This is a genomic window from Pseudomonas rossensis (assembly GCF_039888995.1).
In the GTDB taxonomy this organism is placed as follows: domain Bacteria; phylum Pseudomonadota; class Gammaproteobacteria; order Pseudomonadales; family Pseudomonadaceae; genus Aquipseudomonas; species Aquipseudomonas rossensis.
In genome coordinates this window covers 1-56035 of record NZ_JBBWCB010000008.1, presented here as the reverse complement: position 1 = coordinate 56035, position 56035 = coordinate 1, and the positions used below count along the sequence as shown (strand labels likewise).

Below are 56035 nucleotides of genomic sequence, written 5' to 3'. Positions count from 1 at the left end.
TCGACGATCACGTCTTCGATTGGAATGCCTGCAGCCTTCAGGCGGTTGTATTCGGTCTCGGTCAGTTTTTCACGTTGCCAGTCACATTGGCCTTTGATGATGTTGATGGCGTGCTTTACGTTCTCCTCCCAGCCCTTGCCGAACAGCGTGCCGCTCAGGCCGTAGTCCTTGGATTTGGTGAACAGCTCATCAGCTTGCAGGTTGCTGGTGCCTGGGCCGTCAATGACGATCCATTCGGCAAACTCTCGGCCAGCATGATGGGAGGCCAGTGCCGAAACCAGTTCGCCATTCCAGTAAGTTGGGTTTTGGTTGTCGAATTAGTCGAGCCGGTACCGCAAAAGAAAATAGTTAATGTAGTCATTGTTGTGCTCTTGTTTGGTTTAAGAGCGTGCAGACTAGTTTGATTTATTTAGATAATGAAGTGGTTAGTTGTTGCTGGAATTGTGGCGAAGTTCTAATGTCCTATTCTTTGTTTGGCAACTTCTAGTAGTTCGCAACCATCCTGCGTTAGTAAATAAAGCGCATTCACTATATGAGGGATGTCTTTAACGTCGGCCTGTTTGAAGCACAGACAATAAAGCGTTTCGAGCAAATCGCTGGCTGCGCGCAGGCGTTGGTGCGCTGCATCGAGGACGGCACCCGTGCTGGCCGCGGTGTCGATGACGAGGACGGGCGTTTCGCTGTAGCTGGTTTTGAGTGGGCGATAGCGGTCTTGCATTTAGGTCAGTCCTATAGGAATTAGGGCAGTCTCGCCGGCAGGTCGACACCCTGTTTTCAGCCGCGCCGCAAACTATGAAGGTGGCGACGCAGCGCGGCAATACGGCCGCAATGGACAGGTTTTGTAGGGGTTTTGCCTGCCTTTTCGGACCGAACCTACGCGTTTTCCGAGGTTTTTTACGCCTAATCCCTTAGACGGCAAATTTCCTACGGGTTTGTCAGGCGCAACGCATCAAACCTCTGTATGGTGCGCGCCAGAATCAGTAGGACGTTTCGAAACGTCCGCCCAACGCTTAAAGGGAATTAAGTATGCAATGGCTACGTATGGCCTCGATTTTGTTGCTGTGGGCCGGGATTTGTCGCGCAGCAAATGCTGCTGACGCCGGTCACTCGATGGTCCTGGCCAATATGGACCGCACCGGTTGGCCGGATTCGCTGACCAGTCAGGCGAGCATGGACACTGCTTTCCGTGCTGAAGTGCTGATGTTCGGCAAGGCATTGCTGGCCAGCGAAGCGCTGGACGAACAGAGCCTGAAACAACGACTGGGCGTGCGGGATGTGAAGCTCAAGTCGGTCAGGCAGGTGCGTGATGACTTGTGGGACCGCTTGCTGATCACCTATCGCAGCGCCAGTCAGAACTGCGACAGCGAACCCTTCTGCCCCCGCGTGCGAAGCGTCGCTGATTTGCGTCAGTTGGCGGCAGCGTTCACCGGCGAAATCAGCCCCGCCCATGCCATTTGGGCAAGCAAGAGCCAAGTGTTTCACGAGCAGGCGCTTAATGAGCAGCTGCGAGTGGCGGTGTTGATGCCGTAGCCTCATCGTCTGCTGACGATCGTTCGAAGCTGTATCATCCCGTATCGTTTTGGTCCCCGACCTTTTCTCGACTCGCTGCGTTTGCCGGCTAGGCTTTGGGCTTCGCAGCGGTCAACGGAGTGACAGCTTATGCACAACACCCTGGAACAGGTTTTCGGTTATCCACAGTTTCGACCCGGCCAGGAAGCGGCGGTCAGTGCGGTGTTGGCCGGGCGTTCGGCGGCGGCGATTTTCCCCACCGGCTCGGGCAAGTCCCTTTGTTATCAATTGCCAGCCTTGCTGCTGCCGCACCTGACATTGGTGGTCTCGCCGCTGCTGGCGTTGATGCAGGATCAACTGGCGTTCCTGCAGCGCCATGGCATTGCGGCGGGCAGTATCGATTCGGCCCAGAGCCGCGATGACGCCAGCGACGTGATGGCTCGGGCCAAGTCTGGCGAGCTGAAGATTTTGATGATCTCCGTGGAGCGCCTGAAGAACGAGCGTTTCCGCAATTTCTTGCAGCAGGTGCCAATCTCGTTGCTGGTGGTGGACGAGGCGCACTGCATTTCGGAATGGGGCCACAATTTTCGCCCTGACTACCTCAAGCTCCCCGACTATCAGCGCCAGTTCAACATCCCTCAGGCGCTGCTGCTGACCGCCACCGCGACACCCAAGGTGATCGCCGACATGGAGGCCAAGTTCGCCATTGCCCCCGAAGACGTAGTAACCACCGGTTTCTATCGGCCGAACCTCAATCTGCTAGTGGAACCGGTGCGCGGTCAGGACAAACGCCGACGCCTTGTCGAATGGATGAGCCTGCGTCCCGACCAGCCGAGCATTGTCTACGTCACCCTGCAGAAAACCGCCGAGCACATTGCCGAACATCTGTCCCGCAACGGCATTCAGGCGGAGGCCTATCACGCCGGTCTGCCCCACGAACAACGCGAAGCAATTCAGCGCCGGTTCATGGGTGGGCAGTCCAATTGCATCGTTGCCACCATCGCGTTCGGCATGGGCATCGACAAGAGCGACATCCGCAACGTGGTGCATTTCGACCTGCCCAAATCCATCGAAAACTACAGCCAGGAAATCGGCCGCGCCGGGCGTGACGGGCAGCCGTCCGACTGCCTGGTATTGGCCAACCGCGACAGCCTCAACGTGCTGGAAAACTTCGTCTACGGCGATACGCCTGAGCTGGATGGCATCCGCTATGTGCTCGACGAGTTGCAAGCCGCCGCACCCGAGGGGCAGTGGGAGTTTCTGTTGGGGCCGCTAGCGGACCAAAGCAACATCCGCCAATTGCCCCTCAAGACCTTGCTGGTGCAGTTGGAACTGCGCGGGATCATCGCCCCGCGTTACGCCTATTACGCCGAATACCGCTTCAAATACTTGCAGGAACCCGAGGCCTTGCTGGCCCGCTTCGAGGGTGAGCGCAAAGACTTCGTCGCAGCGATCATCCAGACCTCGAGCCGCGCACGGACCTGGGCCACAGTGAATTTCGATGCGCTGTATGAACAGCATCAGGCCGAGCGTAATCGGGTGGTGAAGGCACTGGATTATTTCCAGGAAAAGGGCTGGGTCGAGCTCGAAAGCAAGCAGATGACAGAGGTCTACAGCCTGCTGCAAACGGACTTCGACAGTCAGGCCTTGAGCACCGAGTTACACGCTTACTTCACTCGGCATGAGCGTACCGAGATCGCGCGGATTCACGCCATGCTGGATCTGTTCGCCACGGACCATTGCCTGGGTTATCGCCTGGCCGAGTACTTCGGCGATGAAAATGCGCCGCAGCAGTGCGGGCATTGTTCGGTGTGTCACGGGGACGTGGCGCGGTTGCCGACGCCACCGGAATTACCGGCGCTTGTGGATAAAAACTTCGAGGCGTTGTGCGGTGATTTTATCCACAGGCATGAGCAGCACACCGGCAACACTCCGTCGGCGGAACGCGTTACGCGGTTTTTATGCGGCATCGGCGTGCCGCTGTTCACCAAGCTCAAGGCACGGTCGATTCCCGGGTTTGCGGCGCTGGAGGATTATCCGTATTCCGAAGTCCGGACGTGGGCCGAGGCGCATTTGCCGGCGTAGATCCATCCGCTGAATGTTGCTCATCACAGGAATAAATTTCAAAAATGCGCGGTGGCTGACTATGGTGAAGGCTGTCTTTGGATCGCCAACAAGAGAACAACTATGAGCCAGACACCGTTCACTATTCAGCGCGCCGCCGTCATTGGCGCAGGCACCATGGGCCGTGGCATTGTCATGTGCCTGGCCAACGCCGGCGTCCCGGTGCAGTGGGTCGATAACAATCCACAGATGCTTGAGCAGGCGCTGGCTACCGTGGCGGACACCTACGCCCACAACGTGCGTCAGGGACGGATCGATCAGGCCGAAGCGGACGCTCGCATAGCACGGGTCACGGCGGCTGCTGATTATGCGGCGATCCGTGATGTCGATCTGGTGATCGAGGCGGTTTACGAAAACCTGGAGCTCAAGCAAAAGATCTTCCGCGAACTGGATGGCCTGCTCAAACCCGAAGCCATTCTGGCCAGCAACACGTCGGCGTTGGACATTGACGCCATTGCCGCGGCGACTCGCCGTCCGACACAAGTCCTGGGCCTGCATTTCTTCAGCCCGGCGCACATCATGAAGTTGCTGGAAATCGTCCGCGGTGCGCAGACTTCGCCGGCGCTGCTCGAAGCGGCGCTGGAGCTTGGCAAGCGCATGGGCAAGGTCAGCGTGGTGGCGGGCAACTGCGAAGGTTTCATCGGTAATCGCATGCTCAATACCTATGTGCTTGAAGCGCGCAAGATGCTGCTGGAGGGCGCCTATCCCTATCAGGTGGATGCGGCGCTGCAAGGTTTCGGTTTTGCCATGGGGCCATTCCGCATGTACGACGTGGTCGGTGTCGACTTGGGATGGCGTGCTCGGGAGCTGGCGGGCAAAGGCCAGGACGCACCAGAGGTTCAGGTGGATAACCGTCTGTGCGAACTGGGGCGTTTTGGCCAGAAGAGTGGCAACGGCTATTACCACTACGAACCGGGCAGTCGACAGGCTGAGCACGATCCGGAAGTCGATGCGCTGGTGTTGCAGGTCAGCGAAGGGTTGGGCTTCCAGCGTCGCGAGATCAGCGCCGAGGAGATTCTGGAGCGCTGCCTGCTGGCGCTGGTCAACGAAGGGGCGAAGATCCTTCAGGAAGGCATTGCCGGGTCGGCGCACGACATCGATCTGGTCTACCTCAATGGTTATGGTTTCCCGGCGGACAAGGAGGGGCCGATGGCATGGGCGGATCAGCAAGGGTTGGCGGATATTCACCAGCGGTTGATGGCGCTTGAGACACGCCAAGGTGATCACTGGAAGCCGGCGCGCTTGATTGGCGAGTTGGAGGCGATGGGTAAAGGGTTTGCGGATCGGTAAACTTCATCCACTTCAATACGAGAACTGCGCATGAATCAACGCACCGACTACCCGCACTTCCAACCCATCACCACCCGCTGGCACGACAACGACGCCTATGGTCACGTCAACAACGTCACCTACTACAGCTTCTTCGACACGGCAGTGAACACCTACCTGATCGAAGTCGGCGATCTGGATATCCATGATGGCGAAGTGGTGGGCTTTGTGGTGAGTTCGGCCTGCGATTACTTCGCTTCCATTGCCTTCCCTGACCGGATCGAAATCGGTTTGCGGGTGGGCAAGCTGGGCAACAGTTCGGTGCAATACGAGCTGGCGGTGTTCAAGGCCGGGGAAGACGAAGCCTGCGCAGCAGGGCGCTTTGTGCATGTGTTTGTGGATCGGGCCTCTAATCAGCCGGTGGCGATTCCTGCCGGGTTGCGCGGGGCGCTGCAGCGGTTGGTGGTTTGACGGGCAAAAAAAATCGCAGCCCTTGGGCTGCGATTTTTTTGATCTACCGGTAAACGAGGTGATTCAACCTCAGTCGCGATAGCGATGTTTGTGCTTGCGATGCCCATAGGCATGGCCCCGACCCGGATGGCCGTCACGGTAGTAGCGACGATCATCATCATAACCACGACGATAGGAGCGACGATCATCGTCGTCATCGCTCTTGTTGCCCATGTAGTTACCCAGCGCGCCACCGGCGCCGCCGCCTGCTGCGGAGCCGATCAGGCTGCCGGTGGTGCCGCCCATGCTGCGACCGACCACGTTACCGCCTGCTGCGCCCAACGCACCGCCAATGGCTGCTTCGCCACGGCTGCGTTTGTCTGCGCCAACAGCACTACCACCCGCGCCGCCGAGGGCCGCGCCAATGGTGGAACCTGTACTGCCGCCTAGTGACTGACCGACGACCGAGCCCAGAACCCCGCCCAATGCGCCGCCCACACCTGCTTCGGTGGTGCCGCCGGCAGAAGCGAAGCCACTGACCAGGCCAAGGGACAACAAGAGAATCGAGGAGAACTTCATTAGAGGAACCTCAAGGGGATGACGGCGCGATCCTGAGGCTGTGTCATGGTCGTGACAATCGAAATCCGACGAGTAACACGACTTGAGCACATTTCTATAAGTTACTGTTTTTTAGCCGGAACTTAAGTGTTTTTCGCCGGTCTTTAGCTACTTCGGATAGGCCGTTTTCATGCAAAACGGCCTTTTTTGTGGGCGAAAGGAAAAGCAGTCAATTCGGAAATTCGTTGAATGCTCCACCGCTATCGCGAGCAAGCTCGCTCCCACATTAGATCTTCAGTGGGCATAGTATTTGTGTTCAATCAGGATCCACTGTGGGAGCGAGCTTGCTCGCGACGGGGCCAGTCTTGTCACTACGTTAAGCCGACTTGGCCATAATCAACCCAGTCGCACTCGCCGCTTCCAACCGGATCGCCACAAACTTCGATGTCGGCGTATGGCTGCCATCCCCGATGCTTTCCAGCGGCACCAGCGGATTCACTTCCGGATAGTAAGCCGCCGCTTGTCCGGCAGGGATATCAAACGCCAGCAGCGTAAAGCCCTTCACCCGACGCTCACGGCCATCATCCCAGATCGAAACGATGTCAGCCTTCTGCCCTGGCTTGAACCCCAGGCGAATGATGTCGGCTTCGTTGACGAACAACACATCACGCTGACCTTTCACGCCGCGATAGCGGTCATCAAGCCCATAAATCGTGGTGTTGTACTGATCGTGAGAGCGCATCGACTGCATGATCAGGTCCGGCAATACGCCGGTGGCGCGAGTGCGTTCGTGCACCAGATCTTTAGGCAGGATGTTCGGACGGAAATTGGCGCGCCCCGACGCGGTATTCCAGCGGCGAGCACCGGCGCTGTTGCCGAGGTAGAACCCGCCCGGGTTCTGGATCTTCTCGTTGAAGTCCTTGAAACCCGCAATGGTGTCGGCGATCAGGTCGCGGATGCGCCGGTAATCGGCCACCAGCCAGTTCCAGTCCACCGGTTTGCTGCCCAGGGTCGCGGCGGCGATGCCGGCAATGATCGACGGCTCAGAGCGCATCTGGTTCGACAGCGGCTGCAACTGGCCGTTGGAGGCGTGAACCATGCTGAACGAGTCTTCGACGGTCACCGCTTGCGGACCTTCGGTCTGGATGTCGATGTCGGTGCGGCCCAGGCACGGCAGGATCAGCGCCTCTTTACCGTGTGCCAAATGGCTGCGGTTGAGCTTGGTACTGATTTGTACGGTCAGGTCGCAGTTGCTCAGGGCCTGGAAGGTCCGTGAGCTGTCCGGGGTGGCTTGGGCGAAGTTGCCGCCCAGCCCGATAAAGACTTTCGCGCGGCCGTCGGCCATGGCATGGATCGCCTCGACCACGTTGTGACCGTTTTCACGCGGCACCTTGAACTTGAAGCGACGCTCCAGGGAATCGAGGAACGCCACCGGCGGACGCTCGTTGATGCCCATGGTCCGGTCGCCCTGCACGTTACTGTGGCCGCGCACCGGGCACAGACCGGCGCCGGGCCGGCCGATGTTGCCGCGCAGCAACATCAGGTTGGCGATTTCCTGGATGGTCGCCACCGAATGGCGATGCTGTGTGATGCCCATCGCCCAGCACATGATCACGTTCTTGCCTTTGGCGTACATCCGCGCCGCTTGCTCGATTTCAACCAGCGTCAGTCCGGATTGTTCGACGATCTGCTCCCACGAGGTGTCGTCGACGATGCCCAGGTATTCCAGCACGTTGACACTGTGTTCATTGAGGAAGTCGTGGTCGAATACGGCCGGCTCACCCGCCTTCTGTGCGTCACGCTCCCACTGCAGCAGGAACTTGGCCATGCCGCGCATGATCGCCATGTCGCCGCCCAATGCCGGACGGAAGTACGCGGTGTTGGTCGGCTTGTCGCCGTTGGTGAGCATTTCGATCGGGTGTTGCGGGTGCTGGAAGCGTTCCAGGCCGCGCTCCTTCAAAGGGTTGATGCATACCACCTGAGCGCCGCGTTTCACCGCTTCGCGCAATGGTTCGAGCATCCGTGGGTGGTTGGTGCCAGGGTTCTGACCCCAGACAAAAATCGCGTCGGCGTGTTCGAAGTCGTCGAAGGTGACGGTGCCTTTGCCGACGCCGACACTTTGCGACATGGCCACACCGCTGGCCTCGTGGCACATGTTCGAGCAATCGGGGAAGTTATTGGTGCCGTAGGCACGCACGAACAATTGATACAGGTACGCCGCTTCGTTGCTGGCGCGGCCCGAGGTGTAGAACTCGGCCTGATCCGGGCTCGACAGCCCTTGCAGGTGTTTGCCGATCAGCGCGAAGGCCGCTTCCCAGCTGATGGGTTTGTAGCGATCGGTCTCGGCGTCGTAGCGCAGTGGCTCGGTCAGACGCCCCTGATATTCCAGCCAATAGTCACTTTGTTCCAGCAACGAGCTGACGCTGTGTTTGGCAAAGAACGCACCGTCGACACGGCGTTTGGTCGCTTCCCAGTTCACCGCTTTGGCGCCGTTCTCGCAGAACGCCACCATGCCGGCTTCGTTGGAGTCGCCCCAGGCGCAACCGGGGCAGTCGAACCCGCCGTTCTTGTTGGTCTTGAGCATCATGCGCAGGTTTTTCAGCGCGTTGTCGCTGGTCAACCAGGCCCGGGCAACGCTGGCCAGCGCGCCCCAGCCACCGGCTGGGCCTTTGTAGGGCTTGTAGCGGGGGACGGGTTTCTGGTCGGCTTGACGATGTTGACTCACGCTTGGTTCTCCGTCGCAGGGCTGTAGACCCGCGGCGCACTTTTCTGCGGCAGGTGGATGAGATTGAGGTTGTGGCGTCGGGCCCATTGCACGGCAAGGCCCGTGGGCGAGGACAGGCTGACCAGGGTCTGGATACCTGCGCGCAACACTTTCTGGATCAATTCGAGACTGCAACGGCTGGTGACAATCGCCAGCCCGCGGGTGGTCGGGATCTTCTGACGGATCAGTCCGCCAATCAGTTTGTCCAGGGCGTTGTGTCGGCCGATGTCTTCGCGGCCCAGCAGCAATTGGCCCTGACTGTTCATAAACACGGCGGCGTGCACCGCGCCGGAGTACTGGCCAAGAGGCTGGAACGCACCGATGCGCTGACGCAAACCATCGAGCCATTCGGCGGGCGGCAAGGGTGCGCCGGGCAGGATCTTGAGGTCTGGCAAGGCCTGCTCCACCGCTTCCACACCGCAGAGTCCGCAACCGCTGGTGCCAGCCATTTGCCGACGCTGTTGCTTGAGGTTCCAGAAGGCGCGGTTGGCGATGGTCACTTGCGCGTATTGCGCTGAACCCGAGCCGCTGAGTTGCAGGTCATAGATATCGCAGGCGTCTTCGATGATGCCGCTGCCGAGGCTGAAGCCGACGATGAAGTCTTCAAGATCGGTCGGCGTCACCAACATGACCGCCTGACTGATGCCGTTATAAGCGATCGCCAACGCGACTTCTTCGGCCAGCGCGGTGCTGGCTGATTCGGTGTCTTGAAGGTCGCAGTAACTGTACGTCTGGCTTGCGGTGGGCGCTGGCGTTTCGAGGGCTGGCGCCGCGCAGACAGGGTGCTTGGCGTTCATGAGGCATCACCGACGGTTTAGGCTGCTTTAAGCCTAGGCGCGTCAACTTGTCGCGTCTAATCGCTAATACTGATCTACCGATAGATGGCGTCGATCAAGAGCTTGGCAGCGATTGCTGAAGAATCGCGAAACAGGCTTCCGCGAGTGCCGAACGCGGGGCGCTGCGACGCATGATCAGCCCCAGCCGGGCGAGGGTTTGAGCATTTTCGATGGGTTGCAGGCGCAAATGATCGGTGAGTTTTTCCAGGCCTCCGTCCAGCGGCATCACGGCGCAGCAGAATCCGCCGTGCACCGCTTGTAACAATTGGTGGACGGCATCGGTTTGCAGCAACGGCTGCGGGGCGAGGCCGCGACTGTGGAAGTTGTGGTCGATGGACTGCCGAAAATGCATGCCGCTGGTGAGCATGCCCAGCGGCAGTTCGATCAGGGACTCCCAACTCAGCGGCGCCTCACCGAAACTGAAGAAGCGCTGATCGTAGAGCAGGCCCATGCGGGTTTCGCTGAACGCGAGGGAATCGAAGCGTTCGCCGTCCAGTCGCTCCAGGTACGACACGCCAAGATCCAGGCGATTGTTCGCCAGTTGTTCGAGGATCTGTTCAGAACTCAGGGCCGAGAGTTCGAAGCGCAGGTTCGGGTGCTCGGCGTGCAAACGTTGCATCAGCGGCAGCGGATCGAAGCTCGACAGCGGCACCACGCCCAGACGCAACGTACCGACCAGATTGCCGCGACAGGCAGCCGCTTCGGCCTGCAAACCGTCGTAGGCCGCCAGCACGGTGCGCGCCCACGCCAGCACCCGTTCACCCGGTGCGGTGAATCCTTCGAAGCGCTGCCCGCGATTGACCAGCGGCAACTCGAGTTCTTCTTCGAGGCTGCGCAGGCGCATGGACAGGGTCGGCTGGGTGATGTGACAACGCGCAGCGGCCTGGCCGAAATGCCGGGTTTCGTCGAGGGCGATGAGGAATTTCAGTTGCTTGATGTCCATCTTCGCTCCAGGGCGCGGTCAGGCTCGAGATTCTAACGCGCTTGCAGAGCACTTGAGTCATTGGTCGGATCGCAACCTCGTTCTTTGCCGTTGGTCTAGTCTTTCGCGTCTGGACCTCATAAACCCAAGGAGAGTGCATCATGAGTATTTTTAGCTTTGTGAAAGAAGCGGGCGAAAAGCTTATTGACCTGTTAACGCCGGGTAATGCCAATGCGAGCGAGCAGTTGAAGGAGCACATCGCCAAGGTCGGCCTGGGCAACCCGAATGTTCAGGCAACAGTGAATGGCGATACGGTCACGGTGACCGGTGAAGTCGCCAGCCAGGAAGAAAAAGAGAAAATTCTGCTGGCCGTGGGCAACATTGCCGGTATCGGCAGCGTTGACGACCAGATCACCGTGACCGGCCCGGTCGCTCAGGCGGCGCGTTTCGTCACCGTGAAAAAAGGCGACACCCTCAGCGCGATTGCCAAGGCTGAGTACAAAGACGCCAACAAGTATCAGAAAATCTTCGAAGCCAACAAACCGCTGCTGTCGCACCCGGACAAGATCTATACCGGCCAGGTATTGCGTATTCCTGAGTGATGCTTTTCAGCCAGGCTTTCGAGCCTGGCTGAATCCCGATTCCCGCTTGCCTGCTTAGCGATGTTTGAACTGCGGTGGGCGTTTTTCACTGAACGCGTTCATGCCTTCTTTCTGATCTTCGATAGCAAAGGTCGAATGGAACAGCCGGCGTTCAAAGCGTACGCCCTCTGCCAGGCTGGTTTCGAAGGCGCGGTTTACCGCTTCCTTGGCCAGTAGTGTTACCGGGGATGAGAAGCCAGCGATGCGTGAGGCTATCTTCAGTGCCTCGTCGAGCAGCGAGGCAGTCGGCACTAAACGGCTAACCAGACCGCAGCGTTCGGCTTCGACGGCATCCATGGTGCGCCCGGTCAGAACCATGTCCATGGCCTTGGATTTGCCGACAAACCTTGCCAGTCGTTGGCTGCCACCGGCGCCGGGGATGGTACCGAGGGTGATCTCTGGCTGGCCGAAGCGGGCATTTTCCGCTGCGATAATGAAATCGCACATCATCGCCAGCTCGCAGCCTCCGCCCAGCGCATAGCCAGCAACCGCAGCGATGCTCGGCTTGCGAAAGGTGCTCAGGCGTTCCCAGTCAAGGCTGACGAAGTCAGCCTTGTACACATCCATGTAGCTCCAATCCTTCATTAGCTTGATATCGGCACCGGCGGCGAAGGCCTTTTCATTGCCGGTAATCACCACTACGTGAGTTTCGTCATCTGTTTCCAGATGATCGAGCAGACGCGCCAATTCGGCATTCAGTCCGGCTGAAAGCGCATTCAGCACCTCGGGGCGGTTAAGGGTGATCATCGCCACATGGCCATGCTTTTCCAATAAAAGGTATTCCAGTTTCATATATCACCTGCGAAATTCAGGACATCGACCAGCACCGGGCAGCGGGCGACTTCGATGACTCGGGCACTGACTGAAGGGTCGAAGATACGGTTGATCCGCGAAAGATGGCGGTGGCCGACGATGATTAAGTCGACCTTCAGCCGGTCGGCTTGCGACACGATCGAAGAGGCCGGCTCTCCGTCAATGACCACGCCTTCTGCGTCAAGCCCGAGTGATCGTAAATAGTCCAGGGCCTCTTGCATGGCGTTATTGGCTATATGTTGCTCACTGCTGGCCGCGGGATATTCCTGCTCATCTGCAGGCTTGATGTGCCCATTTTCCGAAGGCAGGGTGTACGCACTGTCGACGGAAAGCAGGACATAGAGTCGAGAGGCATCCAGCTTGGAATACTGTGCGGCCAGGTCCAGGACCGATCGGCTCTGGGGCGAACCATCAATAGCAACGAGTAAGGAGCGAAGCATGGCTGTTCCAACCGGGAGTTAACTGAAAGCAGGTATTCTTGGAAAATCGTACGTTTAGGTAAATGGTTCGTCGTGCATTTTGTAGTTGCATACGGCGCAGGCTTCGCGCGCATTGGTGTTTGGTCAGAAACTGCTAGGATTGCGCCAGGATTAATTGATTTTCACAAGGAGTGTTTGTTGTGCATCTTCCAGATATGAATCTGCTGGTGGCCCTGGATGCGCTGCTGGACGAGGGCAGTGTGGTCGGTGCCGCCCGGCGCATGAGCTTGAGCCCCGCGGCGATGAGCCGGACCTTGACCCGGATACGTAGCGCAGTGGGTGACCCGATTCTGGTGCGCGCCGGGCGTGGTCTGGTGCCGACACCCAAGGCGCTGGCATTACGGGCTCAGGTGCGCAGCCTGGTCGAACAAGCGGCGCAGGTGTTCCTTTCGGGTGACGAGGTCGATCTGACGACGCTGGAACGCTGCTACAACTTGCGGGCGAATGACGTATTTGTCGCGGCCTTTGGTGCGCAGCTGCTGGAAATCATGCGCAAAAAGGCCCCACGTACCGTGCTGCGCTTCGTGCCGGAAGGCGAGGGCGAGGATGACGCGTTGCGCGAAGGGCGGATCGATCTTTATATCAGTGCGACGCGAAATCTTGGGCCGGAAATCAAAGTTCAGAGCCTGTTCACCACGACCTTTGTCGGCCTGGCCCGGGTGGATCACCCAATCTTTCAGGAAGAAATCACGCCAAAACGTTTCGCCTCCTATGCGCAGGTCAGCGTGTCGCGACGCGGTCGTGCAACCGGGCCGATCGATACCGCTTTGGCCGGGATGGGCTTGCAGCGGCGTGTCGCGTTGATCACTCCTAGCTTTCACTCGGCGATGTTCGCCTTGCCCGATTCCGACCTGTTGCTGCCGCTGCCGGAGCATGTGTTGTGGAGCGTCTCGCGGCTGGGCTTGCCGTTGCGTTCGTTCCGTATCCCTATGGCGCTGGAGACGGTGGTGGTCATGCAGGCCTGGCATCCACGCTTTGATAACGACTCGGCCCATCGCTGGCTGCGTCAGACGTTGAAAGAGAGCTGTGCCAAGTACTCCTCGCCACGGGTTTGAAGCAGCTTGCGCTTCCAGGATCGCCGCAAGCCCCTTCGGGCCGAGCACGACCCCGGCTTATCGCGGCCTGTGGATTGATACGTGCGTTGGGTGCAGCTTAAAGCTTCCCATATGTCAGTTTTCGGAACTATTGCGTCTTCATAAACTATCCAGGTAACCCTTTACCTGGAGTCATGACGCAATGTGCCTTGTGTTGTTTTCTATCTTTCGGGGCGCTGGCCGACGGGTGAACCCGTGAGTTCGCTCGCAGCCCCTGCTGTTATGGCCCCGATGCTGGAGGTGACGAAACCCGCACCGGCCGCTGCGCCAGTGTTTGGCCTGCGTATTGTGATCGGGCTGATCGGGGTGCTGATTGCCGTATTAGTGGCCGGTCTCAACGAGATGGTCACTAAAGTGGCCATGCCTGACATTCGTGGCGCGCTGTATATCGGTGCGGATGAAGGTACCTGGTTGATCGCCACTTACGCTGCCACCTCAGTATCGGCCATGGCGTTTGCGCCCTGGTGTTCGGTCACCTTCTCCCTGCGTCGCTTCACTCTCAGCGCCATCGGTGCGTTTACCGTGCTTGGGATTCTCTGCCCGTTCGCTCCGAACCTCGAAAGCCTGATGGTGTTACGAACTTTGCAGGGGCTGGCCGGGGGCAGTCTGCCGCCGATGCTGATGACCGTCGCGCTGCGTTTCCTCCCGCCCGGCGTCAAGCTTTACGGGCTGGCAAGTTATGCGTTGACTGCCACCTTCGGCCCGAGCCTGGGGACTCCGCTGGCCGCGTTGTGGACCGAATACGTCGGTTGGCAATGGGCGTTCTGGCAGATCGTCCCGCCCTGCTTGTTGGCGATGGTCGCGGTTGCATATGGCTTGCCGCAGGACCCGATGCGCTTTGAGCGTTTCAAACAGTTTGACTGGCGTGGCCTGTTGCTCGGTTTGCCGGCGATTTGTGCGCTGGTGATCGGTCTGTCCCAGGGCAATCGTCTGGACTGGTTCGAGTCCACGCTGATCTGCTGGCTGCTTGGCGGCGGTCTGGTGCTGTTGGTGTTGTTCTTTATTAATGAATGGTCGCACCCGCTGCCGTTCTTCAAATTGCAGATGCTGACCAACCTGAACCTGTCCCACTCGTTGCTAACCCTCGGCGGGGTGCTGATCGTATTGCTGGGGGTGATCATCATCCCTTCCAGCTACCTGGCTCAGGTGCAGGGTTATCGCCCGGTACAAACTGCGCCGGTATTGCTGATGGTGGCCTTGCCGCAGTTGCTGGCGTTACCGCTGGTGGCGGCCTTGTGCAACATCCGTCGGGTCGACTGCCGATGGGTTCTGGCAATCGGTCTTGGATTGCTGGCGCTGGCCTGTGCTGGCGGCACGCAAATCACTTCCGAGTGGATTCGTGACAACTTCTACATCTTGCAGCTGTTCCAGGTGTTTGGTCAGCCGATGGCGGTGATCCCGTTGCTGATGCTCGCTACCGGCGGCCTGGCGCCGCAAGACGGCCCGTTCGCTTCCGCCTGGTTCAACACCGTCAAAGGTTTTTCGGCGGTCCTTGCTACCGGCGTGCTGGAGGCGTTGACCACGGCGCGGCTGCATTTCCACTCAACCATGCTGGTCGATCGCCTGGGCAACTCGCCTTTGGCAGACAGCGACGCTGCAGGGCTTGCCCATCGCATCCACGAACAGGCGGTCGTACTGACGTCTTCGGACTTGTACTACTGCATGGCGTTGCTGGCACTGGCCTTGATTCTGTTGATCCCGTTGATGCCTTCCCGGATCTATCCACCTCGTGCGGTGGCATAGCGTTCCATTCAGAGAGAAAGTCGTTATGACTACGAGTAAAAATCAGAAAATTGCCTTGTACACAGTTGCCTTGGTTGCTCTTGGCGGGGTCATCTACCTGGCAGCGCCGCGCCTGTTTGGTTCCGGCTCGCTGCAAACCACTAACGATGCGTTTATCACGGCGGATTACACGTTGGTGGCGCCGAAGGTTTCGGGTTTTATCAGTCAGGTGCTGGTCGAGGACAACCAGCCGGTGAAGGCCGGTCAATTGCTGGTGGTCATCGATGATCGTGACTACCAGGCTGCGCTCCAGGCGGCCGAGGCACAGTCACTGGTGTCGCAGGCGCAGTTTCAAAACGCGAAAGCTACGCTGGAACGCCAGTCGTCATTGATCGCTCAGGCGCAGGCCATGATGGCTGCCGACAAGGCTGAGCAAGCTTTCGCGGAGCACGAACTGACGCGCTACAACCATCTCGCAGGCCAGGGCGCCGGCACCGTGCAAAATGCTCAGCAGGCCCGCAGCCGGGTGGATCAAGCCAGCGCCCGCTTGGCCAATTCGACCGCTGCCTTGGCCGCTTCGCGCAAACAGGTGGATATCCTCAAGGCCCAGCTCGACAGTGCCGACGGAGGCCACAAACATGCGTTGGCATCCTTGGAGCGGGCCCGTTTTGATCTGTCCTACACTCGTCTTGTGGCACCGCTGGATGGTGTAGTCGGTGAACGTGCTGCGCGTGTCGGGGCCTATGTCAATCCAGGCGCGAAGATCATGGCGATTGTTCCTCTGGAGCGGGCCTATGTGGTTGGCAACTTCCAGGAAACCCAGTTGACACATGTGCAGCCAGGGCAGCCAGTGAAGATCCGCGTCGACACCTTTAGTGGCGAGAGCCTCACCGGTCGGGTCGAAAGTATTGCGCCGGCGACCGGGGTGACCTTTGCTTCGGTCAAACCGGACAATGCGACGGGCAACTTCACCAAAGTCGTGCAGCGGATACCGGTGAAGATTGCGCTGGATGCCGATCAACCGTTGGCGAACCGCCTGCGTGTGGGCATGTCGGTGGAAGCCAGTATCGAGACACAGGACCCGCAGGGCAACGACGCACGTAAAGAGGTCACCCTTCGATGAGTCGGACTTTCCCTGTTCAACCATTATTGTTGTCGAGCGTGTTGATGCTCTCGGCTTGCAGCGTCGGTCCGGACTTTCAGAAGCCTCAGGGGCCAGATAACGCAAAGTGGCCCTTGCTGCAAGGCCAGGCTGCCGTCAGTCGCCCAGAGGCTTCGCCGGTTGAAGAACGCTGGTGGGACATCTTTCACGATACGCAGTTGTCTGCCCTGGCTCGCCGTGCTGTCACCAGCAGCCTCGATGTAAAAATCGCCAGTGCTCGTCTGCAGCAGAGTCGAGCGGCGCGCCAGACCATCGCCGCCGATCAATATCCGAGCCTTGATGCCGGTGTCGGCTATGAGCGGGCACGCAACAGCAGCAAGGGCCTGAGTGACCCTTCGGGCAAGGGCGGCAAGTCTGCCTTCAATCTCTGGGAGGGCGATTTCACCGCTGCCTGGGAGCTAGACTTGTGGGGCCGGGTCAAACGCGAAGTGGAAGCGGCCGATGCATCGGTCGAGGTGGCTGAGAACGACCGGCGCATGGTCCTGCTGTCGATTCTGGCCGAGACCGCTGGCGATTACATTCAGCTGCGCGGCGTGCAGAGCACCCTCGCGGTCACTCGCGAGAACCTTGATGTTTCCCGGCACAGCCTGAAGCTGTCGCAGATGCGTTTGGCTGATGGCATCGCGACCAATCTGGATGTGGCTGAAGCCGCTGCGCAGGTCGCCGCAGTCGAAGCTCGCTTACCGTCGCTCGAACAGCGTCAGGCACAGTTGATCAATGCGTTGAGCCTGCTGTTGGCCGAGCCACCAAGAGCCTTGCAGGCCGAATTGGAACGACCGGCGCCAGTACCGCAAACCCCACAAAACTTCGCAATTGGCTTGCCTTCGGAGCTGGCCGAGCGTCGTCCGGATATTCGTCAAGCCGAAGCCCGTCTGCATGCCGCGACGGCTGGGATCGGAGTGGCCAAGGGTGATTTCTATCCGCGCATTCGTCTGTCCGGCAACGTTGGTTTCCAGTCGATGCAGCTATCGGATTTCGGGTCCTGGGGCTCGCGCCAATTTGCTATCGGCCCACAGTTGAGCCTGCCGATTTTCGAGGGTGGACGTTTGCGTGGGATGGTCAAGTTGCGCGAGGCGCAACAACAGGAAGCGGCGCTCGATTACCAACAGGTGGTGCTTCGGGCCTGGCATGAAATTGATGATGTGCTGACCTTGTACAACGCCAGCCAACTGCGACGTGACCGACTGGCCGAAGCGGTGCGGCAGAATCGGATTGCGCTGGAAACTGCGCAAAGCCAGTACGTCGAAGGGGTGGTGGATTTCCTCAACGTGCTGACGGTTCAGAGCGCCTTGTTGGCGAATCAGGAACAACTGGTGGAAAGCTCGACCACGGTCTCGTTGGCCATGGTTGGGCTCTATAAATCACTAGGTGGCGGCTGGCAGTCGATTTATCCGCTGGCAACGGCTGATGCCGGTACCACTCATTGAGGCGCCAGGCTTTTCGAATCAATTACGGCGGACCTTGAGTCCGCCTTTTGTGTCGTTACATCATCTATCGGAGGAAGTAAGCATGAACATATCGTTGCACGGAAAGCGCGCGATCGTCAGTGGTTCCACGGCCGGTATTGGTCTGGCTATTGCTTTCGGTCTGGCCGAGGCGGGTGCTGAAGTGGTCATCAACGGGCGTAGCGAGGAGAGGGTGCGCAAGGCTATCGAGCACATTCTGAGCCGACTGCCGGGTGCTCGGCTGATCGGTCTTGCAGCCGATCTGGGAACCGTGGAAGGCGCGCAGGAACTGTTCTCCAAAGTATCGAATGTCGACATCCTGGTGAACAACCTGGGGATCTTCGAGCCCAAGGGTTTCTTTGATATTACCGATGCCGACTGGCAGCGTTTTTTCGACGTCAACGTAATGAGCGCAGTGCGTCTGTCACGTCACTATGCGCCGGTCATGGCTGAACGTGGCTGGGGTCGGGTGTTGTTCCTGTCCAGTGAATCGGCGTTGCAGATTCCGGCTGAAATGGTCCATTACGGCACCACCAAAACCGCGCTGCTGGCAATCTCTCGTGGCCTGGCGGAAACGCTGGCCGGCACCGGTGTGACGGTCAACGCGGTACTGCCGGGGCCAACGCGCTCTGAAGGTGTCGGCGGTTTCTTCGCGCAGATGGCCGAAGAACAAGGCGTGCCGTCTGAGCAGTTGGAGAAGAGTTTCATCGCGCAACATCGCGCAAGCTCGCTGATCAAGCGTTTGGCGACGACTGAAGAAGTGGCGAATCTGGTGGTCTATCTGGCGTCGCTTCAAGCCAGTGCAACCACCGGTGCGGCGATGCGTGTCGATGGTGGCGTGGTTCGTTCCATCGCCTGATGCAGAGGGTGACCGTTGAAGGTCACTGGAGGCAAGAAGGCATGGGCGGTGACCACCGCCGATGCCTTTGGCTCAGACTGCCATCGACAACGTTTCGGTCGCTTTGGGAATGGGACCGAAATCGAAGTCGGCAAACATCTTCGCGAAACGCTTGAGCGACTCAGGGGCATCCATCCGCTCCATCATCACTTCGATAAACACCAGCTCGTTGGCTGTCGCTGCCTGTTCGACAGCGGCCTCCAATTGATCTTCGGTGTGAACGATCAGCCGTCGAGAGCGATTGCGCGTGTCCAGTACATACGGCAGCTCGGCGTAACGCCAGCGGTTGACGTCGTTGTAGCTGGAGTTCTCGCCGAGTATCAGGCGTTCGATGGTATAGCCGTCGTTGTTGATCAGGAAAATAATCGGCTTGAGGTCGCGACGCAGAATCGATGACAGCTCCTGCACGGTCATCTGGATCGAACCGTCGCCGATGAACAGCATCTGCCGGCGTTGCGGTTGGGCCACTAGCGAGCCGAGCAGGGCCGGCAGAGTGAAACCGATAGCGCCCCAGATCGGCTGGGAAATGAAGGTGACATCTTCCGGCAGGCTCAAACCGTTGAGGCCAGCTGAAGAAGTGCCACTTTCAGCGATGATCAGATCGCCCGGTTTTATGAAGTGACTGATGCGTTGCCAGAAGCGCAGTTGGCTCAGCTTGGCATCCGGTTGTGGCTCGAACGGCGTGACTGAACGTTGCTCGCGCAACTCGCGCAACTCGCGCATCGGCCAGGCCTGGAGGCGCTTCGTGGCCAGCTGAAGGACGCCCGCCAGCACTTGGCGCACCGATACGGCGGTGTAGTGGACACGGTTGAGGGATACGGCATAGGGGTGCAGCTGAATCAACGAGCCGGCTCTGAATTTTTGCGAAAACAGACCCGTGCTCGTGTCGGTAAATCGAGCGCCGATGCTGATCACGCAGTCTGAGTTTTCAATCGCTTCACGTACGCTCGGAGCCGAACCAGCGCCGACGTAGGTCCCGAGAAACAGACGATGCGATTCTGGCAGCATGGCCTTGGCTGGTGCCATGGTTGCAAATGGCACATTCAGCGTTTCAGCCAGGCTCTGCACCAAGCCGGTCAGACCAAAACGCGAGACATCTGCATCCACCAATAGCGTCGGCGTGCTGGCGTGTGAAAGGCGCTGGACGATCTGCTCAACCACTTCCTTTAGTTGGTTCGGATCACTGCGGGTTTCGGTCAACTGCAATGGATGCTCAGGCACTTCGATTTGCAGCGTGGCGAGGTCCGACGGTAGCTGTAGATAAACCGGTCGTCGCTCTCGATAACAGGTCAGCAACACCCGGTCGATTTCCGCTGCAGCGTTTTCCACCGTGATGCGGGCTTGCGCCACTGTGAACTCGCGCAGGGTGATCATCACGTTGTCGTAGTTGCCGTCGACCAGCGTGTGGTGCAACAACGCGCGGTCGAGAATCGCATGCAGGGGCGGCATGCCGGAGATCAGAATCACCGGTACGCGTTCGGCGTAGGCGCCGGCGATGCCATTTAGCGCACTCAGATCGCCGACGCCATAGGTGGTCAATACGCTGCCAAAGCCCTGGGTCCGGGCATAGCCGTCCGCGGCATAGGCAGCGTTGAGTTCATTGCAATTGCCGATGAACTCTATTTCGTTCGAGTACTCGACCTGTTCGAGGAATGCCAGGTTGTAATCCCCGGGTACGCCGAACAGATGACGAATGCCGAATTCGCGCAAGCGTCGCAATAAAAAATCACCAATAGTCATGTCCATGATTCGTTTTTCCTCAGAGTTCCTTGATGAGTCGAGTCTTCTCTGCGCTAAAGGCAGTTCAAAGGCGGCTTAGTCACGCAGGTACCAGAAAAGGGCGGTGCTAAAAGTGCTGCAGCAGCGGAACAGTTTTCTTGTTGTAGGGTTTCAAAGTTGATCGAAGTCCAGCACTACTCGATCAGAAAGGGGAAAGCATTGGCATGAGAGAACGAAGCCTGCTTCGATCTCGTAATCTTCAAGGGCGAAGTTGCTGTCCATCTCCACTTCACCTTCGACCAACCTGGCCTTGCAGGTCGAACAGACCCCGGCCTTACAGGCGTAGGGTAGTTCTGCGCCGTTCTGGTTGCCGGCGTCGAGAATGCTCAGGGTGTTGCGCGGGAGCTCGAAGGCCAGGCTGTTACCATCGCTGATCACGGTGATCAGGCTGGTTCTGACGGTGTCTGTCGGGGCGGCCTCGCGAACGGCCTGTTTGCGGCCGGCTGATGGGCTGGCGAACAGTTCGCAGTGCACTCGTGCGGGGTCAAGCTGGTGCTCGATCAACGCTTGTTGAACCTCAATGGTCATCGCATGCGGGCCGCAGATAAACGCATGATCCAACGCTGCGACATCGATCCAGCGAGTGAAGAATTGCCGGCATTTTTGCCCATCCAGGCGACCGTTATAGAGGTCGACATCCTGGCGCTCGCGGCTCATCACGAAGATCAGCTTCAGGCGTTCCAGATAGCGGTCTTTCAGGTCTCCCAGTTGTTCGCGAAACAGCGTCCCGGAACTGGAGCGATTGCCATAGAGCAAGGTGAACTGACTATGCGGTTCCTGCTCGAGCGTGGTCTTGATGATCGACAGCAAAGGCGTGATGCCACTGCCGGCGGCGATGCCCAGATAGCGGCCGTGACGTTGCGCGTCCAGCTCGACAAAAAAATTGCCGCTTGGCGCCATGACGTCCAGATAATCGCCGACGACCAGCGTTTGATTGGCGAACTCGGAGAAGCGCCCGCCGCTGACTTGCTTGACCGCCACCCGCAGCTCGTTTTCATGTGGAGCGCTGCAAATCGAGTAGGAGCGGCGGATTTCTTCGCCATCCAGTTGCGTGCGCAGTACGAGGTACTGGCCCTGCTGAAACTGGAAGGTGTCGCGCAATGCCCCGGGCACATTGAAGAGAATCGAAACCGCATCGCGGGTTTCGCGCCGAATGTCCCGGACCTCCAGTGGGTGAAAGGTGTTCATGGATTTCTCCTGAGTCAGCTACAGACTCAAATGCACTTGAAGTAGTCGAAGGGCTCTTTGCAACGGCGGCACCGGTACAACGCCTTGCAGGCGGTCGAGCCAAACTCGCTGACGGTTTCGGTATCGAGACTCGCACATTGCGGGCAGGGCACCGGGCCGGATTTCTCCTGTGGCGGGGCGATGCCGTAGTCCAGCAGGCGTTGCCGGCCCTGGTTGGTGATCCATTGCGAGCTCCAGGCTGGCGCCAGTCGCTGTTCCAGATAGGGCGTGGCATAGCCTGCGCATTCCAGCGCCTGGCGCACACGTTGCTCGATCATTTCGGTCGCTGGACAGCCGGAATAGGTGGGTGTCAGCACCACCTTCAGCCGGCCGTCCTGGAACAGAATGTCGCGCACGATGCCCAGGTCGACCAGGCTGACCACCGGCACTTCCGGGTCCATCACCTGTGCCATGAGCGACCAGGCGTTTGGCAGGTCCTCGGCCTTCGCCCGACGACCACACCAGTCGGACGCGATCAGCTCACCAGCGTGCATCTGGGTAAGCTCGTGGTAGAGACTGCATGGTCGCCAAAAGCGGGCCGAGGTTTTCCGTGTGCCGTCCCTCGATGCCACTCAAGTAGAAGTAGCGCGCAGGCGGCGGCAGCTTCAGGGTTGCGCGGGCGAGGATGCCCTCTACGGTCTCGCGCCAGGCGTTCACCTGCAGTTGGGGATCGCTGCTCAAACCGACTTGATACTGACGCTGCTCGCGGTCGCTGACCGTGCACAGTTCATGAGTGAAGCGCCACAGCTGATCCAGCGCGCTCTGCATCCGTTGATGGCTGTAGTCGGTGCCGTCGCCCAAGCGCAGCATCCACTCGCTGGAGCGGCGCAGGTGGTAGGTAACTTCTTTCAGGGCTTTGTTGGCGATAGCGGCGACCATCTTGTCGCTGGAGTTCTGCAAACCCTGCAGCCGATGAAAGTGCCAGGCGTCATACAGAAATTGGCGCACGCAGGTTTGCGCATAGTCTCCGTTGGGCTGTTCGACCAACAGCAGATTGCGATACAGATGTTCACCGCGCAGGAACGCCAAGCGGTCGGCATTGCGCCCGTCATTGAGCAGCTCGGCAGCGTACTCCAGCCAGTTGCGAGCCTGGCCGACCAGGTCGAGGCCGACATTCATCAGCGCCAGTTCTTCCTCAATGGCCGGGGCATGCCCGCACAGCTCGCACAGGCGCTGGCCGGTGATCAATGCGCTGTCACCCATTTGCAGCAGATAGTCGATTAGCTCGTCGGTTTGATTCATGATCTGGCTCACATATGCCCCACTTCGTCGGGCAGCTCATAAAAACTGGCGTGCCGATAAACCTTGTCCTGAGACGGTTCGAACAGCATCTCCTTGTCTTGCGGGTTGGAAGCGGTGATCTGTTCCGCCGCGACCACCCACAGGCTGATGCCCTCATTGCGCCGGGTGTAGAGCTCGCGAGCGTTTTCGATGGCCATGCACGCATCGGTGGCGTGCACGCTGCCAACATGTTTGTGGTTGAGGCCGTGCTTGCTGCGCACGAAGACCTCATACAGGGACCATTCAGACATGCGCGGCCTCTCGGTTTTTTTCTTGTTGTTTGCGAGCGTGGGCGGCTGCCGCCTGGCGTACCCAGCTACCTTCTTCGAAGGCTTGGCGGCGGGTATCAAGGCGCTCTTGATTGCAGGGACCATTACCTTCGAGTACGTGGTAGAACTCATCCCACTGGATCTCACCGAAGTCGTAGTGACCGCGTCCGGCGTTCCACTTAAGGTCCGGGTCCGGGACTGTGCAACCGAGGAATTCCAGTTGCGCGATGGTCTGGTCAATGAATCGCTGACGCAGCTCGTCGTTACTGTTGCGTTTGATCTTCCAGGCCATCGATTGCGCGCTGTTGGGCGAGTGCGCGTCACTTGGCCCGAACATCATCAGCACCGGCCACCAGAAGCGATTGATTGAATCCTGAACCATTGCCTTCTGTGCCTCTGTGCCTTGTTTCATCATCACCAACAGCAGCTCGTAGCCTTGGCGCTGATGGAAACTTTCTTCTTTGCAGATCCGCACCATGGCCCGTGCATAGGGGCCGTAGGAGGTCCGTTGCAGGACTACCTGATTGACGATCGCGGCGCCGTCGACCAGCCAGCCGATGGTGCCGACATCGGCCCAGCTCGGCGTTGGGTAGTTGAAAATGCTCGAGTACTTGGCTTGCCCGGCATGCAAGCGGGCGATCTCCTGGTCGCGGTCGGCGCCGAGTGTTTCTGCGGCGCAATACAGGTACAGGCCATGACCGGCTTCATCCTGGATTTTCGCCATGAGTTGCAGCTTGCGTTTGAACGTTGGCGCGCGGGTGACCCAATTGCCTTCCGGGAGCATGCCGACGATTTCCGAGTGGGCATGTTGGGATATCTGACGGATCAGTGATTTTCGGTAGCCGGCGGGCATCCAGTTGTCGGGCTCTATTTTCACTTCAGCCTGGATTTTTTCCATAAAGGCGGCTTCTTCGTCAGACTCGTGGGTCGAGCCGAAATCCTTTTGCGATGAAGATTGCATGAGCGGTTCCTCGTGTGAGTCGAAGACGTGTGAGGTGCGCAATCAGTACTCGCCGCGTCGATCGAAGACGTGGCAAGCCTTTCCTTCCGAGCGCTTGAGCGTGTGGTGGGGCTGTAACTTGATCTGCGTGCTGATGCCGACATGGACCTTGATCTGATGGCCGAATTCGCGACACAGCGCATCCCGCTCAGGCTCGCTCAGCGCGGCGTGCTCCGGGCGCAGTTCGACATGCACTTCAAGGCTGTCGAGGTTGCCGCTGCGATAGATGTGCAGCTCATAGATCGGGCTCAGCGGCGCCTGCTTGAGCAGTTGTTCCTCGATCTGCGTCGGGAACACGTTGACCCCGCGGATGATCAGCATGTCGTCGCTACGACCGGTGATTTTGTCCAGGCGACGCATGGCTCGACCGGTGCCTGGCAACAGTCGGGTCAGGTCACGGGTGCGATAACGAATCATCGGCAGTGCCTCGCGGCTGAGCGAGGTCAGCACCAGCTCACCGAACTGCCCGTCGGGCAATACCGCGCCGGTGTCGGGGTCGATGATTTCAGGGTAGAAATGGTCTTCCCAAAGTGTCGGGCCGTCTTTGGTGTCCAGGCATTCCATGGCAACGCCCGGTCCCATCAGCTCGGACAATCCATAGATATCCAGTGCCTGAATGCCGAGCCGTTGTTCCAGCTCGCTACGCATCTGCGCGCTCCACGGCTCTGCACCAAAGATGCCGACCCGCAGTGACAGATCTTCGGTGGCGATACCCTGACGCTCGATTTCTTCGGCGATGTTGAGCATGTAAGACGGCGTGACCATGATGATGTCGGGACGGAAATCCTGGATCAGTTGGACTTGTCGAGCGGTCTGCCCGCCAGACATCGGGATAACCGTGCAGCCGAGTTTCTCCGCACCGTAATGTGCGCCCAGGCCACCGGTGAACAGGCCGTAACCGTAGGCAATGTGAATACGGTCGCCGCTGTGCCCGCCCGCCACGCGAATCGAGCGGGCCACCAGTGAGGCCCAGACATCGATGTCGTTGCGGGTGTAACCGACCACTGTCGGTTTGCCGGTGGTGCCACTGGAGGCGTGCAGACGAACCACTTGCTCCATGGGCACGGCGAACAGCCCGAAAGGGTAGTGCTCGCGCAGCTCGGCTTTGCTGGTCAACGGGAAGCGTGCCAGATCTTCCAGGTTGTTCAGGTCGTAAGGGTGAACCCCCAAATCATGGAACTGCTGGCGATGCCACGGGACGTTGGTGTAGGCGTGTGACAGGCTCCATCGCAAACGTTGCAACTGGTGGTGCCGCAGTTGGTCGATCGACGCGTGTTCAAGTGCGTCATCGTGAGTATTGAGCAGCGGTCTGACCGCAGTGTCCAAACGTGCGATTGCGTCCATTTTCAACGACCCTTGAAGTGAGTGCTGCGCTTCTCGATAAAAGCGTTGAGGCCTTCACTGAAGTCCTCGCTTTGCCCTGCCAGCGTCTGCAACTCGCGTTCCGTTTCAAGCTGCTGATCCAGGCTGTGTTGCTGGCTTAAATCCATGCAGCGCTTGAGCAGACCGAGAGCGTAGGTCGGTTGCGTGGCAAGGTGCCTAGCCAGCAGCAGCGCTTCGTCTGCAAGCTCACTGTCATCTACGCAACGCCAGATCATTCCCCACTGTTGTGCTTGCTCGGCGCTGATGCGCTCGCCCAACATAAACAGCGCTTTGGCTCGAGCGCTGCCGATCAGGCGTGGAAGTACCCAGCTGACGCCTGAATCGGGTATCAGGCCAACCTTGCCGAAGGCCTGAATAAAACTGGCGCTGCGGGCCGCGATGACCAGGTCGGCGGTAAGAGCGATACTGGCTCCAGCTCCGGCGGCTACGCCGTTGACGGCGCAGATCACCGGAATTGGCAGGTCACGCAAGGCTCTGATCAGCGGGTTGTAGTCATGCTCGAGCAGGTCGCCCAGGTTTGCTGGTGTTCCGTCAGGATTTATCTGCAACGACGCCAGATCCTGCCCGGCGCAAAACGCCCGGCCTTTGCCGGTCAGCAACAGGGCGCGAATACCTGGATCTTGCCGAACCAGAGCCAACGCTTGGCGCAGTTGCTCGTGCATGTCTGCGGTAAAGCTGTTGAATTGGTCCGGACGATTCAGAACCACGACAGCGACACCTTGATCCACAGAGAAAAGAATGTTCTCGCTATTCATCTCAAGCCACTCATCATTGATGCAATTGGTTGTACCGGCACGCGGCCGTTAACCACGCAGTGAGGCTGATACAACGTCGCACGCAGTGTTATGCATTCGATAAGACGTCACAGCTCAACCTAAAGCCGACAGCACACTGTTTAGAGTGCGCAGGATCAACCGGCTATTAAGTTGGCTGCATTGCTGTTTTGTTATTCTGTATGGGATGCCAGTCGAAGCATTTGATTGAATATATTTTTTTGATGCATTTCTTCTGTGCCGCCGACACTGGCAAAGCCCAGAGCATCTTTAACAAAGGTGGCGATGCCACCTTCGTGATAGCCGATACTGCCATACAGTTTTACCAGACTTAGTGCAGTTTCTATCAAGTCTTGGGCACTGGTAAGTTTAGCGATGGAACAACTCATCAACGCCTGCGGATGACCATTAAGAAGTTGGTACAGCGCGGCATAGACCATCCAGCGATTGCGCTCCATGCCAATGGTCATATTGATCAGGCGCTTTTGTACATATTGGTGGCTGTCGATTGAACTATTGAAGCTTTGTCGCTCGGCGGCGTAGCGCACGGCCTCGGCAACATAAGGCGTTGGCAGGTTGACTGCCACCAGACCGTAATAAAGTCGGCCCAAAGAAATAATGTCGATCAGTTGTTGCAGGCCGCGACCGGCTTTGCCCAGTACTTGGCAAGCCTGTACCTGAACGTTGTCGAAGTACAGCGGGCCGGTAGGTAGATTCTTGTTGCCGAGCTTGTCATCCGGCTCGCCTCTGCTCAGGCCTTGCATGTCGCCGTCGAGCAGGACCAGCGCGATATTGTGCTTTGGGATATCGGCCAGTTTGGTCACGATCAGCATGAAGTCGGCGATCGGTGCGTGAGCGATATTGTATTTGCTGCCGGTCAGGCTGTAGCCGTCGGCGGTAGGGCTGAGCGTGCTGTCGATGCTTCTGACGTCGGTACCGGTGCCAGGTTCGGCGATCCCGGTGGCGCTGATTGCGCCGTTGAGAATCGCCTGAAGGTATCGGTCCTTCTGGCTTTCGCTGCCATACAGCATCAACGCCCGAACCATACCGGCCTGAGCGATGACCGAGAGCAGCAGCTCTGGTGTGCGGATCGAAGAGGCCAGCCCTTCAAGCGCTGCAGTGAAGCCCCACCAGTCTTCTCCCGTGCCGCCGTGACTGGATGGAATTACCAGTTTCCATAGTCCCTCCTCGCAGAGGCGGCTCCAACCGGCATGGTCAAACCCAACCGGTGTGCCTTTGTTTGCACTTGCCAGTTGCCCGCCGATTTCACGGTATTTCTCGAGCAGGCTTCGTTGTTCGGTAGTCCAGGACAGCAGCATATTTGCGTTACCTATCAATACACCCTAGACGCCGGCCTGGTGGCATCGGCCAGCGATCATTGTTCGAGTCGTGGTCGGGTTTCGATCACTACTCCTGGAAGGCCAGAACCTGGTTTTTGAATTCGTCGGGGACGGTGATGGTGCGATTGCCCGCGTAGTCGAACATCACATGTTTGGACAGGCCTTTAGCGACAGTGGTTTTCCCTGCATCGCTAAGGTGCATGATGTGCTCCATCTCGAAGCTCTTGTTGCCGAACTCGATAACACGGCTGGTGACAGTCACGATGTTGCCATAGACCGCTGGCTTAACATATTCGCAGGAGGTCTTGACCATGATGTGCGGAAGCTTTTGATCCTTCGGCAGGTTCAGCAGGTTGTGCATGTAGCTCAGGTAAGCGTGCTGCAAGTAGTCGTAGTAAACAGGGCTGCTTACATGACCCATCGAGTCGGTGTCGCGATATTTAACTTCGATGACGGTATCAAATCCATTGTTGCCCATTGCAGTACCCTCTTGGCTTAGTGAGACATCTGAGTTGTGCTGGTGAGAAGCGTTGGTGTGTTCATCAAAGCATTGAACTTTATGACGCTTTGATGACTAATAGTTCTAGGCTCTCTCAGCGCTTGTCACAACTTGTTACTCATGCTACGGCACAGGTATTAGTGTGGCTACTCGCATTCCGTTGCGCTCGAAAAGACTGACGAAACTTCCAACTTGGCGAGCGCGGACCTATCGATAGGTAGCGCAGAGTCGCTGTTCTCGGTCTTGTTTCATCTGAGGGGCGCGTAAACAGAAGAGCAACTTCAGTCCGTATAAGACTGGCGTACTCGCATTTTCAGGAACGGTGTTGTATTCCTATTGTCGGACAATACACATTAACGACCGAGTAGAAAATAAATGCGAGTAATAAGTCGCTTTAGACTGCTGTATTAACCAAGGGCTGTCTGTTTGGCATGCGAGTAGTGAGGCTGTCCGGGTTCTTTTAGCATAAGCGCTCGTTCTGGCTCGTCCAGTCGAGTGGGTGGGTACCTGATCAAGGCTCACGCCGACCCGCAACGGAATGCTCAAGGAGTCCCGCTCAGATGTCTTCATTACAACCCGTGGCCGTAGTGACTGGCGCCGCCAGCGGCATTGGCGCAGCCACTGCACGACACTTGCACCAGTTGGGATTTTTGGTCGCAGGCCTGGACATGAATGCGCAGGGGCTGGAGGAAGCGATCGGTGGGCTGGGTAGCCAGCACCGCGGGTTTGTTGCCGATGTCTGTAACGAGCAGGCGCTGGCTCGGGTGTTCCAGCAGATCGATGATTGGCAGGGTCGGATAGACGCCCTGGCAACCTGTGCCGGGGTAGTCGATACCTCACCTTTTGATTCGCTCACGGCTGCGCGTTTCCGAACACTGATGGATATCAACCTGATCGGCACCTTCAGTGTCGTGCAATTGGCTGTGCCGCGAATGAGCCCGGGTGCTCGCATCTGCACTGTGGCCAGTGTCGCCGGGCTGCGCGGTGGTGGCTTGGCCGGGACTCTGGCCTATGCCGCCAGCAAGGGCGCGGTGGTGACCATGACCAAGGGCCTTGCCCGCGAATTGGGCCCTCGAGGTATTAACGTCAATTGTGTCGCCCCCGCCGTGATTCGTACCCCGATGCTCGATGACACCACTCGTCAGGATGGCCAGTTACAGCGTTTGCATGAGATGACCGCATTGCGTCGTGAAGGCTCGGCGAACGAAGCCGCCGAGGTTATCGCGTGGTTGTTGTCCGGCAAAGCCTCATTTGTCAGTGGTGTGACTATTCCGGTGGATGGCGGCCTGACCATGCTCTAGAAGTACCTCGTATTTTTTCCTCTCTCAACCCAACAGATCATCAGGAAGATGCTATGGCTATGTCCCCCGAAAACCCGTTGGCGCTATGCCGTACGTTCTTGTTTGTACCAGGCGCAGAAGAGGTCGCGCTGCATGCGGCACTGCAAACGGGTGCCGATGTCCTGGTACAGGAGCTGGAAGATTTCACGCCGCCGGCCAGGCGCGCAGAGGCCCGCGCATTATCGGCGAGAGTCATGGACCATTGGCGCGAGTGCGGGCGTATCACTTCGGTGCGCATCAATCCCTTCGAAACGTGCGGCCATGATGATCTAAGTGCGGTTATGGTCGGCCGGCCGGCAATCATCATGATGTCGAAAGTCGAATCCACTGAACAGATGATCGAGTTGGACCAGCAAATTACCCGGCTGGAGTCGATGCTTTCGATCAAGCAGGGCTCAACGCTGATTGTCCCGAACATCGAAACCGCCCTGGGTGTGGTGCGAGCGATCGATATCGCGCATTCGAGCCCGCGAATCAAGGGAATGCTGGTAGCGACTGAAGATATGGTCGCTGACCTCGGTGCCGGGCGCAGTAGAGAAGGGACCGAGCTGTTCTATCCCCGATCCCGTTTTCTCCTTGAATGCGCTGCTGCCGGAGTCCTGGCGATTGATTCGCCCTATACCTTTGCTGATGACGAGGGCGCCGAAGCGGACATGCGCGTTGCGCGCTCTATCGGTTATCAGGCAAAAGGTGTGGTCAATCCGGATCACGTGGCCGTTGCCAATCGCTATCTGACACCGACAAGTGCCGATGCCGAGTTGTCAGTTCGCCAGATCGAGGCCTTCGAACAGGCTGCCAGTGGCGGTAAGGTGCGGGCAGAAGTGGATGGGCTAATTGTTGAGGTGCCAAGCTATCTACAATCCAGGCGACTGCTCAATCGTTATGAGCAATTGTGCGCGGTGCAGGCGTCACGCCGCGGGGGCGCATGAGTGCGCCATGCGGGCGTTGGTGCGGTTTTTTGCAATCCGTCGCGCGCGGGAAACCAGTAGCGAAGTGTTGTTGGCTGTCCCGCACAGATAGCCCATGACTGAGTCGCAGATGGCTTTTTCGATAGCCTTGGGGCAAAAATCGGGGCATTCGATCACATAGGCATGTATCAGTGACCTGATCATCCGGGTCACTAGCCAGGCGGCCAGCTGGATATCGTTTTGCACCAGTTGGTCGGCCCAGCGCCCCAGCAGGTCCTGCACCATTAGCGGGATTTCCGCTTTATACGCATCCTCGGTCGTCTGATCATTCAAGAACGAGAACTCTTGCTCCAGCAGTCGATGCAGCTCCGGCTCCTTCGTATGTGGGGTCAGGAAGGCTCGTACCAAGTGCTCGATATGCCCTTGCAGGCTGGAGATGTCTGAGCGGGTCAGAAGGCCTTGGATGGCTTCGTGAGTGGCCTTGACCTTGCGATAGTGCAGGGCGGCTATCAGTGAGTCTTTGTTGGGGAAATACTGATAGACCGATCCGACGCTGACGCCGGCCAGCTGCGCGACCAGGTTGGTATTGGTCCCAGCATAGCCATGTTTGACCACCACGTTGGCAGTGGTTTCGAGGATGGCCTCGACCATCATTTTCGAACGAGTCTGGGTGGGGGCCTTACGAGGATGTTGGATGTGCTTCACGGATAACTCCAGAGTCTGTCTATTTTCCCTGTATCTGAGTTACTGCCATTGGGACCGCTGGAACTGACGCCGAGCGCTGCCTCTGGAGGATTTGCTCCTTTTAGGTGCGCGCGACTCCCCTGCGTGGAAGCTACCAAGCTACGGCAGCGCATACGTGCCCCTGACGCAGTAACTTATTTACCGTGACGATTCTTGATCCTTAATAGGCGTTCGAAAATGCTTTTATGTGCAGTTTATAGTTAGCGTTCAGGACATGTATCGAGCGCGGGAGTAGGGTTAAGCTAGTGAGCTTTTTGCATAGGCGGGAGCCTGCGGGCTGGCCTTTGGCGGTCAGCGCGGCGGCTTTTTTCGTTTACAGACAGTTCTAAAGGCCTTCGATCAATTCTCGATAATCCCCCACCGCCGCAAACTCTGCGGTGTCTTTGGGCCCTTTGCGGCTGTCCGGTTCGCTCACGGCCAATAGATGCGCAACCCCAAAGTCGCGGGCGCTACGCAGAATCGGCAAGGTGTCGTCGATAAACAGACTGCGCGTCGGGTCGAAGCCGATGTCCGCCTGCAAGGCATCCCAGAATTGCGGGTTTTCCTTGGCAAACCCGTAATCATGCGAGCTGATCAACCGCTCGAAGTACGGCGCCAGTTCGATTCTTTCCAGTTTCAATGACAGCGAATCGCGGTGTGCATTGGTGATCAGCACCACTCGCTTGCCAGCTTGTTTGATGGCGGCCAGAAAGGTGTCCGCATCCGGTCGCAAGGCAATCAAATGCGCGGTTTCCAGTTTCAGTTCGCGCACCGGCAGTTTGAGCTCGGCGCTCCAGAAATCCAGGCAATACCACTGCAACTGGCCGGCGTTGCGTTCGAACAACGGTTGCAACTCCATCTCGGCCATGGCCCGACTTACCCCGTGCAATTCGGCGTAACGCTGGGGCAGGTGTTCCATCCAGAAATGGTTGTCGTAATGCAGGTCCAGCAGCGTGCCGTCCATATCCAGCAGAACGGTGTCGATGTCGCGCCAGGGCAGCAGGGACATAAAAACTTCTCCAGCGGTAAAAAAGATATCCGACGTAAACAATCAGGATAGGCCGGGTATAGTAACGCGCTATCGCCAAGGAGCCGCTCATGCGCCAGAAACCCACCATCCTCGCCCGCGAGATCGTCGCCACCAGCCGTTTGTTCTGCGTCGAAGAGCTGAAGTTGCGCTTTTCCAATGGCGTGGAGCGCACGTATGAGCGACTGGTCGGCAAGGGCGCCGGTTATGGCGCGGTGATGATCGTGGCGATGCTGGATGCGGACCACGCGGTGCTGGTCGAAGAGTATTGCGGCGGCACGGATGAATACGAGCTGTCTTTGCCTAAAGGCTTGATCGAGCCGGGCGAGGACGTGCTGGCGGCGGCCGAGCGGGAGCTCAAGGAAGAGGCCGGGTATGGCGCGCGGCAACTGGAGCATTTGACTGAGTTGTCGTTGTCGCCCGGTTACATGAGCCAGAAGATCCAGGTGGTGCTGGCCACTGATCTGTACGAAGAAAGCCTTGAAGGCGATGAGCCCGAGCCGATGGGCGTGGACAAAATCAACCTGCGTGAGTTGTCGGCCTTGGCCCAGAACCCGCGATTCACTGAGGGCCGTGCATTGGCAGCACTGTATCTGGCCCGTGATCTACTGACTCAGCGTGGAGTGTTCCAGCCATGATTTTCCCCCATCCGTTGATGGCGCCTGTTGTTGAACTGGCGCTGAAAGCCGGTGAAGCGATTCTGCCGTTTTGGCGTGCCAACGTCGCCGTGACTGCAAAATCCGATGATTCCCCGGTGACGGCCGCCGACATGGCCGCTCACCATGTGATCCTGGCCGGGCTGACGGCACTGGCCCCGAGCATCCCGGTGCTGTCCGAAGAAGACGCCAACATTCCCCAGAGCGTGCGCGCCGGGTGGCAGCGTTGGTGGCTGGTGGACCCACTGGATGGAACCAAGGAGTTCATCTCCGGTAGCGAAGAATTTACCGTCAATATCGCGCTGATCGAGCAGGGGCGAGTGGTGTTTGGCGTGGTGTCGATGCCGACCAACGGGCGCTTCTACGTCGGTGGTGCTGGTTTGGGCGCGTGGCGTGGCGATAAAGGCGCGGAGCCTTTGCCGATTCAGGTTCGCGAGGTCCCTGCTGAGGGTGAAGCGTTTACCGTGGTTGCCAGTCGTCGGCATTCAAGTCCTGAGCAGGAGCGCCTGCTGGCCGGGTTGAGTGACAGTCTGGGTGAACTGCAATTGGCTAACATCGGCAGTTCGTTGAAGTTCTGTTTGTTGGCTGAGGGGGCGGCGGATTGTTATCCGCGGTTGGCGCCGACTTCGCAGTGGGACACGGCGGCGGCACAAGGCGTGCTTGAAGGGGCGGGCGGTGAGGTGCTGGATTTGAGCGGTGCGCCGTTTTGTTATCCGGCGCGGGAATCGTTGTTGAATGAGTTTTTCCTGGCGCTGCCGGCGAAGGCTGCGTGGCGCGAAAAACTGCTGGCGTTGGCGCGGGCGTAAAGATCAAAAGATCGCAGCCTCGTTTCACTCGACAGCTGCTACAGAGAAACGCGCCCCCTGTAGCAGCTGTCGAGTGAAACGAGGCTGCGATATTTTGCTTTAGCGGTGGAGGACGTACTGCCCGGTAAACGTCACCGCATCTTCCTCACTCCCCACATTCACAATCCGAGAATGCAACGTCAACCGCGCCCGTCCATACCGCACATACATCGCCAAAAACTTCTTCCACACCGCCGCACTCGGCGCGTGGCAAATAGCTGTCGCGTCCATGGTCACCGGCAGCGGATAGCTGATCTGTCCTTCCTGAATCACGATGTGTCCGCCTTCCACCCCTTCTTCCCGCAAACGCAAATGCAGCCAGCCCCAACCGGCCAGCACGGCGCCGCAATACAGGCTGCCGCCGAACATGGTGCTTTTATGATTGACGTTGGCCTCCAGCGGCAAGTGCAGGCGCAGTTGCTGGTCGTGCCAATCGAGCACTTTGAGGCCCATATCCCGCGTCAGGGGAATGTCGCGATGGAGGACTGATTCCAGATGACGGCTGTCGCGGCTCATGCACGGATCTCTTGTTTGAAGATGATGAATTGACGGTAGCTCAATCGAGTTCGTCGGTGTGGCTGCTGCCACCGTCGGCGAAGTTCAGCCCGTGCTTGCGCAGTTTGTCGTGCAAGGTCTTGCGTGGGATGCCAAGGGCTTCGGCGAGGCTGCGCACCGAGCTGTGAGAACGCGCCAGTTCGGCGGCGATCAAGCTCTTCTCGAAGTTTTCCACTTGTTCGCTGAGACCGCCGCTGACCACTTCGACCGTCATGCCGACAGCGCCATCCGCTGCGTTATTGTCCAGGGCCAGTTCCAGGCCCAGGGCAAAGCGTTCGGCCGCGTTCTGCAATTCCCGCACGTTGCCCGGCCAGGTGTGGCGCAGCAGCAGGGCGCGTTGTCCCGGTTGCAACTCGTGGGGTGGCAGACCGTGACGAGCGCTGGCTTCGTCGGCGAAATACTGGAACAGCATCAGTGCATCTTCGCCGCGCTCACGCAGCGGCGGAATACGCAGCGGTGCGACGTTCAGGCGGTAATACAAGTCGGCACGGAAGCGGCCCTGATCGGCGGATTGACGCAGGTCTTCCTTGGTCGCAGCGATGATGCGGATGTCCAACGGGATCAGTTGATTACCGCCCAAGCGCTCGACGACCCGCTCTTGCAGCAAACGCAGCAATTTCACCTGTACATCCAGGCTCATGCTTTCGATTTCATCGAGGAACAACGTGCCGCCATTGGCGAATTCGAACTTGCCGATGCGACGTTTTTGCGCGCCGGTAAAGGCGCCGGGCTCGTGACCGAACAGCTCGCTTTCTACCACCGACTCGGCCAGGGCGCCGGCATTGATCGCCACGAACGGACCGTTACGACGGCTCGACAGATCGTGCAATGCGCGTGCGACAACTTCTTTACCGGCACCGGTTTCGCCAAGGATCAGCACATCGGCCTTGGTCGCTGCCAATGCACCGATCTGCGCGCGCAGGCGCAGCATCGGCGCCGATTGCCCGACCAGTCGGGTGCTCAGCTCATTGCGATCGCTCAGGGCCAGACGCAGGCTGCGGTTGTCCAGCACCAGCCGGCGCAGGGCCAGGGCGCGGCGGACGCTGTCGAGCAGGGCGTCGCTGGCGAAGGGTTTTTCCAGAAAGTCATAAGCCCCGGCGCGCATGGCTTGCACGGCCAGTGGTACATCGCCGTGACCGGTAATCAACAGCACTGGCAGCTCCGGGTCCTGGGCATGCAGTTCGGTCAGCAGTTCGAGGCCGTCCATGCCCGGCATGCGGATGTCGCTGACCACCACGCCCGGCCAGTCACGCTCCAGTTGCCCCGCCAGGCCTTTGGCTTCGGCCAGAGGCAGGATTTTCAGGCCAGCCAGGTCCAGCGTCTGGCTCAAGGCCTGACGCAGGTGGGGATCGTCGTCGATCAGCACGACCTGGATGCGGTTGTCGATGGTCATGCACTTCGGTCCTCGGACGGTTGCAGGCTCACACCCGGTGCGCCTGCACGCAACTTCAGGGTAATCAGGGCGCCACCTTCCTTGTGGTTGGCGAACGACAGTTCACCACCGAAGGCGCGCATCAGGGTTTCGCAAATCGCCAGCCCTAACCCAAGCCCCTGAGTGCGGGTCTTGGTGGTGTAGAAGGGCTCGCTGGCGCGGCCAAGTGCCTCCAGGCAGAACCCGGGGCCATTGTCGCGGATGTACAAATTGACGCCGTCGGCAGTGGATTGGGCACTCAACCAGAGCTTACGTGGCGGGCCTTTTTCCGTCAGGGCGTCCAAGGCGTTGGCCAGCAGATTGCCGAGCACCTGACGCAGACGGGTTTCCCCGGCCTCGACCCACAGGGTGGCGGCCGGCAAGTCGCGGATCAGCTCGACTTCCATGCTGCGTCGACGCTTGGCCAGCAGCGCCAGCGCATCGTCCAGCGCCGGTTGGAGGGCGACGCTTTCCGGGGCGTGGCGATCGCGCCGGGCGAAGGCGCGCAGGTGGGCGATGATCGACGCCATGCGCCCCGTCAGTTCGCTGATCAGCTTGAGGTTGCCGCGCGCATCGTCGGTGCGCTGATGATCGAGCAGCACCTCGGCGTTTTCTGCGTAGCTGCGGATCGCCGCCAGCGGTTGATTCAATTCGTGGCTGATGCTCGCCGACATGGTGCCAAGGGCCGACAGTTTGCCGGCCTGCACCAGATCATCCTGAGCGCGAACAAGCTCTTGCTGGGCCTGTTCGCGTTCCAGCACTTCCTGTTTCAGTCGACGGTTGAGGCCTTCGAGGTCGCTGGTCCGCTCGGCTACCCGGCCTTCCAACTCACGACGGGCCTTGGCTTCGAAGGCGATTCGTTCGAGGTAATGACGGCGTCGCTGCATCATCAGACCCAGCAGCAACATCAAGACCAACAATGTCGCGCCGCCGATGGCGACGACCGTGCGTACCGGGCGATCAATCAAAGTGCGTGGGGCGAGGATGCTGACGTTCCAACCGGTTTCTGCGATGGGCTGGGTTTGTGTCAGCCAGGCGTTGGGGTTGAGCCGCAATGGTTTGGGATCACGGGTCGGATAGGGTTGAATCGCAGCAATAGCCTTGCGTTCTTCTTCGCCCAACGGGCGGGTCGAGCGGAATCGCCACTCGGGCCGCGACGTGAGAATGACCACACCGTTATGGTCCGTCAGCAGCAGTTGTTCCGGGGTTTTGCCCCAGAGGCTTTCGGTGTGGTCCAGGTCGACCTTGACCACCAGCACGCCGATGATCTTTTCGCCGTTACGCACGGCGGCGGCGAAGAAATAGCCACGCTTGGCCGATGTCGTGCCCAAACCGAAAAAGCGCCCAAGCCGCCCGGCCATGGCTTCGCTGAAATACGGCCGGAAGGAAAAATTACGCCCAACGAAACTGTCGTGCTTGTCCCAATTGGACGCGGCCAGGGTCTTGCCCGTGGTGTCCATCAGGTACATGACTTCGGCGCCGGTCTGGGCGCTGATATTTTTCAACAAGCGATTGGCGTTGCCCTGGGTGACGCCATCGTCGGGCGCGCCGAGGACGGCTCGCAGGGCCGGCAGATCGCCGAGGATTTGCGGCAACACTTCATAACGGTGCAGGGTACCCAGCAGGTTGGCGACGTAAAGGTCGAGCGTCTGGCGGTTCTGCCCGGCCAGTTCGCTGCGGTAGTAACGCTCGGCCAGATGCTCCAGCGGCCACAGCAATGGCGCCAGGCACAGCGCGAGCAGGGCCAGGCTGCGCCAGCGGGGTCTGCGGGGGAGGGTTGGAGTCATGAGCATCGAGCGCCTGTGGGTACAGGCGCATTATGCCTAGGCTTGCGGGCGCAGTCTGCGCGCCGTGGGTCAGGCACGACTGTGCGGCGAAGATTCAGACGGTGTTTCAGGAAAAGACGTCAGCGTCCTTGAAGAACGCGGCGGCCTGATCTTTATGGGACAGTTGCGGTGCTTCATCCAGTTGCCAATCGATGGCCAGGTCCGGGTCGTCCCAGCGAATGCAGCGCTCGGCGGACGGAGTGTAGTAGTCGGTGGTTTTGTAGAGGAATTCGGCGAACTCGCTCAACACCACGAAACCGTGGGCGAAACCCTCCGGGACCCAGAGTTGGCGATGGTTCTCGGCGGACAGACGCACGGCCACCCATTTGCCGAAATGTGGCGAGCTGCGGCGAATGTCCACAGCCACGTCGAGTACTTCGCCGACTGTGACGCGAACCAGTTTGCCTTGAGTGTTTTCCAGTTGGTAGTGCAGGCCGCGCAATACGCCTTTTTGCGAACGGGAATGGTTGTCTTGAACGAAATTTGTCTCCAGGCCAGTCGCTTCATTGAAAGCCTTGGCATTAAAGCTTTCATAGAAGAAACCGCGCTCGTCACCAAATACCCTGGGTTCGATGATCAGAACACCGGGCAGGTCGGTGGTGACTACTTTCATGGTCTTTCTCCAGCAATAGGCGTTGATGGGCGACATTCTTGCGCAAAGTGGCGTCCGGTGCGAGTGGAGTGATTTTTTTTCCTGATCCGTTAACTGATTTGTCGAACCTCAGGAGGATTTCAGGCAGGCGAAGGGGTTGCGTATCGCTCAAAGCAGTGGCGATATAAGCGCCTAATAAAATTTCAGGGGTCGTTGTATGCCACTCGCCACGTTGATTCATCGCGCCAGTTTGCCCAGCCCGCAAGTGTCTGCGGAGCAAGCGCTTGAGCTGTTGAAGGGACATTACGGGCTGAGTGGAAGGTTGCAGGCCCTCGGCAGCCAGCAGGATCTTAACTATCGGGTCGACAGCGACCAGGGGCGTTTTGTCCTGAAAATCTGCCGTGGCGACTACTCGGCGCTGGAGCTGCACGCTCAGCACGCCGGGCTTAGGCATTTGGGTGAACACCCCGATGTGCATGTGCCACGAGTGATTCCCGCCAAAAACGGTGCAGACCTTCTCTCCCTGGAAGTCGGCGGCCAACCGGTGCATGTGCGCCTGCTCGATTACATCGAAGGCCAGTCGCTCACACACCTGGATCATCTGCCCGGTTCAGTGGTGGCCGGTTTTGGTCGACTCTGCGGTGAAATGGACCTGGCGCTGGCCGGTTTCGACCATCCGGGCCTTGAGCGCACCCTTCAATGGGACGCCCGTCACGCCAACGCGCTGATCACGCACTTGCTGCCGGTCATCAGCGACGACCAGCAACGCCGGCTGATTGCCGATGCGGCTAAACAGGCCGAGCGTCATTTGCAACCGCTTGTGGATAAGCTGCCAGTGCAGGCGATTCACATGGACATCACCGACGACAACGTGGTGTGGCAGCGAGATTCGCAACGCCAGTGGCAATTGCAGGGCGTGATCGATTTCGGCGACCTGATCCGTACCTGGCGCATCACTGATCTGTCGGTGACCTGCGCAGCGCTGCTGCACCACGCTGATGGCGATCCGTTCTACATTTTGCCGGCGGTTCAGGCCTATCACGCTGTCAATCCGCTCACGCATGAAGAGCTACTGGCGCTCTGGCCACTGATCGTCGCCCGTGCGGCGGTGTTGGTGCTCAGCGGCGAGCAGCAGGTCAATATTGATCCGGGCAACGAATACAGCCGTGACAACCTCACCCACGAGTGGGAGATTTTCCGCGTCGCCACATCGGTGCCGTTGGCGTTGATGGAAGCGGCGATCCTGACCGCCGTCGGCCAGAGCCTGCCGAGCATCGGCAGCGAAGGCTTTGCGCCGCTACTGCCGAGCCTGGTGGGTCGTGAGTTTGCGTTGATCGATTTGGGCGTGCTCAGTCCGCATTTCGAGGCCGGCAACTGGGAGCAGGAGGGGATCGATCAGCGGCTGCTGACCGAAGCTGCCGCGGCTCACGGTCTGGCGGCCAGTCGTTATGGGCAATATCGTTTGTCCCGCACCCGGCCGGACAGCGCCACTGAGCCGGACACGTGCCCATTGCACGTCGAATTGCGAGTGCCCCACGGCACGGCGGTCGAGTCACCGTTTGCCGGGATGGTGCATCAGCCAGCGGCGGGTGTGCTGCAACTGGACGGTCCGCAACTGAGCGTGCGGTTGTGGGGAGTGACCCCGTCGCTGTACACGGGCGCAGCGCTGGTTAAAGGCCAGGTGCTGGGTTCGGTCAGTGGGCCATTGGTGGTGCAGTTGTGCCGAGGCGCTTCGTTCAATGCGCCCTTGTTTTGCACTCCGTCTCGCGCCGCGGCCTGGCAAGCGTTGTGCCCGTCGCCGGCGGTGCTGCTGGGTCTGGCCTGTGACGCCGAAGAGGAACTCGATTCGCAGACGTTGCTGGCCCGCCGCGACGCCAGTTTCGCCCGTACCCAGAAGCACTATTACGTCGACCCGCCGCGCATCGAACGCGGCTGGCGTAATCACCTGATCGACATGCAAGGCCGTTCCTACCTCGACATGCTCAACAACGTCGCGGTGCTGGGCCACGGTCATCCGCGCATGGCCGCGGTCGCCAGTCGTCAGTGGTCACTGCTCAACACCAACTCGCGTTTTAACTACGCGGCGATTGCCGAGTTCTCCGAACGTTTGCTGAAACTGTCGCCGGACTCCATGGATCGAGTGTTCCTGGTCAACAGCGGCACCGAGGCCAACGACCTTGCGATCCGTTTGGCGTGGGCCTACAGCGGCGGTCGCGACATGCTCAGTGTGCTTGAGGCGTATCACGGCTGGTCGGTGGCAGCCGATGCGGTCTCGACCTCGATTGCCGACAACCCGAAGGCCTTGAGCAGCCGTCCGGACTGGGTGCATCCGGTCACCGCGCCGAACACCTATCGCGGCGAATTCCGTGGGCCGGGCAGTGCGCCGGACTACGTGCGCAGCGTCGAACACAACCTGGCGAAAATTGCCGAGCAGAAACGTCAGCTGGCTGGTTTCATCTGCGAGCCGGTGTACGGCAATGCCGGCGGTATCTCGCTGCCGCCGGGGTATTTGAAGCAGGTTTATGCGCTGGTTCGTGCTCAGGGCGGTGTCTGCATCGCCGACGAAGTGCAGGTCGGTTACGGCCGCATGGGCAACTTTTTCTGGGGTTTCGAAGAACAAGGCGTGGTGCCGGACATCATCACCATGGCCAAAGGCATGGGCAACGGCCAGCCGTTGGGCGCGGTGATCACCCGTCGGGAAATCGCCGAAGCGCTGGAGGCCGAGGGTTACTTCTTCTCGTCGGCCGGCGGCAGCCCGGTCAGTTGCCAGATCGGCATGGCAGTGCTGGATGTGATGGAGGAAGAAAAGCTCTGGGAAAACGCTCAGGTCGTGGGCGGGTATTTCAAGGAACGGCTTGAAGCGCTGATCGATATTCATCCGCTGATGGGCGCGGTGCATGGTTCCGGCTTCTATCTAGGCGTCGAGTTGATCCGCAATCGCGAAACCCTGGAACCGGCAACCGAAGAAACAACGGCGCTGTGTGATCGATTGCGCGAGCTGGGGATCTTCATGCAGCCGACTGGCGATTACCTGAACATCCTCAAGATCAAACCGCCGATGGTGACCTCGCGTCAGAGCGTGGATTTCTTCGTGGACATGCTGTCGAAGGTGCTCGCCGAGGGTCTGTAAACACCCATCCCCTGTGGGAGCGAGCTTGCTCGCGATAACGGTCCAGCATTCAACATCAATGTTGGCTGGTCTGGCCTCATCGCGAGCAAGCGCGCTCCCACAGGGATAGCGTAAAGTTCGATTATTATCTGGGTTACTTGAGTTAATTTCGACAGGCGGACTGTTTTTAGCTTTAAAAGCCGATTTTTATCGGCTATAAAGTCACCGCTGCCCACGGTGTGGACCCACCACGCCCGGTGCTTCCCATTTCTGTCATTGGTCGATGCCACACTCGACCGTCAAGCAATTGCCCCGGAGATGATTCATGAGCCGTATCGTTACCGTCGCCGCCACCCAGATGGCCTGTTCCTGGGACCTTGAAGCCAATATCGAGACCGCTGAGCGGCTGGTCCGTGAGGCCGCGGCGCAAGGCGCGCAGATCATCCTGATCCAGGAACTGTTCGAGGCTCCGTACTTCTGCCAGAAGCCGAACCCGGATTACCTGCAGCTGGCCACGACCGTTGAAGACAACGTCGCCATCAAGCACTTCCAGAAAGTCGCCAAAGAACTGCAAGTGGTTTTGCCGATCAGCTTCTACGAACTGGCGGGCCGCGCGCGTTTCAACAGCATCGCGATCATCGATGCCGACGGCAGCAACCTCGGGATTTATCGTAAAAGCCATATCCCGGACGGCCCTGGCTACCACGAAAAGTATTACTTCAATCCGGGCGATACCGGCTTCAAAGTCTGGAACACCCGTTACGCGAAAATCGGCGTGGGTATCTGCTGGGACCAGTGGTTCCCGGAATGCGCCCGCAGCATGGCGTTGCTGGGCGCGGAAATCCTGTTCTACCCGACCGCGATCGGCAGCGAGCCACACGACAAGACCATTTCGTCCCGTGATCACTGGCAGCGCGTGCAACAAGGCCATGCCGGCGCCAACCTGATGCCGCTGATCGCCAGCAACCGCATCGGCAACGAAGAGCAGGACGGCTACGACATTACGTTCTACGGCTCGTCGTTCATCGCCAACCAGTTCGGCGAGAAGGTTCAAGAACTCAACGAAACCGAAGAAGGTGTACTGGTTCAGAGCTTCGACCTGGACGAACTGGAACACATCCGCAGCGCCTGGGGCTCGTTCCGTGATCGTCGTCCGAACCTGTATGGCACACTGAAAACCCTCGACGGTTCCCTGGAGTCCTGATCGCCATGACCACTTTGCACAGCACGCCTCGCGCCGACGGCTTTTACATGCCCGCCGAATGGGCGCCGCAAACCCAGACCTGGATGATCTGGCCCGAGCGCCCGGACAACTGGCGTCTGGGTGGCAAACCGGCGCAAGCCGCGCACGTCGCGGTAGCCAAAGCCATTGCCCGTTTTGAACCGGTGACCGTGGCGGTTTCCGCCGGCCAATACGAAAACGCCCGTGCCCGTCTGGACGTGCCGAATATTCGTGTGGTGGAAATGTCCAGCGACGACGCCTGGGTTCGCGACACTGGTCCGACGTTTGTCATCAATAACAGTGGCGAAGTCCGTGGTGTGAATTGGGACTTCAACTCGTGGGGCGGTTTCGATGGTGGTCTGTATTCGCCGTGGAATCGCGATTCCCAGGTGGGCGGCAAGATCCTTGAGATCGAGCGCAGTCAGCGCTACCGCACCCAGGGTTTTGTACTTGAAGGCGGTTCGATCCACGTTGATGGCGAAGGCACGCTGATCACTACCGAAGAATGCCTGCTTAACCGCAATCGCAATCCGCACATGAACCGTGCAGAGATCGAAGCGGTGCTCAGCGCCAATCTGGCTGTGGATAAAATCATCTGGCTACCGGACGGTTTGTTCAACGACGAAACCGACGGCCATGTGGATAACTTCTGCTGCTACGTGCGTCCGGGCGAAGTGTTGCTGGCCTGGACCGATGACCCGCAGGATCCGAACTACCCGCGCTGCCAGGCGGCAATGAAAGTGCTGGAAATCAGCACCGACGCCAAGGGTCGCCCATTCACGGTGCACAAGATGCCGATTCCGGGGCCGCTGTTTGCGACCGAAGAAGAGTGCGCTGGTGTTGATCCGGTGGACGGAACTCAGGAACGTAATCCGACCGTGCGTCTGGCCGGTTCCTACGTGAACTTTCTGATCGTTAACGGCGGCATCATCGCGCCGAGCTTTGACGATCCGTTGGATGGCCCGGCAAAAGAGATTTTGCAGGCACTGTTCCCGCAGCACGAAGTGGTGATGGTGCCCGGCCGCGAACTGTTACTGGGAGGCGGTAACATCCACTGCCTTACCCAACAACAGCCAGCGCCGCACAAGGAGTGAGTGGGGTTGTAACAGCTTGAGTTGATTGCAGAATCGGCCCGACAACTGTTTTTCCCTCCCGCGTTACAGGAAGCCCGCAGCCCTTCAGGACTGTGGGCTTTTTTGTATCCGCTTGTCGACAGTTTCTAAACCTTGGCACAGCTCTTGTATCTCTCCTGGTGTAAAACAGGGAGGAGAGAACTGCGATGTTCTGTCATAAACCTTGGATAAGTTAGCCGCTCACACACCAGGAGAGAGCGCGGAAATGAACGCCGAAGTGAATGTAGTGAGCGAGCGGGCGTTGCATCCCCTGGCAGTAAACAGCGATTCACTCCAGATCCTGGCGCACTGGTTGAAGTCCAATGGAACGCGTCAGATCAGAGAACCTGATCCGCGCCGGATGATGATCGAGCGCTACCCCGCTGGTTTATTCAGCGAAGCGGAGCTGGAAGCGTTGTGGGATGTGATGGAAGGATAAGAAGAAAAACAACGGATTGGTAAAAGCGCTGCCGGGATGGCGGCGCTTTTTTTTTGCCAGTTGGAAAGGGTGGCGCCTGTCAGCACGCCAAGATCGCAGCCTGCGGCAGCTCCTACACCGATCTATGTAGGAGCTGCCGCAGGCTGCGATCTTTTGATCTTGCCCTTAAAAGCTGTAGGTCCCGGTCACGACCAGGCTGCGCGGTTCACCCGGCTGAATCTGCGCCGCGCTGGTGGCCGACGAGTAATAGGTCTTGTCGCTGATGTTGTTCAGCGCCGCGCGCAAATCCCAATCCTTCTGCCGGAACCCGGCCAATGCATCCCAACGGCCATAACCCGGCAGGACGGTGGTGTTGAGGTTGTCGGCATAACGCTGGCCTACCAGGGTCAGACCGGTTTCAGCGTACCAGCCCATTTCCGGCTTCCAGGTCAGGAACAGGCTGCCGTTATGCTTGGCCACGTTGCTGATGCGTTTGCCTTCAAAGCCGTTGTTGTCCTTTTCGACCGTCGCGTCCTGCACACCCACGCCACCGCGCACGTACCAGTTGCCGGCGATTTTGCCGGTGCCAGTCAGCTCTATCCCGCGGGAACGTTGCACGCCGGTCATCAAGGTGACGGTCGGATCGTTGGGATCGCTGGTACGGCGGTTGTAGAGTTCCAGTTCGTAGATCGCCAACGTGGTGCTCAGGCGATCATCGAGCCAGTCGCTCTTCACGCCGATTTCTTTTTGCTTGGTCAGCTCGGGACTCAGGTCGTTGCTGTTGCCGGCGGCGCCCGGGGTGATGCCGATCAAACCACCGCCGACCGGGGAAAAAGTCTTGGTCCAGGAGGCGTAGAAGGAATGATTCTGCAGCGGCGTCCACACCAGTCCTACACGCGGGCTGGTGCTATGGCTGTCGCGATCTTCGGAAATGTCCCGCAGCTTGTTGGTCGACTCGATGTCGAAGGTGTCGTAACGCAAACCCGCCAGCAGTTGCCATTGATCGTTCAGACGCAGTTGATCCTGCACGTACACCGCACGGCTGTCGACTTCGGTGTGAGTGCTGCTGGAAACCTGCATCCGTCCGGTATGGCGCAAATTGCGGTCGGGGTTGTACAGGTCCAGTGCCGGCACCGGCTGAGTCCCGCGTCCGGTGGCCGCGTTGTACAACGTAGGGTCGCGCCGCTGGCTGCCGATTTCGATGCCGGTCAGCAAACGATGTTCAAGGCCGAACGTGTCGAAACCGCCTTCCAGTTCGACGTTGTTGTAGACGTTGCGGGTGGTCAGGTCCTGTTGCCAGTGCTGGCGCGTGACCTTGTTGGTCGCCGGGGTGTAACCGGTCAGGTAGGTGTTGTCGAAATCGCTGTTGAGCTTGAACACGCCCAGGGTGTGGCGCAGCTGCCAGTTGTCGTTGAGCTCATAACTGAGCTTCGAGCGCAGGGATTGCGACTTGTCGTCGATGAAATCGTGTTCGCTACCGTAGGTCGTATCCCGTCCTACGTCCGCCGGGCGCCCGTTTACACCGGGGATGCCGCGATCCGGCGTACGGTTGTAGCGGCTGTATTCGTACTGCACCAGCCAGTTCAGGTCCGGCGTCAGTTGCCAGCTCATCGACGGAGCGAACAGTTGGCGATTGCCGCTCACGCCATCGCGGAAGCTGTTTTGATCCATGTTGCCCATGTTCAGGCGCAGGCTGATGTTCTCGCTCGGGTCGGTGCTGAGGTCGGCGTAGAGGCTGCGCAAATCATCGCTGCCGCCCTGGGCCTCGAGGGTCGAGCGGCGACCGAATTCGGGCAGTTTGCTGACCCGATTGACGATCCCACCCTGACTGCCACGGCCATACAAAACAGCGGCCGGGCCTTTGAGGACTTCGACGCGTTCGATGTTGTGCAAATCGCGCACGTATTGGCTGTCGTCGCGGATGCCGTCGAGGTAGAAGTCGTTGCTGGCGTCGAAACCGCGGATGCGCAGGCTGTCGAAGCGAGTGTCGGCGCCGCTGCTGACGTTGGGGATGCCGCTCAGCGCGGTGCCCAGATCGTTGGTGCCGTAATCCACGACGTTCGCGGTTTTAATCGAGTCGATGGCTTGTGGAACGTAGCGCACCGGCGTGGCGGTGCGGGTCGCGGTGCTGGTTTCCTTCACGCGCGGGTCATCGGCTTCAGCTTCGGCGCTGATCGACGTCTCGGGTAAAACGGTGGCGGCGGCGCAGGCAAAACCGGCAGAGAGAAATGCAGAAAGCCCAAGGGTGACGGGCGTGAGGCGAAAGGGGGCAGGCATCTGAAGCGCATCCGAAAGGGTGGAGAAATTCGAGGGCGCGAATGGTAATGCTTGTTATTTACTTCCGTTAATTATTCTTGAAAGGTTTCGCTGTTGGATTATTTCGAATTGTGTCGAGATGGCTAGAGTGGGGCGGTGAGGTCATTTGACCGATTCATGAAACAGACTGAAAGCCATTGCAGCGTTTTTCAGAAACGGGCGGAGGACTAATCTGCCGGCATCTCGTTTTCCTACGCTTTTGCCGGAGTCTTCCCATGATCCTTCACTACATTTACGACCCGTTATGCGGCTGGTGCTATGGCGCAAAACCTCTGGTGCAAGCAGCCCAGGCTGTGTTGCCAGTGATCGCCCACGGCGGCGGCATGATGACCGGCGCCAACCGCCAGACCGTCTCGCCACAACTGCGCAACTACGTAATGCCCCACGACCGTCGCATTGCCGAGTACACCGGCCAGCCGTTCGGCGAGGCGTATTTCGAAGGATTGCTGCGCGATGAGACAGCGGTGTTCGATTCCGCACCGCCGATTGCCGCGGTGCTGGCAGCCGAGCAGATTGCCGGCCGCGGACTGGAGTTGCTGGAGCGTTTGCAGAGTGCTCACTACGAGGAAGGTCGACGCATTGCCGATGAAGCTGTGTTGTTAGAACTCGCGAAAGACATTGGTCTGGAACCTCAAGCGTTCAAGGCTGCTTTCAAAGAAGCTGAAACCGATCGCCACATCAAGGACAGTCGAGCGTTCTTGGCCGAAGTCGGCGGCCAGGGTTTCCCGACCTTCGCCCTGGAACACAACGGCCAATTCACCCTGATCGATATCGGCATGTGGCTCGGCAAGCCGCAAGCGTTCGCGGCATGGCTGAGTCAGTCGCTTCCCGCACAAGCATCGTCATCGGAGCTTCAAGCCTGTGGCCTCGACGGCTGCGCCCATTGACGTCGACAAGTGATTTCTTAGACGTTTTTCGCCTAATTACAGACGATTCATGAAATTGACACATCGTTAAGGGCGCGGCTAGGATTCGCCCCACGCCTGTGGCTAACCGCCATGACTCATAAAATAACAAAAAGGCCCGCCACGATTTCTTCGTGCGCGGGCCTTTTTGTTTGGGGTGAAAAAAGAGTGCGATAGCGCCGTTTCAGCCGTTCGACACAGCGCGTATCAACCGGTCATAAGGAAAAGAACAACATGTTGAACAAGCGAATCAGCCTGATCGCTCTGGGGATGTTGAGTGCTACACAGGTCATGGCTAACGACCAGGCCGAATCCAAGGGTTTTGTTGAAGACAGCAGCCTCAAAGTGCTGCTGCGCAATGCCTACATCAATCGCGACAAAAAAGACGGCAACGACGACCAGCGTGAATGGGGTCAGGCTGCCATCGGCACCTACACCTCGGGCTTCACCCAAGGTACCGTCGGCGTGGGCGTTGATGCCTTCGGTCTGTACGGCTTGCGTCTGGACCGTGGTAGCCACAGCGGTGGCCAAGGCATCGACTTCTTCAAGGAAGGCGACAGCGGTAACCCGGCCGGCGATCTGGCCAAAGCCGGTGGCGCGGTAAAATTCCGCGTATCCAGCACCGTCCTGACCTACGGCGACCAGATGCCGACCTTGCCGGTGTTGAATTACGACAACTCCCGCCTGCTGCCTGAAAGCTACACCGGCACCCTGATCACCTCCAAGGAGATCAAAGGCCTGGAGCTGAACGCCGGTCGCTTCACCGCCGAATCGCGCAAAAGTGCTGAAGGCCGTGACAGCGGTGGCCTGAAGTCGATCAACGTGTTGGGCGGTAGTTACCAGTTCACCGAACAGTTCAAGGCTGCGCTGTACGCCTCCGACGTCGAAGACGTGTTGAAGAAGCAATACGTGAACGCCAACTACGTGTTCCCGATCGACAAGGATCAGTCCCTGACCCTGGACTTCAACGGCTACCGCACCAAGCTGGACAGTTCCTACGTCCGCGAAAACACCGTGCCCGGCCAAAGCATCGTCACCGGCGACGACAACAAAATCTGGAGCCTGGCCGCCACATTCGCCACCGGCGCGCACTCGTTCACGCTCGCCCACCAGCGCAGCACCGGCGACAGCAACCTGGGCTACCCCTACGGCGGCTACCAGAAGGACCAAGGTCGCGTCGGCGACGGCGGCAACACCATCTACTTGGCGAACTCTTACTGGTCCGACTTCAACGCCGAAGACGAACGCAGCTGGCAGCTGGGCTACGGCCTGGACTTCAGCACCTTCGGTGTTCCAGGCCTGAGCTACAACTTCGCCTACGTGCGCGGCGACAACATCACCACCTCCACCAGCGAAGGCGGTACCGAGCGCGAAATCTTCAACCAGATCAAATACGTCGTGCAAAGTGGCCCGGCCAAAGACCTGAGCGTGAAACTGCGCAGCTCGATCCTGCGTGTGTCGCAGAAATCGAGCGAGTACAACTCCAGCGGTAATGAAGTGCGTGTGTTCGTGGATTATCCGATCAACATTTTCTGATGATCGGTTGCGCTATCGAGGCTTGATGCAAGGCTGAGAAAGGAAAAGCCCCGACTGGTTCGGGGCTTTTTTCTGGGCGCAGCAGCGCTCTGGCTTGCGCCACCGGTCGATTCGAGCTGCCCGTCACAGCCTGGATTTTCCATCGCGAATGATCGAAACGACAAACTGGGTCGCGCGCGGCAACAGCATTGGACGCCGATTGAGCGGGAGTGGCGGTTGATTATCGGTGCGACGGCCGAAGAAGCGGCACTGGCGCCGTTTCATGCGAACAAGCAAATTACCGTGGAAACCGTGATCGTCGAAAAGCCTTAGAAAATCCGCAAGCGAACAAAAATTAAAAGAATGTTCGAATCTGTACTACTCTGAAGGCACAACCCTTTGCCTGAAGGAGTCCTTGCAATGGCCACTTCATCCCCCGTCCGCACTGCTCCTCAAGAACTCGACACCCCGGAAGCCGGCCGCGTGGCGCTCAAGTTCTTCTTCAACCTGATGGAGCGTTGGGGCTGCACCGCCGAAGAACAGCGCACGCTGCTGGGCAAGGTCGGCAACACCACCTTCTATAAATACAAACACCTGCCGCCCAATGTGCGTCTCCCCCACGACACGCTGGAGCGCATCTCCTACCTGATGGGCATCCACAAAGCCCTGAGCATCATCTTCAGCAACAACCGCGACCGCGCCTACAAATGGGTCAGCAGTCCGAACACCGCCGCGCCGTTCAATGGTCAATCCGCCTTGAGCTACATGCTGGCCGGCCGGGTGGTGGACATCGCTGACGTGCGTCGCTACCTCGATGGCGTCCGCGGCTGATGGCCCCGGAAGTCGTGCTCCCCGAGTGGAACCGTGCTTATCGGATGATCAACAGTGCGTTCCCCCCGATCACCCTGTTTGAAGACGTGCTCGACCCTGAAGACCTGCAAACCGCCTACGCCCTGGAAGCCCTGACCAACGACCGGTTGGTGCAAGAAGCCGGCGTGCTCTCCCGTGTGCTGCCCGAAGACCGAATCTCCGGCCCCGGCTCATCACCGGTCATGGCCGCGTTCACCCACATTGGCAAAACCAGCCGCTTCACCGACGGCACCTACGGCGTCTACTACGCCGCCAGCAGTCAGGCCGCCGCCATCGCCGAGACGAGCTATCACCAGGAACGCTTCCTCGCCGCGACCAACGAGCCCGACATCGAGTTGACCCTGCGCACCTACGTCAACAAAGTCGTCAAACCGATGCATGACATTCGCCAACACTACCCCGAGCAGCACAACCCGGATCCTGACGCTTACGGGTCATCACAGGCGTTTGCCCGTCAACTGCGTGAAACCTTGTCGTGGGGGCTGCTTTACAACAGCGTCCGGCTGCCCGGCCATGAATGTGTCGCTGCGTTTCGTCCGCCGGCCGTTTCGATTCCGAAGCAAGGCAAGCACATTCGATATGTGTGGAGTGCGAGCAGTCGGAAGATTTCGTTTGTGTTTGAGGTCAGCGAGGTGTGAGCCGTGTCTAGTCCTGAAACTGATGCGAGAAGTTTGGCGATGTGGAGCAGATCGGAAGCGTGGGAGAGGGCTTTGATCACCGAGACACCGGCATTGTTGCGAAACAGCGGTTGGTTGGCGTGGCAGGAGAAAGGGGTGAGACCGATGGTTTTCAGGTCTTGGGGGTTAGTCATTGGGCACCTCCGGTTTTTGGGCGGTGGTGGGTAACCAGTGAAGCAGAATTGAAAATTTTGGACGGATCGATAGCGGGCATTAGCAAAAACACCTGAATCAAAGTTAGAGCTACCACGTTCGTTATCAGGCGAATGGGTGGCTGCTATGCGCGGGCTGATAAACCGGAGATACAGGAACCCGGCAGACCCGAAGGTCTCCCACGCACAGACGCCATTACACGGAAATGCAGGCACAAAAAAACGCCAACAATCGTGATTATGGGCGCTTGTGCGCCTGTATCTTACTCGGGTTATCAGGCCCGGTCGCTGAGTTGGCAGCGACGGTTTGAAGCAACTGCAACAGTGTAGAGATCGTTAGCTAGCTTCAATCAGCGCTCGTTCTTCCAACCAAATCTCCTGAACAAACTGGTCCGTAATCGCATAAATTCCATGCCCGCGCCGCATGATGATGTTCTCGGCAACCAGTGCAATTACCACTGGCTGAATTTCTTCAACGCGCACCTCACGACCCACGATCTTCGAATACTCAGCTGCAGCATCGATGGAGAAAATACCCCGAGCATCGCCTTCCGTAGACGCGATTTTGTTGAAAATAGCCTGAGCCAAACTACCTAACAGCTCCACTTTTTCTAGTTCGATGCTGGCCGCCGCCGAGCGCAAAGTGCTGGCAATAACAGGCAGGAAAAGATCGGGATCACCTTCTTGCTGCATGAGCTGTCGCAAGGCTTTGAGCATTTCCTCAGGCCGGTTCCCCAAGGTATTGAATGCTTCGATGGCGACTTCGAGTGAAGGTAGCTTCTCTTTCTTCACCGTCGCAGCGAGCCGGTTGAGCAGGTATTTAACGTAATCCCCTTTCAGCACTGGATACGCTGTCGATGTCGCGCCAGAAAACGCCTGGTTCCTCTTTGCCGTGAGTTCGCTGACTTGCGCCCTGTGCGATCCCGTTCCAATAAACAGAAAGTAACCCGGTGTATCTGGTCGAGGATTGATCGCATCACGAGCAGCTTTGAGTGCCAGAAGCAGCTGATTACCATCGTCGGACGAAATGGCGTGCTGTACTTCGTCGATGATCAGCACCAAGTCGGTTTTCGCTTGATCAACAACCTCTGTCAGCGCCTGCGCCAGCGTTGGCCCACCTGAGTTCCCGATGCTGTCGAGTTTGAAACCAAATTTGAATCCTGCAGCGCCTATATCAGCAGCGCTGACACGCTTGAGCATTTCGAGCAAACCGGAACCCGGCGTTTGCAGCTCTTGCAGGGTTTTACGGATGGCGTCATGCACCAGTGTCGCTGGATTGGCCAGTGTGTCGCTCCATAGGTCGACGTAAATGACCAGAGCACCCGCTTCTTCCAGCGCAGGGATGAGGTCGCTCCTCAGGAATGTCGTTTTTCCGGTCCTGCGTAGGCCGGATAAAAACAGACCTGAGCGCAAACCTTCATCGAGAACGCCCGGATTGAGAAGCTGGTTCGCCATTTCTTCGGCCAATTCAGGACGCTGAAAAATGCTGCTCATGCAATTACCTCTTTTTATGGATACGCCATAATTATTGGCCAGCCATAATTTAGCATAAAGACTGGGAGCTGGCCTGAGGGCGCTCCAATCGCCATTTCCAGAGCGAAAAGGAAGTTTTACCGACATGTCGTTGGCAGCGACATAACATCAAGACGTGTCGCAGAAATTGAAAAATAGCGACACGTTCGAACCAAAGAGATCGTTGTCAGGTACAAAAATTTCGCGTCAAGCTAATTACACCAAGTAACTAATGATGTTCCCGCCCCCACCTTTATCCCCTCCAGCTAACTCCCTACATTGAACTCCAACGCCTACCCATTCATTCCGAAGGGAAGGTCACTTGGAGATTCCTCATGCCTTTCGTAAGCGTACGCATCACCCGCGATGGCGTTACCTCAGAGCAGAAAGCTCAGGTGATCGCCGAAATCACTGAAACCCTGGAACGCGTTCTCAACAAGGACCCGCAACTGACCCACATCGTGATCGAAGAAGTCGACACCGATAACTGGGGCTACGCCGGCATCACCACCACCCAGTACCGCAAGCAACTGGCTGAGGCGGAGGGGCAGTCATGACCGCGACCGTCTCCATCGATTTCATCTCCGACGTGGTGTGCCCGTGGTGCGCCTTGGGCGCGACGGCGCTGGAGCAGGCGATCGAGAACGTGGCGGGTGAAGTCTCGATAGAGCTGACCTACAAGCCCTTCGAGTTGAACCCGGACATGCCGGCAGTCGGCGAAAAAGCGGTTGAGCACTTGATGCGCAAATATGGACGAACCGCCGAAGACGTCGCCGCCGGCAAAGCGATGCAGATCGCTCGCGGTGAGGCCATTGGCTTCAAGTTCGATCTGGAGAAGCGCAGCCACTTCTACAACACGTTTGATACTCACCGGTTGTTGATGTGGGCGTTGCAGGAAGGGCGGCAGGTCGCACTGAAGAAAATCCTGCTGCGCGCTTACTTCACCGACGGCCAGAACCCGAGCGATCGCGAGACGCTGGTTCGTCTGGCTGTTGAAGCAGGACTGGATGCGGCAGGTGCTCAAGAGGTGTTGGCGTCCGGAGCGTTTGCCAAGGAAGTGCGTGAGCTTGAAGCGTTTTACCGCCAGCGCGGCATCAATTCGGTTCCGGCCATGGTGCTTAACGGTCGTCACCTGGTGTCCGGTTCGCAGTCGGTCGAGTACTACGAACAGATGTTGAGACAAATGGCGAAGGCCCCCGCCGAAGCCTGATTACTTACTTTTTCAAACCATCATTTATTAGTTGAGGTTCATCATGAGCAATTCGAAAAAAGTCATCGTTATCACTGGCGCCTCCCAAGGTCTCGGCGCAGGCATGGTCAAGGCGTTCCGTGATCTGGATTACAAGGTTGTCGCCACTTCGCGTTCGATCAAACCGTCCACCGACCCGGACATCCTCACCGTGGCGGGCGACATCGGCAACCCGGAAGTCGCCCAGCAAGTCATCCGTGAAGCCATCGCACGTTTTGGTCGCATCGACACCCTGGTCAACAACGCCGGGATCTTCGTTGCCAAACCGTTCACCGCTTACACCCCGGAAGACTACGCCGCAGTGCTGTCGGTGAACCTGAACGGTTTCTTCTACATCACCCAACTCGCGATCACCGAGATGGAAAAACAAGGAAGCGGCCACGTCGTCAACATCACCACCAGCCTGGTGGACCACGCCATCGACGGTGTGCCGTCGGTACTGGCTTCGCTGACCAAAGGTGGTTTGAACGCGGCAACCAAGTCCCTGGCCATCGAGTACGCCAAGCGTGGGATTCGGGTGAATGCGGTTTCCCCGGGCATCATCAAGACGCCGATGCATGGCGAGGAAACTCATGAAGCGCTGGGGAATTTGCACCCGGTCGGGCATATGGGTGAGATCAGTGATATTGCGCAGGCGGTTGTTTATCTGGATAGCGCCAACTTTGTTACTGGCGAGATTCTGCACGTTGATGGTGGGCAGAGCGCGGGTCACTAAGGCCTGGTTTTCCAAACCCCGAAAACAACAAAGCCCTCGTATTTCTACGAGGGCTTTGTTTTGTATGGTGCCGGCACCAGGAGTCGAACCCGGGACCTACTGATTACAAGTCAGTTGCTCTACCAACTGAGCTATACCGGCGTGTTAGGGCGACGATTATAGCGATTGGGTTGGTTCTGTAAACCCCTGAATTCAGACTATTTTTGCGGAGGCGTCAGGCCGGCCCCGCGGACGCTTCTGCGGGGCCGGTCAATGCGATTGCTTTAAAGCGTTACACGCCGTTTTTAACCGCGTTGATCAGGTCCTGACTCAGCACCTGCGCGGGCGCCACTTGCACGCTTTGCGTGTAGAACGGCGGCAGGTTTTGGGCCAGTGTCGACAGCGCTTGTGCGGTGGTGTTGCCCGGCAGCAGCACGTATTGGAGGTTGGACGGATAGCTCTGCGGCACGGGGCCTTCCATGGTCGAACCGTACGCGCCGAAGGTCATCACGGCCTGCGGGGTGGTGGGGTCGGGGGCGTAGAGGAAGACGAAGGTGCCGTACTTTGGATGCGTCAGGTATTGCTCGGCCTGGGCGCGAACCGTCGGGTCGGGGTCGTTCATCAGGGTCCAGCGCATGACCGCGTAGTTGCGGGTGGTTTCCATGAACGCTGTACGAATTGGCGACTGGTTCTCGACGCCTCCCAGACACACCAGCAGGTTGCCGAACGGATCGATGAGGGCTACCGAGTTGAACACCGTGCTTTGTTGCGCGGTTTTCAGTAGCGGCGGGGCGAGTTCTGCGCCAGGGTCGCGTGGGTTCGCCGATTGCACGGTCAGCGCAAACGGGCTCAGCGCAGTCAGTGCTTGGCGCACTTTGCTGTTGGCCGGAAGGTTTGCCGGGTTTTGCAGTTGATCCGGTGGCAGACCGCTGTTGTTGCTGGCCTCGCGTACGGTGTTGACGCTGGCGGAGAAGATCGAACTGGTGAGGAAGTAAGCCGCCGAGTCGATGGTCTGACCGCCGAATACCGGGCTGGTCGAACCTTGATAAGCCCGGCTGACAGGCGCCGCAATCGCGTAATAACCCCAGGTGTCCTGCGCCTGTTGGCGGATCTGCGGCGGCAGCGACGGAAAGGTGAACTGGCTGTTGTAGTTGATGCCTGCGTAGTCATCGATCGCACTGACGGCGACGTTAAATCCTGCAGTCAGCAGTGAACCAGCGCACATGGCGCACGGGTCCAGCGTGGTGACGACAGTCAACTGATTGGGCGGTGGCAGGTTCAATGGCGCGACGTTTTCGTAGTACCAGTCCACCAATTGCCGCTCGCCGTGTGCGGTCGGGTCATGAGGTAGAAAGTAAGTGGTGCCACTGCCGGGGTAAGGCATCAGCACATTGTTGTGCAGCGCGGCGATGACTTCGCCCGTTGCGTTGTTGATGATGGCGCCACCCACCGCGAAGGTTTGCTGCAGCGCAGCATCAATGGCTTGGTTGGCGACGGTATCGACGGCTTCCTGTGCACTGTTCAATGTGCTCATGTTTTTCCCAGCTCCTTGCTGTTTGAGCGCCAGGCAATTCTGGCGTTTGGAAAAGATAGTTGAGGTTTCGCAGGTCGTTTATCTTGTTTTGGCTGAACGCTTATGCACAACGGGATCTGTACCGCACCTGCTTAGAGGCAAATTTGTGGAGCCGTTCTCATTTGATCGCAAATGCCTGTTTTTCCGATTTTTTTACAGGTGTACGAAAATTGAACAGTTGTGTTTCAGCTCCGAAACAGCCGTATATATTGGATCCATGATAATTTCATCCCCAGAGTTATCCACAGGCTGAGGCGCTTTATGGGCGCTCAGCCAGGATCAGGAAATTACGCGGTGTAAGCGGGGTTTCGCAGAAGGTTCCGAGGCGAACCGCATACCCTTGCTCGGCGAGGAAAAGGGCTCGATCGAGTACCAGCCACAGCTCCAATGGGCGTCGGAAAAGTCCGCGCAGTAGCTCCAGATTGCGCACTTCGGCCAATCGCTGCCAACCAGTGGCTTCAAGTGCTGACCAATCCTGCGGGCCGATTGTGGATAACTCTTTAAGCGCGGCCAAATGATGGCAGTAATCAGCGAAGGATTTATCCAGCCAGGCACTGGGGAGGGAAGGGGTGGGCAGGTATTCGTCTATGC

Annotated in this window: 51 protein-coding genes, 1 tRNA gene and 3 pseudogenes (1 of these 55 cut by a window edge); 25 read left to right on the top strand and 30 right to left on the bottom strand. The window is 58.6% G+C overall.

The features are described from left to right. Window positions 1-361: pseudogene (locus tag WLY71_RS04445) on the bottom strand (hypothetical protein) (it extends 766 nt beyond the left edge of the window). Window positions 362-454: 93 nt separating this feature from the next. After that, the gene (locus WLY71_RS04440; protein ID WP_347802647.1) at window positions 455-718 is read right to left on the bottom strand and encodes a hypothetical protein; all 264 of its coding nucleotides are present in this window, start codon (window positions 716-718) and stop codon (window positions 455-457) included. Window positions 719-1026: 308 nt separating this feature from the next. On the opposite strand from WLY71_RS04440, the gene WLY71_RS04435 reads away from it, so the two are divergent. The 4 genes from WLY71_RS04435 to WLY71_RS04420 all read left to right on the top strand — a co-directional run bounded on the left by WLY71_RS04435 (window position 1027) and on the right by WLY71_RS04420 (window position 5373). After that, entirely contained in the window at window positions 1027-1530 is a 504-nt protein-coding gene (locus tag WLY71_RS04435) for a polysaccharide deacetylase (protein WP_347802646.1), read from the top strand. Between the two features lie 129 nt (window positions 1531-1659). After that, window positions 1660-3594 carry a RecQ family ATP-dependent DNA helicase gene (locus tag WLY71_RS04430; protein WP_347802645.1) on the top strand — a complete coding sequence of 645 codons (1935 nt, stop codon included), beginning with the start codon at window positions 1660-1662 and terminating at the stop codon, window positions 3592-3594. A 102-nt stretch (window positions 3595-3696) separates the two neighbouring features. Beyond that, complete coding sequence (locus tag WLY71_RS04425; protein WP_347802644.1) at window positions 3697-4923, top strand: 3-hydroxyacyl-CoA dehydrogenase; 1227 nt, start codon at window positions 3697-3699, stop codon at window positions 4921-4923. Between the two features lie 30 nt (window positions 4924-4953). Next, window positions 4954-5373 carry an acyl-CoA thioesterase gene (locus tag WLY71_RS04420; protein ID WP_347802643.1) on the top strand — a complete coding sequence of 140 codons (420 nt, stop codon included), beginning with the start codon at window positions 4954-4956 and terminating at the stop codon, window positions 5371-5373. Window positions 5374-5442: 69 nt separating this feature from the next. Here the strand turns inward: WLY71_RS04420 and WLY71_RS04415 are convergent, their stop codons facing one another. From WLY71_RS04415 to WLY71_RS04400, 4 genes are all read right to left on the bottom strand, one after another. Further along, a complete protein-coding gene (locus WLY71_RS04415) occupies window positions 5443-5931 on the bottom strand; it encodes a glycine zipper domain-containing protein (protein WP_347802642.1) in 489 nt (162 codons plus the stop codon). Between the two features lie 355 nt (window positions 5932-6286). Further along, entirely contained in the window at window positions 6287-8635 is a 2349-nt protein-coding gene (locus tag WLY71_RS04410) for an FdhF/YdeP family oxidoreductase (RefSeq protein ID WP_347802641.1), read from the bottom strand. Next, window positions 8632-9471, bottom strand: coding sequence for a formate dehydrogenase accessory sulfurtransferase FdhD (fdhD, locus tag WLY71_RS04405; protein ID WP_347802640.1), 840 nt, complete (start codon window positions 9469-9471; stop codon window positions 8632-8634). The genes WLY71_RS04410 and fdhD overlap by 4 nt, the downstream gene beginning before the upstream one ends. Window positions 9472-9565: 94 nt before the next feature. Continuing rightward, complete coding sequence (locus WLY71_RS04400) at window positions 9566-10453, bottom strand: LysR family transcriptional regulator (RefSeq protein ID WP_347802639.1); 888 nt, start codon at window positions 10451-10453, stop codon at window positions 9566-9568. 140 nt (window positions 10454-10593) lie between these two features. Between WLY71_RS04400 and lysM the strand changes: the two genes are divergently transcribed. Beyond that, window positions 10594-11034 (top strand): peptidoglycan-binding protein LysM, encoded by a 441-nt coding sequence (gene lysM, locus WLY71_RS04395; RefSeq protein ID WP_129439386.1) that lies wholly within the window; start codon window positions 10594-10596, stop codon window positions 11032-11034. A gap of 54 nt (window positions 11035-11088) precedes the next feature. Here the strand turns inward: lysM and WLY71_RS04390 are convergent, their stop codons facing one another. Both WLY71_RS04390 and WLY71_RS04385 read right to left on the bottom strand, forming a co-directional pair. After that, the gene (locus tag WLY71_RS04390) at window positions 11089-11865 is read right to left on the bottom strand and encodes an enoyl-CoA hydratase (protein WP_129439385.1); all 777 of its coding nucleotides are present in this window, start codon (window positions 11863-11865) and stop codon (window positions 11089-11091) included. Beyond that, a complete protein-coding gene (locus tag WLY71_RS04385; protein ID WP_129439383.1) occupies window positions 11862-12326 on the bottom strand; it encodes a universal stress protein in 465 nt (154 codons plus the stop codon). Before WLY71_RS04385 ends, WLY71_RS04390 begins: the two co-directional genes overlap by 4 nt. Window positions 12327-12505: 179 nt before the next feature. Here WLY71_RS04385 and WLY71_RS04380 point away from each other — a divergent pair, with 179 nt between their 5' ends. From WLY71_RS04380 to WLY71_RS04360, 5 genes are all read left to right on the top strand, one after another. Next, a complete protein-coding gene (locus WLY71_RS04380) occupies window positions 12506-13420 on the top strand; it encodes a LysR family transcriptional regulator (protein ID WP_129439381.1) in 915 nt (304 codons plus the stop codon). Window positions 13421-13654: 234 nt separating this feature from the next. After that, entirely contained in the window at window positions 13655-15202 is a 1548-nt protein-coding gene (locus tag WLY71_RS04375) for an MFS transporter (protein ID WP_425589909.1), read from the top strand. A 25-nt stretch (window positions 15203-15227) separates the two neighbouring features. Then, a complete protein-coding gene (locus WLY71_RS04370) occupies window positions 15228-16304 on the top strand; it encodes an HlyD family secretion protein (RefSeq protein WP_129439377.1) in 1077 nt (358 codons plus the stop codon). Beyond that, the gene (locus WLY71_RS04365; protein WP_347802638.1) at window positions 16301-17770 is read left to right on the top strand and encodes an efflux transporter outer membrane subunit; all 1470 of its coding nucleotides are present in this window, start codon (window positions 16301-16303) and stop codon (window positions 17768-17770) included. The genes WLY71_RS04370 and WLY71_RS04365 overlap by 4 nt, the downstream gene beginning before the upstream one ends. Before the next feature lie 82 nt (window positions 17771-17852). Beyond that, complete coding sequence (locus tag WLY71_RS04360) at window positions 17853-18647, top strand: SDR family NAD(P)-dependent oxidoreductase (RefSeq protein ID WP_347802637.1); 795 nt, start codon at window positions 17853-17855, stop codon at window positions 18645-18647. A gap of 72 nt (window positions 18648-18719) precedes the next feature. Here the strand turns inward: WLY71_RS04360 and WLY71_RS04355 are convergent, their stop codons facing one another. From WLY71_RS04355 to WLY71_RS04310, 10 genes are all read right to left on the bottom strand, one after another. Further along, window positions 18720-20432: an alpha-keto acid decarboxylase family protein gene (locus tag WLY71_RS04355; protein ID WP_347802636.1), complete on the bottom strand. Its 1713-nt coding sequence runs from the start codon at window positions 20430-20432 to the stop codon at window positions 18720-18722. Between the two features lie 144 nt (window positions 20433-20576). Next, window positions 20577-21653 (bottom strand): 1,2-phenylacetyl-CoA epoxidase subunit PaaE, encoded by a 1077-nt coding sequence (gene paaE, locus WLY71_RS04350; RefSeq protein WP_129439370.1) that lies wholly within the window; start codon window positions 21651-21653, stop codon window positions 20577-20579. Between the two features lie 26 nt (window positions 21654-21679). Next, on the bottom strand, window positions 21680-22186 hold the full coding sequence (gene paaD, locus WLY71_RS04345; protein WP_129439368.1) for a 1,2-phenylacetyl-CoA epoxidase subunit PaaD: 507 nt from the start codon (window positions 22184-22186) through the stop codon (window positions 21680-21682). Next, entirely contained in the window at window positions 22173-22934 is a 762-nt protein-coding gene (gene paaC / locus WLY71_RS04340; protein ID WP_129439366.1) for a 1,2-phenylacetyl-CoA epoxidase subunit PaaC, read from the bottom strand. Before paaC ends, paaD begins: the two co-directional genes overlap by 14 nt. Window positions 22935-22942: 8 nt before the next feature. Further along, window positions 22943-23224 carry a 1,2-phenylacetyl-CoA epoxidase subunit PaaB gene (gene paaB / locus WLY71_RS04335; protein WP_347802635.1) on the bottom strand — a complete coding sequence of 94 codons (282 nt, stop codon included), beginning with the start codon at window positions 23222-23224 and terminating at the stop codon, window positions 22943-22945. Next, a complete protein-coding gene (paaA, locus tag WLY71_RS04330; protein WP_347802634.1) occupies window positions 23217-24203 on the bottom strand; it encodes a 1,2-phenylacetyl-CoA epoxidase subunit PaaA in 987 nt (328 codons plus the stop codon). The genes paaB and paaA overlap by 8 nt, the downstream gene beginning before the upstream one ends. A gap of 42 nt (window positions 24204-24245) precedes the next feature. After that, window positions 24246-25586, bottom strand: coding sequence for a phenylacetate--CoA ligase PaaK (gene paaK, locus WLY71_RS04325; RefSeq protein WP_129439360.1), 1341 nt, complete (start codon window positions 25584-25586; stop codon window positions 24246-24248). A gap of 2 nt (window positions 25587-25588) precedes the next feature. After that, window positions 25589-26380, bottom strand: a complete 792-nt coding sequence (gene paaG, locus WLY71_RS04320; RefSeq protein ID WP_129439358.1) for a 2-(1,2-epoxy-1,2-dihydrophenyl)acetyl-CoA isomerase PaaG — start codon at window positions 26378-26380, stop codon at window positions 25589-25591. A 191-nt stretch (window positions 26381-26571) separates the two neighbouring features. After that, a complete protein-coding gene (locus WLY71_RS04315) occupies window positions 26572-27717 on the bottom strand; it encodes an acyl-CoA dehydrogenase family protein (RefSeq protein WP_347802633.1) in 1146 nt (381 codons plus the stop codon). 88 nt (window positions 27718-27805) lie between these two features. After that, entirely contained in the window at window positions 27806-28216 is a 411-nt protein-coding gene (locus WLY71_RS04310; RefSeq protein ID WP_129439354.1) for an acyl-CoA thioesterase, read from the bottom strand. Between the two features lie 581 nt (window positions 28217-28797). On the opposite strand from WLY71_RS04310, the gene WLY71_RS04305 reads away from it, so the two are divergent. Both WLY71_RS04305 and WLY71_RS04300 read left to right on the top strand, forming a co-directional pair. Next, entirely contained in the window at window positions 28798-29538 is a 741-nt protein-coding gene (locus tag WLY71_RS04305) for an SDR family NAD(P)-dependent oxidoreductase (RefSeq protein WP_347802632.1), read from the top strand. 53 nt (window positions 29539-29591) lie between these two features. Next, complete coding sequence (locus tag WLY71_RS04300) at window positions 29592-30506, top strand: HpcH/HpaI aldolase/citrate lyase family protein (RefSeq protein WP_347802631.1); 915 nt, start codon at window positions 29592-29594, stop codon at window positions 30504-30506. Here the strand turns inward: WLY71_RS04300 and WLY71_RS04295 are convergent. Beyond that, entirely contained in the window at window positions 30486-31139 is a 654-nt protein-coding gene (locus tag WLY71_RS04295; protein ID WP_165353247.1) for a TetR/AcrR family transcriptional regulator, read from the bottom strand. The genes WLY71_RS04300 and WLY71_RS04295 overlap by 21 nt on opposite strands. 415 nt (window positions 31140-31554) lie before the next feature. Beyond that, window positions 31555-32217 carry a GMP/IMP nucleotidase gene (yrfG, locus tag WLY71_RS04290; RefSeq protein WP_347802630.1) on the bottom strand — a complete coding sequence of 221 codons (663 nt, stop codon included), beginning with the start codon at window positions 32215-32217 and terminating at the stop codon, window positions 31555-31557. Between the two features lie 89 nt (window positions 32218-32306). Between yrfG and nudE the strand changes: the two genes are divergently transcribed. Both nudE and cysQ read left to right on the top strand, forming a co-directional pair. Further along, the gene (gene nudE / locus WLY71_RS04285) at window positions 32307-32873 is read left to right on the top strand and encodes an ADP compounds hydrolase NudE (RefSeq protein ID WP_033058385.1); all 567 of its coding nucleotides are present in this window, start codon (window positions 32307-32309) and stop codon (window positions 32871-32873) included. After that, complete coding sequence (cysQ, locus tag WLY71_RS04280) at window positions 32870-33697, top strand: 3'(2'),5'-bisphosphate nucleotidase CysQ (RefSeq protein WP_347802629.1); 828 nt, start codon at window positions 32870-32872, stop codon at window positions 33695-33697. The genes nudE and cysQ overlap by 4 nt, the downstream gene beginning before the upstream one ends. 99 nt (window positions 33698-33796) lie before the next feature. Here cysQ and WLY71_RS04275 read toward each other — a convergent pair whose 3' ends face one another. From WLY71_RS04275 to rfbC, 4 genes are all read right to left on the bottom strand, one after another. Continuing rightward, window positions 33797-34252: a YiiD C-terminal domain-containing protein gene (locus WLY71_RS04275; RefSeq protein WP_347802628.1), complete on the bottom strand. Its 456-nt coding sequence runs from the start codon at window positions 34250-34252 to the stop codon at window positions 33797-33799. A gap of 40 nt (window positions 34253-34292) precedes the next feature. Then, window positions 34293-35684, bottom strand: coding sequence for a sigma-54-dependent transcriptional regulator (locus tag WLY71_RS04270; protein WP_347802627.1), 1392 nt, complete (start codon window positions 35682-35684; stop codon window positions 34293-34295). Further along, window positions 35681-37489, bottom strand: coding sequence for a sensor histidine kinase (locus tag WLY71_RS04265; protein WP_347802626.1), 1809 nt, complete (start codon window positions 37487-37489; stop codon window positions 35681-35683). The genes WLY71_RS04270 and WLY71_RS04265 overlap by 4 nt, the downstream gene beginning before the upstream one ends. A 106-nt stretch (window positions 37490-37595) precedes the next feature. Then, the gene (gene rfbC, locus WLY71_RS04260; RefSeq protein WP_347802625.1) at window positions 37596-38141 is read right to left on the bottom strand and encodes a dTDP-4-dehydrorhamnose 3,5-epimerase; all 546 of its coding nucleotides are present in this window, start codon (window positions 38139-38141) and stop codon (window positions 37596-37598) included. Between the two features lie 196 nt (window positions 38142-38337). Between rfbC and WLY71_RS04255 the strand changes: the two genes are divergently transcribed. The 4 genes from WLY71_RS04255 (at window position 38338) to WLY71_RS04240 (ending at window position 44002) form a co-directional block, all read left to right on the top strand. Further along, window positions 38338-41250, top strand: a complete 2913-nt coding sequence (locus WLY71_RS04255) for an aminotransferase (RefSeq protein ID WP_347802624.1) — start codon at window positions 38338-38340, stop codon at window positions 41248-41250. Between the two features lie 304 nt (window positions 41251-41554). Further along, entirely contained in the window at window positions 41555-42433 is an 879-nt protein-coding gene (gene aguB / locus WLY71_RS04250) for an N-carbamoylputrescine amidase (RefSeq protein WP_008149347.1), read from the top strand. Between the two features lie 5 nt (window positions 42434-42438). Next, the gene (gene aguA / locus WLY71_RS04245; protein ID WP_347802623.1) at window positions 42439-43545 is read left to right on the top strand and encodes an agmatine deiminase; all 1107 of its coding nucleotides are present in this window, start codon (window positions 42439-42441) and stop codon (window positions 43543-43545) included. A 244-nt stretch (window positions 43546-43789) separates the two neighbouring features. Continuing rightward, a complete protein-coding gene (locus WLY71_RS04240) occupies window positions 43790-44002 on the top strand; it encodes a hypothetical protein (RefSeq protein ID WP_347802622.1) in 213 nt (70 codons plus the stop codon). Window positions 44003-44167: 165 nt separating this feature from the next. On the opposite strand, the gene WLY71_RS04235 is transcribed toward WLY71_RS04240, so the two are convergent. After that, window positions 44168-46258, bottom strand: a complete 2091-nt coding sequence (locus WLY71_RS04235; protein ID WP_347802621.1) for a TonB-dependent receptor — start codon at window positions 46256-46258, stop codon at window positions 44168-44170. A gap of 254 nt (window positions 46259-46512) precedes the next feature. On the opposite strand from WLY71_RS04235, the gene WLY71_RS04230 reads away from it, so the two are divergent. The 4 genes from WLY71_RS04230 to WLY71_RS04215 all read left to right on the top strand — a co-directional run bounded on the left by WLY71_RS04230 (window position 46513) and on the right by WLY71_RS04215 (window position 50225). Continuing rightward, complete coding sequence (locus tag WLY71_RS04230) at window positions 46513-47184, top strand: DsbA family protein (RefSeq protein WP_347802620.1); 672 nt, start codon at window positions 46513-46515, stop codon at window positions 47182-47184. Window positions 47185-47436: 252 nt separating this feature from the next. After that, window positions 47437-48738 carry an OprD family porin gene (locus tag WLY71_RS04225; RefSeq protein WP_347802619.1) on the top strand — a complete coding sequence of 434 codons (1302 nt, stop codon included), beginning with the start codon at window positions 47437-47439 and terminating at the stop codon, window positions 48736-48738. Between the two features lie 399 nt (window positions 48739-49137). Further along, window positions 49138-49548 carry an MbcA/ParS/Xre antitoxin family protein gene (locus WLY71_RS04220; protein ID WP_033058347.1) on the top strand — a complete coding sequence of 137 codons (411 nt, stop codon included), beginning with the start codon at window positions 49138-49140 and terminating at the stop codon, window positions 49546-49548. Further along, a complete protein-coding gene (locus WLY71_RS04215; RefSeq protein ID WP_347802618.1) occupies window positions 49548-50225 on the top strand; it encodes an RES family NAD+ phosphorylase in 678 nt (225 codons plus the stop codon). Before WLY71_RS04220 ends, WLY71_RS04215 begins: the two co-directional genes overlap by 1 nt. A 20-nt stretch (window positions 50226-50245) precedes the next feature. Here WLY71_RS04215 and WLY71_RS04210 read toward each other — a convergent pair. Then, window positions 50246-50398: pseudogene (locus tag WLY71_RS04210) on the bottom strand (DUF3077 domain-containing protein); the annotation flags it as partial. A 354-nt stretch (window positions 50399-50752) separates the two neighbouring features. Then, window positions 50753-51910 (bottom strand): AAA family ATPase, encoded by a 1158-nt coding sequence (locus tag WLY71_RS04205; protein WP_347802617.1) that lies wholly within the window; start codon window positions 51908-51910, stop codon window positions 50753-50755. A gap of 353 nt (window positions 51911-52263) precedes the next feature. On the opposite strand from WLY71_RS04205, the gene WLY71_RS04200 reads away from it, so the two are divergent. The 3 genes from WLY71_RS04200 to WLY71_RS04190 are packed head-to-tail and all read left to right on the top strand — an operon-like array spanning window position 52264 to window position 53892. Next, on the top strand, window positions 52264-52485 hold the full coding sequence (locus WLY71_RS04200; RefSeq protein WP_347802616.1) for a tautomerase family protein: 222 nt from the start codon (window positions 52264-52266) through the stop codon (window positions 52483-52485). After that, complete coding sequence (locus WLY71_RS04195; protein WP_347802615.1) at window positions 52482-53138, top strand: DsbA family oxidoreductase; 657 nt, start codon at window positions 52482-52484, stop codon at window positions 53136-53138. Before WLY71_RS04200 ends, WLY71_RS04195 begins: the two co-directional genes overlap by 4 nt. Window positions 53139-53181: 43 nt before the next feature. Further along, complete coding sequence (locus tag WLY71_RS04190) at window positions 53182-53892, top strand: SDR family NAD(P)-dependent oxidoreductase (RefSeq protein ID WP_046045535.1); 711 nt, start codon at window positions 53182-53184, stop codon at window positions 53890-53892. 65 nt (window positions 53893-53957) lie between these two features. Here WLY71_RS04190 and WLY71_RS04185 read toward each other — a convergent pair. From WLY71_RS04185 to WLY71_RS04175, 3 genes and pseudogenes are all read right to left on the bottom strand, one after another. After that, window positions 53958-54033, bottom strand: a tRNA-Thr gene (locus WLY71_RS04185). Between the two features lie 130 nt (window positions 54034-54163). Then, a complete protein-coding gene (locus WLY71_RS04180; RefSeq protein ID WP_347802614.1) occupies window positions 54164-55405 on the bottom strand; it encodes a nucleoside deaminase in 1242 nt (413 codons plus the stop codon). A gap of 298 nt (window positions 55406-55703) precedes the next feature. Beyond that, window positions 55704-56035, bottom strand: a pseudogene (locus WLY71_RS04175) (SAM-dependent methyltransferase); the annotation flags it as partial.

Bases quoted from the DNA above. Each gene is read 5' to 3' on its own strand.
- WLY71_RS04190 (WP_046045535.1), top strand. From the start codon at position 53,182: ATGAGCAATTCGAAAAAAGTCATCGTTATCACTGGCGCCTCCCAAGGT.
- WLY71_RS04275 (WP_347802628.1), bottom strand. From the start codon at position 34,252: ATGAGCCGCGACAGCCGTCATCTGGAATCAGTCCTCCATCGCGACATT.
- nudE (WP_033058385.1), top strand. From the start codon at position 32,307: ATGCGCCAGAAACCCACCATCCTCGCCCGCGAGATCGTCGCCACCAGC.
- WLY71_RS04420 (WP_347802643.1), top strand. From the start codon at position 4,954: ATGAATCAACGCACCGACTACCCGCACTTCCAACCCATCACCACCCGC.
- aguA (WP_347802623.1), top strand. From the start codon at position 42,439: ATGACCACTTTGCACAGCACGCCTCGCGCCGACGGCTTTTACATGCCC.
- WLY71_RS04435 (WP_347802646.1), top strand. From the start codon at position 1,027: ATGCAATGGCTACGTATGGCCTCGATTTTGTTGCTGTGGGCCGGGATT.
- aguB (WP_008149347.1), top strand. From the start codon at position 41,555: ATGAGCCGTATCGTTACCGTCGCCGCCACCCAGATGGCCTGTTCCTGG.
- WLY71_RS04220 (WP_033058347.1), top strand. From the start codon at position 49,138: ATGGCCACTTCATCCCCCGTCCGCACTGCTCCTCAAGAACTCGACACC.
- WLY71_RS04390 (WP_129439385.1), bottom strand. From the start codon at position 11,865: ATGAAACTGGAATACCTTTTATTGGAAAAGCATGGCCATGTGGCGATG.
- WLY71_RS04430 (WP_347802645.1), top strand. From the start codon at position 1,660: ATGCACAACACCCTGGAACAGGTTTTCGGTTATCCACAGTTTCGACCC.
- paaG (WP_129439358.1), bottom strand. From the start codon at position 26,380: ATGAATAGCGAGAACATTCTTTTCTCTGTGGATCAAGGTGTCGCTGTC.
- paaA (WP_347802634.1), bottom strand. From the start codon at position 24,203: ATGCAATCTTCATCGCAAAAGGATTTCGGCTCGACCCACGAGTCTGAC.
- lysM (WP_129439386.1), top strand. From the start codon at position 10,594: ATGAGTATTTTTAGCTTTGTGAAAGAAGCGGGCGAAAAGCTTATTGAC.
- WLY71_RS04270 (WP_347802627.1), bottom strand. From the start codon at position 35,684: ATGACCATCGACAACCGCATCCAGGTCGTGCTGATCGACGACGATCCC.
- WLY71_RS04355 (WP_347802636.1), bottom strand. From the start codon at position 20,432: ATGGACATGACTATTGGTGATTTTTTATTGCGACGCTTGCGCGAATTC.
- paaC (WP_129439366.1), bottom strand. From the start codon at position 22,934: ATGAATCAAACCGACGAGCTAATCGACTATCTGCTGCAAATGGGTGAC.
- paaD (WP_129439368.1), bottom strand. From the start codon at position 22,186: ATGCACGCTGGTGAGCTGATCGCGTCCGACTGGTGTGGTCGTCGGGCG.
- WLY71_RS04370 (WP_129439377.1), top strand. From the start codon at position 15,228: ATGACTACGAGTAAAAATCAGAAAATTGCCTTGTACACAGTTGCCTTG.
- WLY71_RS04385 (WP_129439383.1), bottom strand. From the start codon at position 12,326: ATGCTTCGCTCCTTACTCGTTGCTATTGATGGTTCGCCCCAGAGCCGA.
- WLY71_RS04255 (WP_347802624.1), top strand. From the start codon at position 38,338: ATGCCACTCGCCACGTTGATTCATCGCGCCAGTTTGCCCAGCCCGCAA.
- WLY71_RS04315 (WP_347802633.1), bottom strand. From the start codon at position 27,717: ATGCTGCTGTCCTGGACTACCGAACAACGAAGCCTGCTCGAGAAATAC.
- WLY71_RS04305 (WP_347802632.1), top strand. From the start codon at position 28,798: ATGTCTTCATTACAACCCGTGGCCGTAGTGACTGGCGCCGCCAGCGGC.
- rfbC (WP_347802625.1), bottom strand. From the start codon at position 38,141: ATGAAAGTAGTCACCACCGACCTGCCCGGTGTTCTGATCATCGAACCC.
- WLY71_RS04235 (WP_347802621.1), bottom strand. From the start codon at position 46,258: ATGCCTGCCCCCTTTCGCCTCACGCCCGTCACCCTTGGGCTTTCTGCA.
- WLY71_RS04295 (WP_165353247.1), bottom strand. From the start codon at position 31,139: ATGATGGTCGAGGCCATCCTCGAAACCACTGCCAACGTGGTGGTCAAA.
- WLY71_RS04265 (WP_347802626.1), bottom strand. From the start codon at position 37,489: ATGACTCCAACCCTCCCCCGCAGACCCCGCTGGCGCAGCCTGGCCCTG.
- WLY71_RS04300 (WP_347802631.1), top strand. From the start codon at position 29,592: ATGGCTATGTCCCCCGAAAACCCGTTGGCGCTATGCCGTACGTTCTTG.
- paaK (WP_129439360.1), bottom strand. From the start codon at position 25,586: ATGGACGCAATCGCACGTTTGGACACTGCGGTCAGACCGCTGCTCAAT.
- fdhD (WP_347802640.1), bottom strand. From the start codon at position 9,471: ATGAACGCCAAGCACCCTGTCTGCGCGGCGCCAGCCCTCGAAACGCCA.
- WLY71_RS04225 (WP_347802619.1), top strand. From the start codon at position 47,437: ATGTTGAACAAGCGAATCAGCCTGATCGCTCTGGGGATGTTGAGTGCT.
- WLY71_RS04415 (WP_347802642.1), bottom strand. From the start codon at position 5,931: ATGAAGTTCTCCTCGATTCTCTTGTTGTCCCTTGGCCTGGTCAGTGGC.
- WLY71_RS04230 (WP_347802620.1), top strand. From the start codon at position 46,513: ATGATCCTTCACTACATTTACGACCCGTTATGCGGCTGGTGCTATGGC.
- WLY71_RS04425 (WP_347802644.1), top strand. From the start codon at position 3,697: ATGAGCCAGACACCGTTCACTATTCAGCGCGCCGCCGTCATTGGCGCA.
- WLY71_RS04440 (WP_347802647.1), bottom strand. From the start codon at position 718: ATGCAAGACCGCTATCGCCCACTCAAAACCAGCTACAGCGAAACGCCC.
- WLY71_RS04200 (WP_347802616.1), top strand. From the start codon at position 52,264: ATGCCTTTCGTAAGCGTACGCATCACCCGCGATGGCGTTACCTCAGAG.
- WLY71_RS04195 (WP_347802615.1), top strand. From the start codon at position 52,482: ATGACCGCGACCGTCTCCATCGATTTCATCTCCGACGTGGTGTGCCCG.
- WLY71_RS04205 (WP_347802617.1), bottom strand. From the start codon at position 51,910: ATGAGCAGCATTTTTCAGCGTCCTGAATTGGCCGAAGAAATGGCGAAC.
- WLY71_RS04215 (WP_347802618.1), top strand. From the start codon at position 49,548: ATGGCCCCGGAAGTCGTGCTCCCCGAGTGGAACCGTGCTTATCGGATG.
- WLY71_RS04240 (WP_347802622.1), top strand. From the start codon at position 43,790: ATGAACGCCGAAGTGAATGTAGTGAGCGAGCGGGCGTTGCATCCCCTG.
- WLY71_RS04400 (WP_347802639.1), bottom strand. From the start codon at position 10,453: ATGGACATCAAGCAACTGAAATTCCTCATCGCCCTCGACGAAACCCGG.
- cysQ (WP_347802629.1), top strand. From the start codon at position 32,870: ATGATTTTCCCCCATCCGTTGATGGCGCCTGTTGTTGAACTGGCGCTG.
- WLY71_RS04360 (WP_347802637.1), top strand. From the start codon at position 17,853: ATGAACATATCGTTGCACGGAAAGCGCGCGATCGTCAGTGGTTCCACG.
- paaB (WP_347802635.1), bottom strand. From the start codon at position 23,224: ATGTCTGAATGGTCCCTGTATGAGGTCTTCGTGCGCAGCAAGCACGGC.
- WLY71_RS04180 (WP_347802614.1), bottom strand. From the start codon at position 55,405: ATGAGCACATTGAACAGTGCACAGGAAGCCGTCGATACCGTCGCCAAC.
- paaE (WP_129439370.1), bottom strand. From the start codon at position 21,653: ATGAACACCTTTCACCCACTGGAGGTCCGGGACATTCGGCGCGAAACC.
- WLY71_RS04365 (WP_347802638.1), top strand. From the start codon at position 16,301: ATGAGTCGGACTTTCCCTGTTCAACCATTATTGTTGTCGAGCGTGTTG.
- WLY71_RS04310 (WP_129439354.1), bottom strand. From the start codon at position 28,216: ATGGGCAACAATGGATTTGATACCGTCATCGAAGTTAAATATCGCGAC.
- yrfG (WP_347802630.1), bottom strand. From the start codon at position 32,217: ATGTCCCTGCTGCCCTGGCGCGACATCGACACCGTTCTGCTGGATATG.